This is a genomic window from Pseudomonas sp. SH10-3B, assembly GCF_019891415.1.
GTDB lineage: Bacteria > Pseudomonadota > Gammaproteobacteria > Pseudomonadales > Pseudomonadaceae > Aquipseudomonas.
In genome coordinates, this window is record NZ_JAFLXD010000029.1 from 1 (window position 1) to 56,886 (window position 56,886).

Here is a 56,886-nt window from a genome sequence, read left to right on the forward strand (position 1 = left end):
TTATCGCCTGCTGCTCAAGGCGCCGGATGGCTTGAGCCTGACCTGGCACCTGCGCACGGAATTGGATGCGGGGCCGTTGGCGTTGCTCAAGTTGAGGGGCTTCAAGTTGCCGCAACAGATATTCCTCAGCGAGAATGACACTTGAGCTTACGGGGGCATGGTGCGGCCGGGCTTAGCCAGCCCCCGGCACATTCGGCCAAAGATCCGCTACCAGAAACAACCGCTCGGCTTCCTCCCAATCCTCGCCGTTCTGCACCATGCGCACGAGCAACTGTGCGGGCGCCATCGGATCAAGGTCTGCCAGCCAGGCCTGCATCTGTTCTTCACTCCACACTTCATCCGCCGGGTAGTGCGCCGGCGCCAGCCACGCGTGGCGGGGCAAAGGTTGCCAGCGACCTGGCGCGCTGGCGCTGACAAAATCCCGCCAATCCCGTTGATGCAACCAGCGCCCGCGCAAATGCTGCGGATGCGCGCCGTGGGGCGATTCGGCCAGTCCAGGCCAGGGATAGAGCAAGTACCCGCCGAGCCACAGGTGCGCGTCAAACTGCTGGATATCCAGCGCCGCCAGCACCTCACGGCTCTCCGCGCGCGCCGAAATCGGCAATTGATGCTGGGCCAGGTGCGCCAGCTTGCGGTCCAGCCGATCGTGGCAGCCTGGGCCCAGCCACTGCGCGGTGTCTTGGCCGTTGCCGTCCTGCGGGCCCAGGTAGAGTTTGATCGCCAATTCCAGGTGGTGCACGCCATCGCGGTCGCGCAGCAGCATGTCCAGCTCGCCCAGGGTGTGCCCGGCGCGGCGGATCGGCAGGTTGGCGGCGAGCAACTCCACCCCCGGCGCGTGCTGCACGGCGAACTGCCACAGGCGCTCGTAGTACAAGCCCAGGCGCCGCGTGCGCGACAGGCTCAACCAATGCTGCAAGGCGCGGCTGTCCTGGTCGAGTGCGCGTAGCCAGTGTTCCAGGCGCTCGGGCGCCTGTACCCAATCACTGCCGGCCAGCGGGTGGCGCTGTGGCCAGGGCGTCTGCGCGAGCATCGGCGGGGCAAGCATCACCCACGCCAGGTCGCGCACCTCAGGGTGGCGCAGCTGGCGGGGCAGGTTGTGCAAATCCGGGAACACAGTCATGGTCCGAGCATAGCCTTTTAACCGTTGCGCAGGTGGCTGAGAACCGTTGTCATCAAGGCTTCACGGCGACAAAGGATTTTGCCTGAGGCGGCCTTTCGCCCATAATCGTTTCTTTTTTGCCACACCCCCAATCCCGCAGGAGCCCCATGGAGCACTTTCGCAATATCGGCATTATCGGTCGCCTGGGCAGTACCCAGGTGTTGGACACCGTCCGCCGGCTGAAAAAATTCCTGCTGGAACGCCACCTGCATGTGATCCTCGAAGACACCATCGCCGAAATCCTCCCCGGCCACGGCCTGCAAACCTCCTCGCGCAAGATGCTCGGCGAAGTCTGCGACATGGTCATCGTGGTCGGCGGCGACGGTAGCCTGCTCGGCGCGGCCCGGGCCCTGGCAAGGCATAACGTGCCGGTGCTGGGGATCAACCGTGGCAGCCTGGGTTTTCTCACCGATATCCGCCCCGATGAGCTGGAAGTCGAAGTGGCCAAGGTGCTCGACGGCCATTACCTGGTGGAAAACCGCTTCCTGCTGCAGGCCGAAGTGCGCCGCCACGGCGAAGCCATCGGCCAGGGCGATGCGCTCAATGACGTGGTGCTGCACCCAGGCAAGTCCACGCGGATGATCGAATTCGAGCTGTATATCGACGGCCAGTTCGTGTGCAGCCAGAAGGCCGACGGCCTGATCGTCGCGACGCCGACCGGCTCCACCGCCTATGCGCTGTCGGCCGGTGGCCCGATCATGCATCCCAAGCTCGATGCCATTGTGATCGTGCCGATGTACCCCCATATGTTGTCCAGCCGGCCGATTGTGGTCGATGGCAACAGTGAGCTGAAAATCGTGGTGTCCAAAGACATGCAGATCTACCCGCAAGTCTCCTGCGACGGGCAGAACCATTTCACCTGCGCCCCCGGTGACACCATCACCGTGAGCAAAAAGGCCCAGAAGTTGCGGTTGATCCACCCGCTGGATCACAACTACTACGAAGTGTGCCGTACCAAGTTGGGCTGGGGCAGCCGCTTGGGGGGTGGAGGCGACTGATGCTCGATCCCGCGCGTAGCTACGACCTGATTGGTGACGTGCACGGTTGCGCTCATACCCTTGAGCACTTGCTCGACCAGTTGGGCTACCACAAGCAGGCCGGCACCTGGCGCCATCCCTCGCGCATGGCGGTGTTCCTCGGCGATATCATCGACCGTGGCCCGCGCATTCGCGAGGCGCTGCATATCGTCCACGACATGGCCGAGGCCGGCCAGGCGCTGTGCATCATGGGCAACCACGAGTTCAACGCACTGGGCTGGGCCACGCCGGCACCACCGGGCAGTGGCAAGCAGTTCGTGCGTGAGCACACTCCACGGCATGAGCGGCTGATCCACGAAACCCTGACCCAGTTCGAGCAGCACCCGGCTGACTGGCACGACTTCCTCGGCTGGTTCTACGACATGCCGCTGTTTGTCGACGCCGGGCGTTTCCGCGTGGTGCATGCGTGCTGGGACGATGGGTTTATCCAGCCGCTGCGCGCGACGTTCCCGGATGGTTGTATCGACCAGCACTTCCTGCAGGCCGCCGCCGTGCCCGGCAGTTTTGCCTGTAACGCCTTCGATCGCCTGTTGCGCGGCACCGATATGCGCTTGCCGGACGGCTTGACGCTGACCGGTGGCGATGGCCTGACGCGTTCGTTCTTTCGCACCAAGTTCTGGGAAGACGATCCGAAAACCTACGGCGACATCGTGTTCCAGCCTGACGCCTTGCCGGAGCCGGTGGCGCGCACGCCATTGTCGCCCCATGAAAAAAATTCCCTGCTGCGCTACGGCGCCGATGAACCGTTGCTGTTCGTCGGCCATTACTGGCGCAGTGGCAAACCGGCGCCGATCCGCCCGAACCTGGCGTGCCTGGACTACAGCGCGGTGCTCTACGGCAAGCTGGTGGCGTACCGCCTGGACCAGGAAACCCAATTGGATCCGCGTAAATTCGTATGGGTCGACGTTGAGCGGCCCGAGGTGATTGTATGAGTACCGTGCCCGTATTGCGCTTGCCTTTGAGCGTCGACCTGGGCGGTTTCGTGAAACTGCTGCAACGCATGCAAGTGCCCCATCGCGTCAGCGAAGAAGCCGGCGAGCAGGTGCTGTGGGTGCCCGAGACCATCAGCGATGACGTGCGCGTGCTGTACCAGCGCTTTCCCGCCGGTGACCCGGACCAGCAACTGGATATTCCCGAACAGGCGCCGGTCACACGTCCGGGCTTTGTCCAACAAGTGCGCCATAGCCCGGTAACGGCGCTGGTGCTGCTGGCAAGCATCATTGTCGGCGCCGTGACCTTGCTCGGTGAAAACCTGCAAGCCATGAGCTGGCTGACCTTCCTGCCGTTTCGCGTGATGGGCGAGTACATCCAGTTCACGCCGTTCGCCGAGATGTTGGCCTCGGGCCAGTGGTGGCGGCTGTTCACGCCGATGCTGATCCACTTCGGCATCCTGCACCTGGCAATGAATGGCATGTGGTACTGGGAGCTGGGCCGGCGTATTGAAATGCGCCAGGGCAGTATCAACCTGCTGGGCCTGACCCTGTTGTTCAGCCTGGTCTCCAACTACGCGCAATATGCGTACGGTGGCCCCGGCCTGTTCGGTGGCTTGTCCGGCGTGCTGTATGGCCTGCTCGGGCATTGCTGGATCTTTCAACTGCTCTCGCCCAACCCGGCCTATCGCTTGCCCCGTGGGGTGCTGGTGATGATGCTGGTGTGGCTGGTGTTGTGCCTGTCGGGGCTGGTGTCGATGATCGGTTTCGGCGAAATCGCCAACGCTGCCCACGTCGGTGGCCTGGCCATCGGTTGCCTCACAGGTTTGCTGGGCGGGCTCTACAACCGCCGCAAGTCTTCTATTTGATAAGGAAGAGCCAATGTCCTCTTTTGCTGAAATGATCGAAAACATCACCCCGGACATCTACGAGAGCCTCAAGCTCGCCGTGGAAATCGGCAAGTGGTCCGATGGCCGCAAGCTCAGTGCCGAACAGCGTGAACTGTCCCTGCAAGCCATGATCGCCTGGGAGATCCAGAACCTGCCGGAAGACCAGCGCACCGGTTACATGGGCCCGCAGGAGTGTCAGTCGAAGTCGACCACCGTGCCGAATATCCTGTTCAAGTCGGATGCGATCCATTGATTGAAATTGGTCGCGGTGCAGTCAGCAAAATGTCGGCGCAACTCGGTGAGCCGACCGTTCAATACGCGTTTCGCCTAGGTGATACCGAGGTGCCGGTCAACCCGTTGATCGGCACCCATGTGCGCCTCGAATACCTCGGGGCCATCCATTGCAGCCATTGCGGCCGCAAGACCAAGACCAGCTTCAGCCAGGGTTATTGCTACCCGTGCATGACCAAGCTGGCCCAGTGTGACTTGTGCATCATGAGCCCCGAGCGTTGCCATTACGACGCGGGCACCTGCCGTGATCCAGGCTGGGGCGAGAAATTCTGCATGACCGACCACGTGGTGTACCTGGCCAATTCGTCGGGGATCAAGGTCGGTATTACCCGTGCCACCCAATTGCCCACGCGTTGGCTGGACCAGGGCGCCAGCCAGGCGCTGCCGATCATGCGCGTGGCTACGCGCCAGCAGTCCGGGTTTGTCGAGGATGTGTTGCGCAGCCAGGTCGCGGACAAGACCAATTGGCGTGCGTTGCTCAAGGGCGACGCGGCGGCGGTGGACCTCAAGCAAGTGCGCGACGAGTTGTTCGCCTCCTGCGCCGATGGCCTGCTGCAATTGCAGGAACGCTTCGGCCTGCAAGCCATCCAACCGGTAACCGACCTCGAACCGTTGGAAATCCGCTACCCGGTGGAGCAGTATCCGGCCAAGATCGTCAGCTTCAACCTGGACAAGAACCCGATTGCCGAAGGCACGCTGCTGGGGATCAAGGGCCAATACCTGATCTTCGACACCGGCGTTATCAATATTCGTAAGTACACGGCCTACCAGCTCGCCGTGCATCAGTAAAAAGGATGCCACCCATGCGCACCGAACAACCGAAGATGATTTACCTGAAGGACTATCAGGCGCCGGACTACCTGATCGAAGAGACGCACCTGACCTTCGAGTTGTTCGAGGACCACAGCCTGGTCCACGCGCAGCTGGTGATGCGCCGTAACCCCGAGCGTGGCGCCGGCCTGCCACCGCTGGTACTCGACGGCCAGCAGCTGGAGTTGCTGAGCGTCAACCTCGGCGACCAGGAACTGGGCGAGGCTGACTACCAGTTGACGGACAGCCACCTGACCCTGCATCCGAGCAGCGAGACCTTCACGGTCGATACCAGCGTGCGCATCCACCCGGAAACCAACACCGCCCTGGAAGGCCTGTACAAATCCGGCAGCATGTTCTGCACCCAGTGCGAGGCCGAAGGCTTCCGCAAGATCACCTATTACCTCGACCGCCCGGACGTGATGAGCACCTTCACCACCACCGTGATCGCCGAGCAACACCGCTATCCGGTGCTGCTGTCCAACGGCAACCCGATTGCCAGCGGTCCGGGTGAAGACGGTCGCCACTGGGCAACCTGGGAAGACCCGTTCAAGAAACCCGCCTACCTGTTTGCGTTGGTGGCCGGTGACTTGTGGTGTGTCGAAGACAGCTTCACCACCATGACCCAGCGTGAAGTGGCGCTGCGCATCTACGTCGAGCCGGAAAATATCGACAAGTGCCAGCACGCCATGACCAGCCTGAAAAAATCCATGCGCTGGGACGAAGAAACCTACGGCCGCGAGTACGACCTCGACATCTTCATGATCGTCGCGGTCAACGATTTCAACATGGGCGCGATGGAGAACAAGGGCCTCAATATCTTCAACTCCAGCGCCGTGCTGGCCCGTGCCGAAACCGCCACCGACGCCGCGCACCAGCGGGTCGAGGCGATCGTCGCCCACGAATACTTCCACAATTGGTCGGGCAACCGTGTGACCTGCCGCGACTGGTTCCAGCTGTCGCTCAAAGAAGGCTTCACCGTGTTCCGGGATTCGGGTTTCTCCGCCGACATGAACTCCGCCACGGTCAAGCGCATCCAGGACGTGGCTTACCTGCGTACCCACCAGTTTGCCGAAGACGCCGGCCCCATGGCCCATGCAGTGCGCCCGGACAGTTTTATCGAGATCTCCAACTTCTACACCTTGACCGTGTACGAAAAGGGCTCGGAAGTGGTCGGCATGATCCATACCTTGCTCGGCGCCGAAGGCTTCCGTAAAGGCAGCGACCTGTACTTCGAACGCCATGACGGCCAGGCCGTGACCTGCGACGACTTTATCAAGGCCATGGAAGACGCCAATGGCGCCGACCTCAGCCAGTTCAAGCGCTGGTACAGCCAGGCCGGTACGCCACGCCTGGCGGTGAGCGAGTCCTACGACGCTGCGGCCAAGACCTACAGCCTGACCTTCCGCCAGAGCTGCCCGGAAACCCCGGACAAAGTAGAAAAGCTGCCGTTCGTGATCCCAGTCGAGCTGGGCCTGCTGGACGGGCAGGGCGCTGGCATTGCCTTGCGCCTTGCCGGCGAAGCCACGGCGGGCGGCACGTCCCGCGTGATCTCGGTGACCGAAGCCGAGCAAACCTTCACTTTCGTCGACATCGCCGAACAACCATTGCCGTCGCTGCTGCGCGGCTTCTCGGCGCCGGTGAAACTGAGCTTCCCGTACAACCGCGATCAGCTGATGTTCCTGATGCAGCATGACAGCGACGGCTTCAACCGCTGGGATGCCGGCCAGCAGCTGTCGGTGCAGGTGCTGCAGGAACTGATCGGTCAGCATCAGCAGGGCAAGGCGTTGCAGATGGATCAGCGCCTGATCACGGCATTGCGCAGTGTGTTGAGCGACGAAAGCCTGGACCAGGCCATGGTCGCCGAAATGCTGTCGTTGCCGGGCGAAGCCTACCTGACGGAAATCAGTGACGTGGCGGATGTGGATGCCATCCACGCCGCGCGTGAGTTTGCGCGCAAGCAACTGGCTGACAACCTGCATGAACCGCTGTGGTTGCGTTACCAGGCCAATCGCGAGCTGTCCAAGCAGACGCCTTATGTCGCCGCCGCCGAGCACTTCGCCCGTCGTGCCTTGCAGAACATCGCGCTGTCGTACCTGATGCTCAGCGGCAAGCCCGAAGTGCTGGCGGCGACGCTTGAGCAGTTCGATACCAGCGACAACATGACCGAGCGCCTTACCGCGCTGGCGGTGCTGGTCAATTCGCCGTTCGACGCGGAGAAGGCCCAGGCGCTGGCGGTGTTTGCCGAGAACTTCAAGGACAACCCCTTGGTCATGGACCAGTGGTTCAGCGTGCAGGCCGGCAGCACACTGCCGGGCGGGCTGGCACGGGTCAAGGCGTTGATGGAGCACCCGGCGTTCACTCTCAAGAACCCAAACAAGGTGCGTGCACTGATCGGCGCGTTTGCCGGGCAGAACCTGATCAACTTCCATGCGGCGGATGGTTCGGGTTATCGCTTCCTGGCGGACCTGGTGATTCAGTTGAATGCTTTCAACCCGCAGATCGCTTCGCGCCAGTTGGCGCCACTGACCCGCTGGCGTAAATACGACAGCGCGCGCCAGGCGTTGATGAAGGCCGAGCTGGAGCGCATTCGTGGGTCTGGCGAGTTGTCCAGCGATGTGTTCGAGGTGGTGAGCAAGAGTCTTGCTTAAATAAACCGCTTCGGTAAAAAAAACGGCCTGTTCAGGCCGTTTTTTTTGCCTCGCAGCTTCGTTCAAGGAGCGCTTTTTTGATGCTGACGTTTCCTGGCAGAAGGCTCTGCTAAGCTGCGGCACTTTTCCTTATTCGGTGGGATCAACGTGTCGCGTACCACTCGTTTACTGACGTTGTTGCAGGCCCTGCGGGGCAAGAAACGCCCGGTGACCGCCGCGGTGCTGGCGGCGCAGTTGGAGGTGTCCGAGCGTACGCTGTACCGCGACATCGCCGAGTTGACGGCCCTCGGGGCGCCGATTTTTGGCGAGGCCGGGGTTGGGTACGTGTTGCGCAGCGGCCTGTTTCTGCCGCCCTTGATGCTCAACGCCGAAGAAACCGAAGCGATCGTGCTGGGTTTGCGTTATGTGGACCAGCGCGGCGATGACGTGCTCAGTCGTGCCGCTGCCAACGCCTTGGCGAAAATTGCCGATGTGCTCGACCCGGCGGCCCAGGAAGCCTTGCGCAACCCGACGTTGCTGCCCGGCCCGCCAGGGTTTGGCTACCCGGAAAACCGCGTACCGCTGGATGTATTTCGCGAAGCCATTCGTCATCAGGGCAAGTTGCACATCGACTACGCGGACGCCAGCCAGACCCAGAGTCGACGCCTGATCTGGCCCCTGGCCCTGGGGTTTCTCAATGAGGTGCGGGTGATCGTGGCCTGGTGTGAGCTACGCGGCGCGTATCGCACCTTTCGCACCGACCGCGTGGCGAGTGCCGAGGCCCTTGGCGAACGTTATCCGGGGCGGCGCAGCGACTGGCTGCGGGCCTGGCGCAAGCTGATGGAACAGCATGAAAGCGGGCCGTTCACTCCTGACAAAAACTGACACAACCCTGGCTTAGCATGGCGCCACAACCACCTGAAAAGGAGCTTTGCCATGTCCCAGCCTGAATTGGCCCCAGCCATTGCGGCCTATATCGCGGCGACCAATGCCCGTGACACCTCGATGATCGCCCAGTGTTTTGCTGACGATGCCAATGTGTTCGATGAAGGCCAGCACCAGGTGGGCAGCGCCGCCATTGCCCGCTGGATGGAAGACACCGGACGCCGTTACCAGCCGCGTGTCGAAGTGCTCAAGGTGCAGCACCGAACCGGCAAGGTGCTGGTCAGCAATGTGGTTTCGGGCAACTTTCCCGGCAGCCCGTTGGAGTTGCGCTACACCTTCCGCCTTGATGAACAGGGCAAGATTTCACGGCTGGATATTTCTCTGTAGGTCATAATCGCGGGCATGACTTTCGACTCGCCCCTCGCTGCCTATCAACACGCCATCGCCCAGCAGGGCTTCGTCGCCGACGACGCCCAGCGCCGGGCGGTGGACGCCTTGCAAGCGTGTCATCAGGCCTTGCATCAAGGCCGTTCTCCCGTTACCGGGGTTTACCTGTGGGGGCCGGTGGGCCGGGGCAAGACCTGGCTGATGGACCAGTTCTACCAAAGCCTGCGCGTGCCCGCGCGGCGTCAGCATTTTCATCACTTCATGGGCTGGGTGCATCAGCGCCTGTTCCAGCTCACTGGCACCCATGACCCGTTGCAGGCCCTGGCGCGGGAACTGAGCCGGGAGGTGCGGGTGCTGTGTTTCGACGAGCTATTCGTCAGCGACATCGGTGACGCGATCATCCTGGGGCGGCTGTTCCAAGTGATGTTCGAGGAAGGCGTGGTGATGGTCTGTACCTCCAACCAGCGGCCCGATCAGTTGTATGCCGATGGTTTCAACCGTGAACGCTTTTTACCGGCAATTGCTTCGATCAAGCAGCATATGCAGGTGGTGGCGGTGGATGGGGGCGAGGACCATCGCCTGCATCCGGGTGTCGGCATGCAGCGGTATTGGGTGAATCAGCCCGAAGCACTGGCCACCGTGTTTGCGCAGTTGGCCGAAGGGGAGCGGGTGAGCAGCGGGGCGGTGATGGTCGGCCATCGTTCCATCATGGCGGTGCAGTCCAGCGCCAGTGTGTTCTGGTGTCGCTATGCCGACCTGTGCGAGCAGCCGTTGGCGGCGATGGATTTCATGCTGCTGTGTGATCGCTTCAAGGTCATCCTGTTGGGCCAGGTTCCCGACTTGAGTGCGCAACAGCGCCCTGGCCGGATTGCCCGTGGCACCGAGGATGGCGCTGAGCGTGTACTGGCGGGTGATCGCGAACTGCCACAGTTGTCAGTGCACGACGACAGCGTGCGCCGGTTTATCGCCCTGGTGGATGAGTGCTACGACCGCAAGGTGCCGTTGTTCATCGAGGCCCGGGTGCCATTGGAACGTCTCTACACCCAGGGTTACCTGGAGTTTGCGTTTCGACGGACCCTGAGCCGCCTGCAAGAGATGCAGTTGCAGCGTTTTGGCTGAAGCCTGTAGGAAAAAAAACCGAAATGGGCTTATGAGGTTTTTTCACGCGCATAAGATTCGTACTTCGGTCGGGTATTTGTCGTTAATCTCCTTCATCTGCTGCCGACACCACGTTTACAATCGTGCCCCTCAGAGGGAGTCGACTCCCTTGTTGTCGCGATTGAGGAAGGCAATGGAAACCCCAGATATCCTGGTGCTGCAAGCCAGCTACACCAACCCCGTACACGCCGAAGCCATTGGCCGCGTGCTTAACCATTACGCTGAAGACCCGATGGGCGGCGGCCATAGCCTGTCCGCCGATCTGCTGGAGCAACTGCCGGCAGAGCTGGCCAAGCGCCCGCATGCCTTCAGTGTGCTGGCGTTTGTCGGTGGCGAGCCGGCGGGTCTGGTGAATTGCTTTGAGGGGTTCTCCACCTTTGCCTGCCGACCCTTGGTGAACATTCACGACGTGGCGGTGATGAATGCGTTTCGCGGCTTGGGCCTGAGTCAGAAAATGCTGCTGAAGGTCGAGGAGATTGCCCGTCAGCGTGGTTGCTGCAAGATCACCCTGGAGGTGCTTGAGGGCAATGCCGTCGCCCAGTCGGCGTATCGCAAGTTTGGTTTTGATGATGCTAAGTTTGATCCGGCCCATGGGCGCATGTTGTTCTGGAGCAAACCACTTTAATAAATAAATGGCGAAAAAAAGGGCGCCATTAGATGGCGCCCAATAAACCTTTGCCAAAGGAGCGGAATGGCCCAGGGTGTTGCGGATTAACTAAAGATTAAATTAACTCTTGGGTTGTTCCTGTTTGTCAGTGTTGGTTTTCGAGGTGTTGCCGTCGGTGGACGCTGTTTGTTCAGTCGTGCCGTGAGTCGTCTGCTGCATGAAGGTGAAGTTGTTGTAGAACTCCTTCGAACGCTCTGAACCGCCTTCTGCAAAGGCGGCGGCGGAGCTCAGGGTCATCAGGCTGGCAAGCATCAAAGTCGAAAGTTTCATCGGCGCAGTCTCATTAAGTGTGATCGGTTATCCGCTCTGTCCTTGATCAGATTCATGGCGCGATTCTGGGGCGACCTTATTAAGTGGGAATTAACGCGGGAAACGTCCGAAGTTAACGATCTCGTTAACTTCGGGTGGCCGGCTTTAAAGCTTCCAGTCCAAGGCCAGCGTGATGGAACGCGGGTCTCCCCAATACACACCGTTATAAAAGCCGACGCGCTCGTAATATTTTTTATCAAATAGATTGTTAACGTTCAGCGACGCCGAAAGATGTTCGTCGAATTGATAGCGGGACATCAGGTTGACCACGGTGTAGGCCTGTTGGGTGATCTTCGCCCGCGTGGTGATCAGACTGCCGTTGGTATTTCGCTGGCCCGTCGGCCGATTGCTGAAATCATAGAAATCGCTCTGCCAGTTCACCGCACCGCCGAGGGTGAGGTTGCGCCACGCGCCTGGTAGCCGGTAGGCGCTGGAGACTTTCAGCAGGTTCAGTGGCTGCCCGGTGTTGTTGCGTTTGTCCGAGCCGTTGACCGAATGGGTGTAGGTATAGCCCGCCGTCAGGTTCCAATCGGGCATGACTTCCCCGGCAGCCTCCAGTTCGAAGCCGTTGACCTTGTTACCTTTGCCGCCGGACTTGTAGTACTCCTCGCCGGTGATCGGGTTTGGCGCTACCGAGTCGTCCCGCTCGGCGACGTTGTCCTGGGTGCTCCAGAAATACGCCGCCGCCAGGTTCAAGCGTTCGCCCAGCACGCTCCCTTTAAGGCCGACCTCATAGTTGCTGCCCACCACGGGCTCAAGGTATTTCTTGCTGGCATCCTTGAGGCTTTGCGGCTTGAAGATGTCGGTGTAGCTCGCGTAGACGGTGTACTCCGGCGTCAGGTCGTAAAGCAGGCCGGCATAGGGCGTCCACATATCATTGTGGGTCTGGCTGGTTTTGCCGGCATCGGTCAGTTGGTCGTTGGCATTGTATTTCGGCACCGCGCTTTTCAGTTCCCAACTGCCATAGCGGCTGCCCAGCACCGCATGCAAGCGCTCGGTGAGGCTCAGGCGTGTGGCGAGGTAGCCGGCCTTTTGTTGCTTGCTGCTGTGTTCGCCCTTGAGGTCGGTGACGGTGTCGCCGAACTTGGCGATCCCGCCCATGTATTTCCAATCTTCGATGGTGTAGTAGCCGGATGGTATGTTGCTGCGCATCAACGGCGAGACGTCCCGTTGCGTGGCCTCGCCATAGCCCATCATCAGCGCATGTTCGCGGCCCAGCAGCGCATAGCTGCCGGCCAGATTGAGGTCGATCGCCTCCATTCTCGATGTGCCGCGCATATGGCTCGCCCAGGCATTCATGCCACTGCGGTCATCGTTGGGGAAGCCGGCGCCGCCGTAGTAGACCTTGCCATCCGTGTCGCTCTGGCGATGGGTGTAGGCGGCTTTTACATGCCAATCGCCGCCCAATCGATGGTCGAGGGTCGCGAAGGTGGTTTTGTCCGTCAGGGGCCAGGAACTCCAGTGCGCCGCCATATTGGTGGAGCGCGACAGCCCGGCCTTGCCGCCCTGACTGTTCCAGTACGGCACGGTGCCCCATGAGGTGCCCTGGACCTGCTTGTTCTGGTAATCGAAACCTACGGCCAGCACGGTATCGTCCGATAGGTCGCCTTCGAGAATGCCGTAGCCGACTGCGCGCTGCAGCCCATAGTTGTCGCGAAAGGATTGGCTGTCACGGTAGGCCAGCACCGTGCGCCCGCGCAGCTTGCCGTCGAACGCCAGCGGGCCGCCCACATCCACGTAGCTGTAGTAGTTGTCATGGCTGCCGGCGCTTACACCGGTTTTCGCCTGCCATTGGGCGGTGGGGCGCTTGCGGACCATATTGATCGTGGCCGAAGGATCGCCGGCGCCAGTGGTCAGGCCCGTGGCCCCGCGCACCACTTCGATGTGGTCGTAGATGATGGTGTCGGCATCGGACTTCATGTAGCCAAAGGTATTGAGCATCCCGTCAATCTGGTAATTGGTGATGCCATAGCCACGGGAGGAATAGGACACGCGGTCGGAATCGTTATGCTGGACGTTGATCCCCGTGGTCTGGCGCAGCACGTCGGTCAATGTATTGAGATTGAAGTCATCCATCTGCTGGCGAGTGATCACCGAGATCGATTGCGGGGTTTCCTTGACCGACAGGTTCAGGCGGGTGGCGGTGCTCATCGAGCCTGTGGTGTAGGCACCGGTGTGTTCGGTGGTGGCACCCAGGCCTTCGGCGGAGATGTTGGTCGCGCCGAGTTCGAGCGGAGTGTGTTCGGGGTCGGTTTCAGCCAGCAGGTCCGGGCTTAATGCGGCGCTGCACAGGCCGAGCGTGAGGGTCATGGAGCGGGTAAAAGGCGCGAGCATCGCGGAAGACTCCTTGTCGTCTTTGCGGCCACCCCGGAAAGGGAAGGCCTTGGCTCAAAGACGAAAGGAGGGGAGGAACTTTAGGGTTAAACGAGAATGATTGTTATCTTTCTGTTACACACCCTATTTTTCCTGAAGGACCACATCGGTCGGATTAACCTTCTTCGGCTTGATCAGGCTGAAGTCGATCAAGGCCTTTTGTGGGCGCATGTAGGGGTTGCCGATCATCAGCGGGCGCGGCGTGAAGCTGTCGCTCACGATGCTTTTGCTGCGGTCCAGCTCATTGAAACTCAGCCCGGCCAGGTCGGCCCAGGTGTGAATCAACTGCGAGCTGCTGTAGGGACGTTGCAAGTCGCCGGCAAACTTCCAGTCGTGGGTTTCACGCCATTTCGGTGAGGCGTAGGCCATGAACGGAATGGTGTACATCGGCGCAGTCGGCTTGCCTTCGTTACGTCCCAGGGTCGCGTGGCCCGCGGAGTCGAATACGTCTTCGCCGTGGTCCGACAGGTACAGCAGGAAGCCGTTGGGATCGGTCTTGGCGTAGTCCTTGATCAGGCTCGATACCACGAAATCGTTGTACAGCACGGCATTGTCGTAGCTGTTGTAGACGGGCAACTGATCGTCGCTGATCCCGGCCGGCACGCCCTGGCGATCGGTGAATTTATCGAAGGTCGGTGGGTAGCGGTACTGGTAGCTCATGTGGGTCCCGAGCAGGTGCACCACGATGAACTTGCGCTCGGCCGGATCGGCCAGGGCCTTGGAAAATGGCTCCAGCACATCGCCGTCGTATTGGCGGGCGTTCTGGTTGCGGTTGTTGTTCAGGTAGACCTGCTCGTCGGCCTGTTCGGAAAAGGTCGTGAGCATGGTGTTGCGCTTGGTCATGGTCTGTTGGTTGGTGATCCAGTAGGTCTTGTAGCCGGCCTGTTTCATCACGCTGACGATCGACGGCGTCTTCAGGTACAGGTCCGGGTTCTCCTCATCGGCGAAGGTCAGTACCTGTTGCAGCGCTTCGATGGTGTAGGGGCGCGGGGTGATAACGTTGTCGAACACCGCCAGTTGGTCGCGCAGCTTGTCCAGCTCTGGCGTGGTGTTGCGCGGGTAACCGTAAAGGCTCATGCGCTGGCGGTTGGTGGACTCACCGATGACCAGCACCAGGGTCGAAGGCTGGCCGGCCATGGTGTCCTTGAGGTTGGTCAAGGGCGGGATCTGGCTGGCGCTGTCGAGCATGCCTTGCATGTTGTCCAACTGTTCGGTGTAGCGGCGGTAGGCAACGATCATCTGCCAGGGCACGGCCGGTTCGATGCGCGATTCGAAGCGGTCGATGGCGTCGTCCATGGTGTCACTGCGGGCAATCTGCTTGACCAGCGGGTAGCCGATGATGGCCACGAGGATCGCCGTCGCCGCCACCAGCGCCTGGCCACGGGGCAAATACACCGGGCGTACACGGGTCCACAGGAAAATCGCCACGGCAGTGTGGGCAATAAACGCCAGCACGATCCACCAGGCGAAGTATTGGGTGGCGTACTCACCGGCTTCGGAAATGTTCGACTCGAACATGATGAAAATGACGCTTTGGGAAAATTCCTGCTGGTAGATGAAGAAATAACCCAGGCTGGCCATGGAACAGGCCCACAGCACCACGCCGATCAGTGCGGCGAGCAGGCGTGTACGACGGGGGAATACCAGCAGCGGAGCGAGCCATATCGCACTCATGAAGAAGGCTTGGCGAAAACCACTGAAGCCAGAAGTGCCGCTGAGTTGGATCAGCAGTTGGGTAATGCCGGAGAAATACCAGAAAAACAGGAACAACCAGCCAAGACCGGCCCAATCAAAGCCTTTCGCAGACTTGGTGCTGCGTTCGAACATCGCCATCCAGCGCTCCAACCCGGTAATTTGTCAGTTGACGCGCAGGACTGCGCGCAACAGAGGCCACCCTTGCATGGGGCGGCCCTTGAGGGCGGGAGTATCGGGAAGGGCATGTGAAAACTTTGTGAGATTTATGTAGCTGTTATCTTACAAAGTGATGACGGGCTCAGCAGAGCGCGGGCTGCGCACCGGAAGGCTGGTCAAGCTGGGCTTGAATGATATGAGCACGCAGGCGCATGACTTCCTGCTGCAGCTGTTCGCGTTCGTCTTTCAGCTGGCGCAACTCATCACGACGGATAGTGACGTAGAGGGTCTGTGGAGGACGGGTCATCTGTGCTGTGCTCATTGCTTACCTCGCAAATAGCCGGTGTGTCGCGGTGTGCCAGAACGCTTGAGTCGAGGTTCTCGGCAACAGTCGGAAGCAATTCTGAATTCTTTTTCACTTCAATGGAACTTTTTTATTTTTGGTGGTCGTGTGACTTTCGGTGCTGTGATGGTGAAACGATGGCAACTTTTTCCCATGAAACTACACGGATCTGCCCTGGACTAACCCTCATTAGCCTCATTGCGCTATAAACTATGTCACACATTTATTTAGTAGTTGGGAGCATCAGCACATGCAACTGGGGATTATCGGACTAGGCCGCATGGGCGGGAATATTGCACGGCGCCTGATGCTCAATGGGCATTCCACCGTTGTTTACGACCGTAACGAAGCATTTGTCAAAGGTTTGAGCGAAGAGGGCGCCACCGGCGTTGCCGACCTGAAGGCCCTGGTGGCCGGGCTGCAGAAACCGCGTGCCGTCTGGGTGATGTTGCCGGCAGGCGACCCCACCGAAAACACCATCAATGACCTCAGTGAGCTGCTGGAAGACGGTGACGTGATCATCGACGGCGGCAACACCAACTATAAGGATGACGTTCGTCGCGCCAAGGCGCTGGCGCAAAAGGGCCTGCATTATGTCGACGTCGGCACCTCCGGCGGCGTCTGGGGCCTGGAACGTGGCTATTGCATGATGATCGGCGGCGACACCGAGACCGTGCAACGCCTCGACCCGATCTTCGCTGCCCTGGCCCCGGGCCTGGGTAATATTCCGCGCACCAAGGACCGCTCCGCCAGCGCTGATCCACGCGCCGAGCACGGTTACATCCACGCCGGCCCAGCGGGCTCCGGGCATTTCGTCAAGATGATCCATAACGGCATCGAGTACGGGATGATGCAGGCGTTTGCCGAAGGGTTTGACATCCTCAAGACCAAGAACTCGGAAAACCTGCCCGAAGACCAGCGCTTCGACCTCAACGTTGCCGATATCGCCGAAGTCTGGCGCCGTGGCAGCGTGGTCTCGTCCTGGTTGCTGGACCTGACGGCCGACGCCCTGGCCACCGATCCTAAGCTGGACGGTTACTCCGGTTCCGTGGCCGACAGTGGCGAAGGCCGCTGGACCATCGAAGCCGCCATGGAACAAGCTGTTCCGGTGCCGGTACTGTCCACTTCGTTGTTCGCGCGGTTCCGCTCGCGCCAGCAGAGCACCTACGGTGACAAGATGCTGTCTGCCATGCGCTTTGGCTTTGGCGGCCACGTGGAGACTTCCAAAAAATGACCGCCAACGGCAAGAAACTCAAGGCCGAACCTGCTCCACCCACCACCCTGTTTCTGTTTGGCGCCCATGGCGACCTGGTCAAGCGCCTGCTGATGCCGGCGCTGTACAACCTCAGTCGTGACGGGCTGCTGGGCGATGGCTTGCGCATTGTTGGCGTTGATCACAACGCCATCAGCGATGCCGACTTCGCCAAGAAGCTTGAAGACTTCATTCGCACCGAAGCGGCCAGCAAGGTCAAGGGCAGTGGCGATAACGCCTTGGACCCGGCCTTGTGGGCACAGTTGGCCAAGGGCATCAGCTACGTCGAGGGCGATTTCCTCGACGACGGCACCTACGCGGATATCGGTAAGAAAATTGCCGACAGCGGCACCGGCAACGCGGTGTTCTACCTGGCCACCGCACCGCGCTTCTTCAGCGAAGTGGTGCAGCGCCTGGGCAGTGCCGGCTTGTTGACGGAAACCGAGGACAGTTTCCGCCGCGTGGTGATCGAGAAGCCGTTTGGTTCCGACCTGGCCACCGCCGAAGCGCTGAACGCCAGCCTGCTCAAGGTGATGAGCGAGAAGCAGATCTATCGCATCGACCATTACCTGGGCAAGGAGACGGTGCAGAACATTCTGATCAGCCGTTTCTCCAACGTGCTGTTCGAAGCGTTCTGGAACAACCACTACATCGACCACGTGCAAATCACCGCCGCCGAAACCGTCGGCGTGGAGACGCGCGGTAATTTCTTTGAAAAAACCGGCACCCTGCGCGACATGGTGCCCAACCACCTGTTCCAACTGCTGGCGATGGTGGCAATGGAGCCACCGGCAGCCTTTGGTGCCGACGCGGTGCGGGGTGAGAAAGCCAAGGTGATCGGTGCGGTACGCCCGTGGTCCCTGGAAGACGCACGCGCCAACTCGGTACGTGGGCAATACACCGCGGGTGAAATCGCCGGTAAGCCACTGCCCGGCTACCGCGAAGAAGCCAACGTCGCTCCCGACAGCAGCACTGAGACCTTCGTCGCCCTCAAGGTGATGATCGATAACTGGCGCTGGGTCGGCGTGCCGTTCTACCTGCGCACCGGCAAGCGCATGAGTGTGCGCGACACCGAGATCGTGATCTGCTTCAAGCCGGCGCCCTATGCGCAGTTCCGGGACACTGAGGTGGATGAACTCAAGCCCACCTACCTGAAAATCCAGATCCAGCCCAATGAAGGCATGTGGTTCGACCTGCTGGCGAAAAAGCCCGGGCCGACCCTCGATATGGCCAATATCCAGTTGGGCTTTGCCTACAAGGACTTCTTCGAAATGCAGCCGTCGACCGGGTACGAAACCCTGATCTACGACTGCATGACTGGCGATCAGACCTTGTTTCAACGTGCCGACAATATCGAGAACGGCTGGCGTGCAGTGCAACCGTTCCTCGATGCGTGGAAGGAAGACGATGGGATCCAGACCTACAAGGCCGGTGAAGATGGGCCAGCAGCGGCCGATGTGCTGCTGGCGCGCGATGGCCGCACCTGGCACTCGCTCGGATGAGTGATGCAGCGATTCATCCCATCCGTTTTATCCTCAGCGACGTGGACGGCACCTTGCTGCACCCGGATCACAGCCTGAGCCAGCGCACCGCCGATGCAGTGAGCGCACTGCGTGAGGCCGGGGTGGTTTTCAGCCTGGCCAGTGGGCGGCCGCCCAAGGCCATGCTGCATCTGATCGAGACATTCGGGATCGATGTGCCAGTGGCGGGCTTCAACGGTGGCACCTTGATCAACCCGGATGGCAGCATCCTGGTTGCCCACCACCTGCCGGCGGAGGCGGCGCTGGTGACTTTGGCGCTGTTCTCGGCTGAGCCGGATGTGGAAGTGTGGGTGTTTGCCGACGGTGACTGGCTGCGCCGTGACCCGCCAGGGCCGGTGGAACCACGCGAAGCCCATGGCCTGGGGTATGGGCCGGTGGTGGTGGAGAGTTTTGAGCCCTATCTGGATCGTATCGACAAGATCGTCGCGGCGAGCAACAACGCCCCATTGCTGGTGGCGTTGGAAGCGCAATTGCAGCCCAAGGTCCAGGGCTTGGCCCAGGTATCGCGTTCGCAGCCGATTTATCTGGATGTGACGGCGATGTTGGCCAATAAGGGCGAGGCGTTGAAGACGCTGGCAGCGCACCTTGGGGTGCCGCTGGAGCAGACGGCGGCCATCGGAGATGGCGGCAATGACCCGGCGATGTTTCAGGTGGCCGGGTTGTCGATCGCCATGGGGCAGGCGGAAGAAGCCGTCAAGCGCCAGGCCAGTGTGGTCACCGGCAGCAATGTCGAGGATGGCGCTGCTGAGGCCATCGAGCGGTTTATTCTCACGGCGCGATAAACGTCTTGAGTTTGATTGCGCAACTTGCGATCACTGTTTTGCAGTGATCGCAAGTTAACCGCCACTTACTTCGGCATGGCCCAGGACTGCAACTGGTAGCCATCTTTGTCGAGCTCGGCGCGGGCTTGCAACAGCAAGTCTTCCAATTGCGCCGGGTCGCTATAGGTATTCGACGACAGTTGTTTGCTGCCGATACGGGTATTGGTGCGGTCAATGACACTCAGGCTCAGGGCGCCGTTGCCATCGTGCCAGGCCACGCATTGAAAGGGCTGGAAAGCACGGTCTGCGATCAAAAGAGCTTCGTTGATGCGGAGCGGGGCGTTCATGTGGGTCTCTCTCTAAATGCCCATTCAAGTGAGTACCGGCGGTTGGGCTGACCGTGCGGCGGGTTACTTGTACTGATGCGCGAAGACGGGGTACGGGTCACATGTTAGAGCAACAAATTTTAACTTTTCCTGATTAGCATCATGTAAGCGGCTGTTTTGAAAGCTGAATGAAGGTTTTGCGTTAACGCAACTTTTAGCCGCTGAACAGACGGCATGGCTTTTTGCCCGCACTTATAGCGAAACGGTACAAGCGCGGCGTCAATATCTTGATAGTGTTAGTAGTAGCTTTCACAAACTATTGTTTCTAAATAACTTTAATAATTTTGACGCCAAGGATCAGTCATGGGTGTGCCCCTCGTCCAACGTCGTTTGCTCGTGGTTGACCCCTGTGACGACTGTCACGGATTGCTGCCCGGTTTGCGCACGGCGGGGTGGGATGTGGACAGCTGCACGCTGGAATCGGTGGGGGAGCGCTCCTGCGATGTCGGCCTGTTGCGCCTGCAGCCCTATCACCTGGAGCGGCCCGAAGCCGTCAAGGAGTTGATCAGCCGCAGCGGCACCGAGTGGATCGCCGTACTCAGTCAGGATGTGCTGCGCCTGCAGAATGTCGGTGACTTTGTCTGCGAATGGTTTTTCGACTTCCATACCTTGCCATTCGATGTGGCGCGGGTGCAGGTGACCCTGGGCCGCGCGTTTGGCATGGCGCGCCTGCGCGGCAAGGGCCACACCCCGGTAGATGAGGGGCATGAGCTGCTGGGTGACAGCCGACCCATTCGCGAGCTGCGCAAATTATTGTCGAAGCTGGCGCCCACAGAGTCCCCGGTATTAATCCGTGGCGACAGCGGCACCGGTAAGGAGTTGGTCGCCAAGACCCTGCACCGCCAATCCCAGCGCCATGCCAAGCCCTTTGTCGCGATCAACTGCGGCGCCATTCCCGAGCACCTGATCCAATCCGAGCTGTTCGGCCATGAGAAGGGCGCGTTTACCGGTGCCCATCAGCGCAAGATCGGGCGCATCGAAGCGGCGCATGGCGGCACCCTGTTCCTCGATGAGATCGGCGATTTGCCCATGGAGCTGCAGGCCAACCTACTGCGGTTTCTCCAGGAAAAGCAGGTCGAGCGTGTCGGCGGCAGCCAGCCGATTCCGGTCGATGTGCGGGTGCTGGCGGCCACGCACGTCGACCTTGAGGCGGCCGTTGCCAAGGGCACTTTCCGTGAAGACCTCTACTACCGGCTCAATGTGTTGCAGGTGGTCACCGCGCCGTTGCGCGATCGCCATGGTGATGTGGCGATGCTGGCCAACCATTTTTCGCGCTTCTACAGTCAGGAAACCGGGCGCCGCCCCCGCAGTTTCAGCGAAGATGCCTTGGTGGCCATGGGGCAACACCCTTGGCCGGGCAATGTGCGCGAGCTGGCCAACCGCGTACGCCGTGGCCTGGTGCTTGCCGAAGGACGGCAGATCGAAGCCGTTGATCTGGGATTGGAGGGCGAACAGGCAGTTTCGTCACCCATGGCTACACTGGAAGACTATAAGCACCGTGCCGAACGCCAGGCGCTGTGCGATGTGCTCAACCGGCACAGCGACAACCTGAGCGTCGCGGCCCGCGTACTGGGAATTTCCCGGCCGACATTTTACCGGTTGCTGCACAAACACCAGATCCGCTAGGGCGGGTAAACCGAAAAGCCCCGCAACGACCCTTATCGTTGCGGGGCTTTTCCTTGTGTGCCTATAGGCGTCGGCTTAGAAGTAATACGGGAATTTCAGGCTGAACGTAAAGTCCGGCGCATCATCTGTCATGCCAATCGCCAGGTTCGGCACGATGGTCAGGTTATCCGATGCCGCAATGGTCATGCCCACGTTGAAATAGCCGGCGTTGGCATCGCTGGACACCACCGATTGCCAGTCGCCGCCGTTGGGCTTGAGCCTGCTCTTGCGTTGCACCAGGTCTGACACCGAGAACGACATACTCATCTTCTCGTTGAGGGCGAAGGCCACGCCGACGCCGACCTGGAAGCTGTCGCCCAGGCTGACCTTGCCGCCGACCTTCTGGTTGACGTCGCTGCTGATGTCGCTGAACGATTCTTCGAAGTTATGGGTGTAGGACAGCGAGCCAAACAACACGGCTGGGTCGAAGGTTTTGACCAGGGAAATGCCCGGCGTGATCGACCAGACCCCGTTGCCGGTGGGCAGGCTTTCGGGCACGAACAGGTTGTCGTTGCCGGGGGTGTTGATCAGCTTGATACCAAACGGTTCTTTACCTGTGGGCGCCTTGACCCGCACCGATACCACCGCATCCGGCAGGGTGGGGGTTTCGTCGAGGAACTTGTAAGCCACGCCGAAGTTGACGTCGCCAATGGTCGGGTCGCGGGTCACTGACTGTTCCGACGTCGCCGTGCCGTTGTTGCCGGCACCGGCAGACTGGTAAGTCGACTCGCGGTACACCACCGGCACGTTCACGTCGAACTGCCAACGGTTATCGAGGTTGTAGCGCCCGGTCAGGTCCAGGGTCCAGTTATCGGACTTGATTCGGTCCAGGTTGATATTGCCGAGGAAAATCGAGTCCAGCGCCAGGAAGCCGTTGAGGGTCAACTGGCGGGCGTCGTAACGGGCATAGGTGACGCCGGTTTCAAAGCTGAACTTGCCATTGCCGAAAAAGCCGCTGGCTTCGTTATAGAGGTTACTTACGCTTTGCGCCGGGGCGGAGTCGTCCTTGAGGGACTGGCCGTAGGAGCTGCCGCCGCCGCCTCCCGCGCCACCGGATGCTGCTGCGGCACCCGTGCCCGCGACGGCGGTGCCGTTGGCTTTTTGAAAGTCTGCCGGGGACTTGGCCAGACGTTTGGGGGCCGGTGTGGCCGGTTGGTCTTCGACCTGACGCACGCGCTGCTCCAGCACGGCCAGCGCTTTTTGCTGCACTTCGTACCGCTGCTTGAGTTCCAGGAGTTCCTGTTTGAGGGTTTCGATGTCGCTATCTGGCGCTGCATACAGAACGGATGCGGGCAAGAGCGTACTTAAACAGATCACAGCACGGAGCGATAACGATCGATGCATGAAATAAGCCGTCCTTTTCTAATGCGTAAGTGTCGACGGTCAGCGTAGTTCAATAACCGAGAGTGCGTAGGGCTTTGAGTTGATCCAGATTGCAGTTCAATGCGCCGTTGTTCAAACCGTTGTTGTTCATCACTACGTTGAGTTGGGTCATGTTGTTGACGAAGTTAGTGTTGCCGGTCAGAACCGTGCCTTGCAGCACATTCCCACCACCGATCTGCTGCAGGCTGTTGCCCTGGTTGTGGTTGGCCTGGATCGCCATCTGCAAGCCACCGTTGTTGGCCGATACGCTCACGCGGCCTGCTGCGCTGTCACCGGTCACCGTACCGCCGGCGACCAGCACTTGCCCCGATTGCACGATGTTGGAGGGCGCAAAACCGTTCTCGACGGTGATGCCCACATTGTTATAGGCGGTGTTGCCATCGCCGGCGGTACGCACGCTTTGTGTCACACCCTGGCCGCTGCCCAGGCCGGCGCCGCCGGTGACCGTGCCGGTGCCGGTGTTCGGGTTCGTCCCGTTGCCGGTCGAGCCAGTGGTTTGTACGTAGAATTGCGGAGTGATGGTCGACGAATCGACCTGCATGCTGGCCTTGCCGGTGATGCTGTCACCCACGGCGTTGGTCCAGGTACTGCTCATGACAATGCCGAAGCTTATGATTCGCCCCGGCATCACGTAACGGCCGCGCAGGTCGGCCATTTCCGAATCCTTGAGTTCGATGGGTTTGAACCCCGATGAAGCATAAGCGGGCATTGAGGCTGCCAGACACAAGACCGTCAGCCAACGGGAAGTGTTCATCTGCTGCTCCTGGAGCGTCCTGCCCCTTATTGCGCCTCTTTAGAAGAAGTCGCTCTGGATGAAACCGAAATCCATCAGCTCTGCATCGCCTACGGGCCTGAACTCATTCAACTGGTTTTTGGCGGTCAGCGGTGTGGGCGGGTCGAGCAGGGCATTCGCCTTGTCATAACCTTCACCCAGCACGGCGAAGACGATGCCGTTCCAACCCTTGACGAAGTCGTCGTGTGAATAGCGTTTATGGCCGAGCACCGGGTCGCCGATATAGACCCAGTCCTTGTCCGCGCGCTGCAACACCACAAAGTGCTTGTAGCCACGAATCTCCAGCAGCACTACCACAGGGATCTTCACGGTCACCAACGTTTCTGGTCCGATCTTGTAGCCCCGGGCACGCATGCCGATGCTTTCGAGGTAGCGCTTCATGTCCAGCATGGAAAACCCCTGGGTACGTACCAGGTCCTGGTCTGCATTGACCAGCATGCCTTTGATGACGTGATCTTCGTCTACGTCCAGCCAATAGCCCTGGCGCAGAATGGTGGCGAGTGCCGCAGCACCGCAGCTGAAATCGGTTTTCTGTTCCACCAGGTTAGCGAACCGGCGCTCACGAATACTCTCGACCTTCTTGTAGATCACTGCACCGCCAGGCAGGGCTGAGATCGCCATGTTGCCTGCCCAGGTCGGGCCGGTGAGGAGCATCAGGAGGGTGAGGGTCGCGAGGCGCATGATCGTATGACCTGCTGGACACTGGAATAAAAAAGGGCCTTGTTGCCAAGGCCCCGTTGGATCAGAAGCGCACGCCGCTGGCGCAGACGCTGCAACCTTGACCGATCGACAGGCTGTTGCTGCCTTGGTTGCCCGAGCCGGATTGCAGGTTCACGCCCACGTTGCCGGAGTTGCGGTTAACCGAGTTGTCGAGGCTGGAGTTGTTGGACACGTACTGGGCTTTGCTGCCATGACCATACCCGTAGCTGGTAGCGGCAGTGTTCAGGTAGCTGTTGGCGAGCGAGTTTTGCTCGGTGTTGGCGGCCGCTGCGATGTTTTTGCCATCAGCGGTGGTGATTGCCAGGTTGTTTTTACCCTGGTTGCCTTGACCGGCTTGGCCGTTGTAACCCAGGTTGCCGGAGTTCCCGTTAAGGGAGTTGTCCGCGGAAGCGTTGTTTTGGGTGCCTTTGTTGACGAAGTTGTTCAGTGCGCTGTTTTGATTGACATCGACGACAGCGAATACGGTTGCGAAGTCACCTTTGGCACTGGAGATGGCGCCAGAGTTGTCTGCCTGGTTACCGCTGCCCGACTGAACGTTAACACCGGTGTTACCGCTGTTGCCGTTGACCGAGTTATCGGCAGAGGCATTGTTTTCGGTTTTGGTGTCATCGAACTTGTTGCCAACGCTGTTTTGTACATCGGTCACGACAGAGGCAACCACACCGGTTGGTTGAGGCGCAGGGTGCCAGCCACCACCTGCTTGAGCAGCAGCAGCCATGAGTGCAGCCAGAGCGAAAACCAGTGGTTTCAGAGCCATTTGAGGTTTCATGGTGTTTCTCCTTGCTTCTAATTAGTTGGTTAAGTGTTGGTACGGTCTAACTAGTGCTACCAAGCGTTTACTTGATAGTAATGCCTAGGGTGTTAGCCACTCGGTTCCCCACCCCGGCACTCTGGTTCACCTGAATCACTCCTCGGCTGCCTGTGAAGGCCTGGTCGCTTGTAACGACAAGGCGGCTGCCAGTGGTGGGGGTGAGCCCTGAGTCGGTTGCCAGCGTCGTCGTGTTCTGTTGCAACAGGACGCTGTCATCGATGCTTTGCGGGCCAGGATTGATGCTGATCCGCACGGCGTTGATTGATTGGTTATTGGCCCCGGCCGACTGGTTGATGCCCAGTACGCCGTTGCCGTTGGTAAAAGAGGTGCCCTGGATCGCTGCCTTTGCGTTCAGGGACGGGTCGACCTTGCCGTCGAGGCGCTGGATGTTGACGTTGGTGGCCTGGCCACCGAGCGCAATGGCACGGCTATTGGACATTTGTTGCTGGTTGCCGGCCGCCTGGTTGATCGACACGACACCTTCGTATTGTTTGCCGCTGTTGTTGATCACCGCGGTGTCGTCGGCGAATACCGGGGCGCTGGCCAACAGGGCGAGAACGAGCAGGGAGCGATTCATTATTTGCCCCCCAGCATGCTGCCGATGTTGTTCAGTGGCGCCATGCCGCGCTGGATCGAGTCGCTGATCTGGCCGCCCATGCTGCTGCCCGCACCGTGGCCGGCGGCGGTGCCAGCCCCCAGGGTGGACATGCTGTTCTGTGTGGCGTGCAGGCCGGTCAAGGTGCCGTTGGTCTGAACCGCACTGACGATGCTTGAGCCGCTGCTGATGCTGCCGATATCCATATCACTGAGCTCGCCAGTCGCACCGATGATGTCCCGGCTGGGATTGGCGTTGGCGGTGGTCGGGTAGGGGTCTTTACCAAAGGCGGCGCGGCCGTACATATGAGCTTGTACGTTGCGCCCGGTGACGATCACGCCGTCATCTGCAAAGCTTGGAACACTGATGCCCACGCTGAGTACACAGCTGATCAGCAGTATGTTCTTCGAACCTTGAGTGAGTGTGATCACGGCGGCATTCCTTATTCTTCGCGCTGACCCTAAACAGCGCTGTAAGGGATAGAGCAGAAGCCGTGCCGCTTTTTATTTGTCTTTGTTATTCAACGGGTTGGAGTTATTTGTGGGCGAAGTGATGTCACTGCTGTTTCATCGCTGAGACACCCGCCGTTCAGGTAGGCACCCACCGCCGTACCACAAACGATTCACCCCGCTGTATCAGCGCTGTAACACTGCGTATGACAAATCAATGAATCCGCCCAGCACGGGCGATCCAGCGGCGTCGAGTGTTTCAAAAATGGACACTGCGGGCGCAGGCACGCCCATGACGGTGGCTAACGCTCAGCCTTTGGGGGATTTACGTGGGATGGAATTGATGACTGGGTTGCCGTCCTTGTTCTGGGTCAAGTAGACCGGCAGAACCTTGGGCAGCGAGGGGATGAGGTTGTTGACCTCGGTGATGTTGTAGATGCCGCCGATACGAATCGCTCCGGTGCTGGCGTCTGCCAGCATCACCGGTTTGCTCAGGTAGCGGTTGATCAACGGCAACGCATCGGCCAAGGCCAGGTTGTCGAGGACCAGCTTGCCCTGGCGCCAGGCCAAGGCGGAGTCATTGGCGGGGATCGTTCTGACGCTCGGCGTGGCGTCGCCCTGTTGATAGCTGGCCTGCATGCCCGGAGTGAGGGGCACGCTGCCGTGTACCGAATCGCTGGCAATTTGCACCGAGCCTTCGAGCAACATCACGCGCACGTGGTCTTCATACTTCCAGACATTGAACCGGGTGCCCGTGACGCGCACCTGACCCGCCCCGGCATGCACGATAAACGGGTGCGCGCTGTCGTGGCTGACCTTGAAGAACGCCTCGCCCTTTTTCAGTGTGACTCGCCGCTGATCCTTGTAGTGGCTGTAGACCAACTCGGTGCCCAGGTTAAGCTCGACTTCGCTGCCGTCACCCAGGGTGACTTGGCGCAAGCCATTGGCTGCTTGGAACCGTTCATAGGAACTCGGCAGCCAGCCGGCCTCCCAGCCGGTAAAAGCGGCGAGGGGCATTGCGGTCAGGCAGATTGCTGCGGCCACCGCATAGGTGCGCAGCCGGCTGCGCGGCTTGAAGGGCACGGGCCGCGACGGGGTTTCAGGGCGGGGCAGGTGGTCGGCGACGTCCCAGACTTCCAGCATCGCTGCGTATTCAAAGGCGTGCAGCGGGTGGGAATCATGCCATTGCGCAAAAGCCTGACGTTCGTCCGCTGTGCAATCACTTGCGTGCATGCGCATGCACCAATGCGCGGCGGCGTCGGTGATGGCGTCATATTCGGTTTCTGAAACGGAATTTTCGCTCATTAACTCATCCTGATTTCGCACATTCTAACCTCCCGAGGTGGACGGCGAGAACAGGCGTCATGGCGATTGCACATCAATTGGAACTTATTCTCGTTTGTGGCTATCAGAACGCCGAGGACACGAGTCCGTCATTCCCACCAAGGAGTACGAAAATGCTGAAGAAAACCTTAGCCGCCCTGTGTGCAACCACCGCGCTGCTCAGCGCAGGCGCCGCCCTGGCCGACAAGCCCGGTGCGGGCTGGATCACCATCGAGAAAGCGATCGAAGTGGCCAAGACCAAGGCCGGGTACGTCGAGGTTTACGCCGCAGAAGCCGACGACAACGGCTATTGGGAAGTCAAAGGCCGTAAATCCGACGGCAGCGTGTATGAAGCCCGTGTCGATGGCGCTTCGGGCAATATCCTGCGTGACCAGAAAGACTGATGCACCCCGCCGGGAGCCTGCTCAGGCTCCCGCCTCCAGCGCCCGTCCGAGTTCGCTGATCAGATAGGTGACCGAATCCGCGTTGGCCAGAATCGTGTCGATACGTTTGTCGGCGTCACTCATGAAAATCTTCCTGGCGTGCGCGAGGGTCCGGGTACCGGTGGTACTCAGGACTTTATCCATCTGCATCTGGGTGCCGTAGTTCCGGCTGAAGTCCTCCCATTCTTCGGAGAATTCGTCCCATGTCTTGAACAACCGGTCGGCAGGCGTACGGATGGACAGCGCCGTTGCGCGAATATTGGCAAGCTCGGTCTTCATCAGTCTTACTGTGTGGTTGCCGACGTTCACCAGGTCCTGGAAAGGCCGCATGCTGTCCAGGTAAGCCAAGTCTTCGGTCAAGGACTTGATGTGGGTGATCTCATGGATCAACACGGTGGCTCGTGCATGGGCCGAGATGTCGAATGGCGTGTTCAAGTTGTTCTGATAGATATCCATCGACGGGTCGAAAAAGCGGTCCAGCAAGTAGATCTTGTGATCCGGGTCTTCGGGCACTACGAAGGCATAGTTGTTTTGCGCATCGTAGCGGTGGGTACCGCTGATAAAACGTTTTGAGTTGCGGCCGACCAAGCTCTGGTCGGTCAATCCATCGAGGACCTCATCGATGCGTCGTTCAACCCGTCGCGCTTGATCAGCAGTCATTGTGACGACGCCGAACAACTCGCCGAAAAACCGCCCGAGACGACTGTTGGGATCGCGCTGTGCGGCATAGTGCAGGAGGTTGCGTTTGCAGTTGACTGCATAATAGGTCGCGACGTTGAGCGCCTCATCAATGCACTGGGCCTTCCAGCTGGACAACGCGGCAATTTCCTCCATGCCCACCGCTTCGATGTTGATGGCGTCGCGTTCGGCTTTCAGGGTCGTGCGCTTGTCTAAATAGCGACTCAAAATTTTGCCGTAGCGCGGGTGATGCAGGTAGAGGTCCAGCGTCCACGCGCCCTCGGCGTCGTGCTGCACATACGGCCCCTTCAACTCGCCTGCACTCAGGCGCCAGCGGTCACCGGCTCTTTTCACTGAATACACTTTGCCCGCCAACGGCACGAAATGATGGGTATTGGTTTCATCCGCGTAGGGGTGAGTCGGCGTCCTGCGTTTCAGTTCATTCAAGGAAAAATCGTGGGTTTCAAACGGCTGCAGTTGGGTGCGCCATGGAGCCGTCATATCCAGCTGCGCCAGCGTAAGGGCGGCGGGTTGCGCGGGCTGGTCTTCCTTGACCTGGCTTTGCGTTGCCGGGACTTGCGGCAAGACGTTGTCCAACTCCTTGCGCAACGCTGCCAATTGCGCCACGCCACAGGCGAAAGCTCTGAGTGCGTGCTGCCAGCGGTGTTGCTGCAGGTCCTCGGCGGAGATTTTGAATTGCTGGTAGCTGCGCCAGACCATCAGCGGGTAGGCCAGCTTGCCGGCCATGAACTGCAAGCCCTTGGGGATACCCTCGCTGAGCACACTGGTGACCGCGTCCCACTGTGCCTCAGCCGCGTTGGAAAATTGCGAATCGAGCATCTGCATCAGCATCTCGACATTGTCCTGAAACAGCTGGAGCGACAGGTTGCCCTCGATGGGACGGGCGCCGAGACGGATTTCCGAAAGCCCACGGTTCCAGCGCTCGCGCAGCAAGTTGCGGTAGGTGGCTTGATGGGGTGCCTCCAATCGGCCGACGACCCAGTCTTGCAGTGCGCCTGGGGTCGTGAACTCTTGAATCAACGCCGCTTCATCGGTGTATTCCTTCAGTTGGTGTCTGGGGCTATAAGGCGCGTACAGGATCAGCGGGCCGACGCTGCCGGCCTTGGCACCGATCAGGTAGCAGCCCAGGGCTTTGACCAATTCCGCGCCTGTCGTGGCCATCAATTCAAGCGGGCGAATGACCGCAGTGACCCCTTCAACGGCGTTACGCGCCACGGCATCGGGCATGTCGAAGACTTGCCGGATGAGGCCCCAGGCCGACGCGGACAGCCGCTCATCGAGGGTTTGTTCGTGGGCGTGTTGCAGCACTTGCCAGGGCAGTTGCCGACAGAACAATTGGCGACGCTGGCGGGTATCGTCAGTGTTGCCTTTGAGGAGCGTGGTCAGGCGTTGCCGGTAGAGGTTCTTCAGCCCCACTTGTCGAACCAATTGCACCACCGCAGTGCCATCCAGTTCCGGCGGCAGCGCGGTGGCGGTGCGTGAGCGCGGCCGCAGGGTGTCGGCGCTCAGCTCCGGCAGGTGCCGCAGCGCGAAGTCCGTCAAGGTCTGAATGTTGCCCTCAAGGTCGATACGGCCGGGTATCAGCACGTTGTCCGGGTTGAGCAACTGCCCTGGGAAACGCGCATCGAGCAGGGTCGAGAGGGTCGTCCTGAGCAGGTCGCGAAGGGGCGTGATGCCGTGCAGGTAGTCGCGTTCGTCCGGGGCACTGATGCGGTACTGCTCAAGCAATTCGGCGTGCAGGATTTGCTCATGGGGTGGCGCCATGCCCAGCCATACCGGGAGTGCCTGCTGGGTGACCATAAGCTGGGCGATGGCAATGGCCCGCGGCAGGTTGGTCGCAGGTGCCCGTCGTATCAGGCTGTCCATGCAGTCCTGAAAGCGCGTTGCGTGCAGCCTCATCGAGAACACGTGGTCGATTTCGTCGCGGATGAACTCGCTGTAGGTCTGTTGTCGATTGTGCAGCAGGTCGTCGTCAATACGTTGCAATGGGCCCAACTGACACGCCTGATGGGGCACACGCTTGGAGGCCGGCAGATTTTCCATCAAGGGCAGGCGCTTGAGGGGGTCGTGCAAGCGCTGGCCCAGCGCCTCGCACAACACCTTGATCGACACAAACGCCTCAAAACCACTGCGCGGCGTCCACAGCAAGGCCATGCCTGAATGTGACGGGTCCGTACCGCCACGCTCGGTCAGGACAAAACAATTGGCCAGGGCGAGGGGGGCGGCAGATGCGCCGACGTTGAGGCTCAGGCCGAAGGCATCCGGGATGAACCCGTTCAGGCCGTGGCGGGTCAGGCGGGTCAGGCCGCCGGTCTGCAGCACACTGTCCAGCAGGGCGAAGCTCTCGGGGGCGAGGCTTTTGTGCAACCTGCGCAAGTGCGCTTCGCCGCTCAACCCTTGGAGCATGCCCAGGCTGATGTGCGCGCGGTTATTCTCCAGGAGCAGGTTGGGCAGCGTGCGCAGATCATTCTGGGTAAATGTGCTCAGGACACTGTTGATGACCGCATTGAAGGTATCGACCGTCAGGTTGTTCAACTTATACCTCGCCCCGGCGCTGGGCGGGCCGTAGAACCCAGTCCGGATGGACCCCTTGAGTGCCTCGGCTTGCCCGGCCAGGCGGGCAATGAAGTGCTCGACCATGCTCGTCGACGTTTGCGGCAGGCGCTCCTCACGCTCCAGGGCGGCAGTGGGAAAGGTATTGATGTAAGCCGCGTCGGCGCGCAGGTCCAGGCGTTTACGGCCCAGCTCTGCCTCCAGCGCATTGGCGACCAGGTCGCGAAACGTCAGATGTTGATTGCGTTCCACGGCCATGGCGGCCTCCACGGCCTGCAGTCGTTGCAGGTACAGCCTGGCCTTTTCGGCGAGGACTGTGGAAGGACGGCCATTGCCGCTGGTAACCGGATGGACGCTCCAGCGCCCGTCGGTTTCCTGCTCCAGCAGGCGACTGTCAAGCATGGTGCGTACGTCCAGGGCGCTGTCGAGCAGGGCGGCCAGGTCGACGCCGCCGGCGCTGCGCCGGTAAAGCCCCAGCGCGTACTCCAGGTTGTCGAGTTGCTTGGTGACAATGTCTTCGAGCATCTCCTGGAATACATCGCCGGCCAAGGGTTTGCCGGTCACTTGTATGTGCTCCATGCCGACGAAGACACTGCGTTCCTCCACGGACAGGAAGTTGAGCAGTTCATCTTCGTGTCCAACGGCCTTGAGCATGGACAGCAGGGCATCGTTGAGGTCGTTGAGGTCGGCGAGCACTTGCACGCCGCGTGTCTGGGTGTAGAGATAAGCCTTGGAATTGCTGATCATCAGGGTGCTGGCCAGATCGACATAATGTTGAAAGGGCGCATGCACTCGCACTTTCTCGATACTCAGGTGTTTGTCGAAGGCGCTGCGCGCGGCCTGGTCCACAAGGAACAGGGCACGCAGTGTGCGGCTTTCATCGGTGGACAGGATCCAGGCCTGGTGCTTGAAGAGCAGGTCGGCGCGGAACTTGTCGCTCATGACCCGCGCAAAGAACTGCAGGCGCGACTGGCTGCCGTCGAAGTCCTCGTTCCAGTAGGTTTGCAGCAGGCTGCTCAATAATCTTGAAAGAATGCCGCTGGTTTGTTCGACGACGCTGTCCCAACGCTGCTGGTCCTGGGCCAGTTGTTCTGGCGTGAAGGCGCGGGTGTCATGAGCGCTATTGAAGAATGTATGGGTCTGGCCCACCGGCCAAGCCTGCTGCAGGTAAAACCGCAACAAGGCATCGCGCAGAGGTTCGCTGGCGACCCAATTGCCGTCGGCAACCGTGAACGAGTTCACCCGCGTGTCACCTTGTTTAAGGCCTCGGAAGTAGGTATGGGCCATGATCCCGAGCAAGGTGTCGAGCATCGCCGGGAGGCTGGGGAGCTTGCGCAGTTCGGCCAGCATCGCCGCCACATTTTTTTGCTGGCCAGCCAGTATGGCCTGCTCCTGGTCCTCCATCACCGCCCCCAGGATCACGGCGCTGGTCACCGAGAGGTGCGCACTTGCCGGCAGTGCGTCACGCTCGCCAATGGCCAGAAATTGCAGCAAAACCTTGCGCTGGTCGGGCTGGTTCAGGCGCGCTTCGACTTCATTGATCAAGGCGTCGTGGCTGTCGAACAGTTCGAGGCCGCCATAAGGCGTGTAGAGCACAGCCCTTGCTTCGTCCGGCGTCGGGCTCATCATGAACGCCCCGGCCAGCGGGATCTCCGGCTCGCCACTGGGGTTGGCCAGCAACCGCTCCACGCACATGGGATAACCGTGCACCGCAGAGTCCTGGCGTGCCGCGTCGGTAGCGTAGTACAGCGAGTGCAGCCAATTGAGATCCTTGAGTGTGAATCCCAGCGTACGCTCCCGCGAGGTCAGGACCTTGTGCCTGTCCGGGAGCATGAGTTCATCGAAAAAGTACGGCGGGGTGACGTTCGCCATGGGGCATTCTCCAGCGTTGCGGCGGCTATGAGGCCTCAATCTAGATGCGCGTACGCTGGGTTTGGCAGTACATAGCTGGGACGGATGTGCGGCGCCCGTTGACAGCAGGCACGGCAGGCGTTGTTTAATCATCGGCCTGGATTGTTGTTGTCTCTTCCAATTATAAAATCGGAGCTACAGATGTCTGCCCAGTCCCCGATAGTTGACAACGCGACAACGCTCATCGGTTTCAACGAACTGGTGGAGTTACTGCACGCGGTGTTTGTAAAGCACGGCACGTCGCCGCAAGTGGCGGCGATCCTGGCGCGCAATTGCGCCAGTGCCGAGCGCGATGGCGCCCATAGCCATGGCATTTTCCGCATCCCCGGTTATCTCAGCACGCTGGCCAGTGGTTGGGTCAATGGCAAGGCCACGCCGACGGTCACCGACGTGGCCTCCGGCTTCGTGCGGGTGGACGCCGGCAACGGTTTTGCCCAGCCAGCCCTTGAAGCGGCGCGCGCGCTACTGGTGCAAAAGGCCCGCAGCGCGGGGATTGCGCTGCTGGCGATTCATAACTCCCATCACTTTGCCGCCCTCTGGCCGGATGTCGAGCCCTTCGCCGAGGAGGGGCTGGTGGCTCTGAGCGTGGTCAACAGCATGACGTGCGTGGTGCCCCATGGCGCCGACCGACCGCTGTTCGGCACCAACCCCATCGCCTTCGCTGCACCGCGTGCGGACGGCCTGCCGATTGTCTTCGACTTGGCCACCAGCGCGATTGCCCACGGCGATGTGCAGATTGCCGCGCGCAAAGGCGAACGTTTGCCTCCGGGCATGGGGGTGGACAGCCTCGGCCAGCCCACCACCGACCCCAAGGCCGTACTGGAAGGCGGTGCGCTGTTGCCGTTTGGCGGCCACAAGGGGTCGGCGTTGTCGATGATGGTCGAGTTGCTGGCGGCGGCCTTGACCGGCGGTAATTTCTCCTTCGAATTCAACTGGGCCGATCACCCAGGCGCACGCACGCCCTGGACCGGGCAGCTGCTGATTGTGATCGACCCGAGCAAAACCGCCGGGCAAAGCTTTGCCGAGCGCAGCCAGGAACTGGTGCGGCAGATGCATGCGGCAGGGTTGCGGCGTTTGCCGGGAGACAGACGTCATCGCGCACGCGCGAAGTCGTTGGAGGAGGGGGTTGTGGTCGATCTGGATGCGCTGAACCAGCTGCGGGACTGGGCTATCTGACCTCGCCGGTAGATCAGCACTGCACAAATCGGTAGCAGCCGCCAAGCCTTGGCGAGGCAGCTGCTACGGGATTACGGGGTTACGGGACTGAAGGTTTCAGTTCCGGCGACCCAGCAGCAGGCCCACTACCAGGCCGAAGCCTGCAGAAATGGCCACGGTCTGCCATGGATGGCCACCGATATAGGTTTCGGTAGCGTCCACTACTGGCTTGCTGCGCTCGCGCACGCTGGAGACCGAATCCAGTGCCTGCTTGAGTTTGATCGCAACCTGCTCACGCAGGGTTTCGCCTTCTTCGCCCACCAGGGAAGCGCTGCTCTTGAGCAGTTTTTCCGACTCTTCGATCAGCGCCGTCAGCTCACTGAATGCTTGATCCTTGATTTGCTCTTCGACGGCTTGGGCGGCAGTTTTGCGGGCCATGGGTGTGACTCCTTGCGAGTGAATGGGACAGTGAACAATGGAGTGTCAGGCGCTGGCAAAAGTTGCAGTTTTTTTGCCGGGCAGGCACTGGTGAGTAAAATCCGAATCCGGAAAAATCGGCCTACAGTGTAAGATGTCGCCTATTTGTACAGCAGGAATTTCAACATGAGCTTCAATCTCGCCAACAAGACCCTCGCCGAACGCGCCGAGCTGGAAGATGAAAAGTCCCGCCTCTACGACCTGTGGCAAACCAACCTGGGCAAGGCCAAGGGCGAAGCCGCGCGGTTGTTCGGTGAGCGCGCCAAGCGCAAGGGCAAGTGGTCCGAATGGGTGCGCGCCGAACTCGACGGCATGTCGCCACCGGAGTTTTCCAACATGGTGCGCAGTGAAGTCAACAAACTGATGGCGGCGGCGAAGTAAAGCTGGCGGCAATCGCCTCGCGTACTTTAAGCAACATCGGATCAAGCTGGGCCTGGGTGCGCCAGCCCAGCTCCACCGGGTAGCGCGGCAGTGCCAGCGGGCAGGGCAGTACCCGCAGGCCGGTCATCGCGGCAATGGCCTGCGCCGCATGCCCTGGAATGGTTGCCACCGCCTGGCTGTCCTTGAGCAGAAAAGGCAGCGCGGCAAAGTGGCTGGTCGAGGCGCACACCTGGCGGCTCAGTCCGTGCGCCGCCAACCCCTCGTCGGTGATGCCGATAAACCCCCCTGACGACACCAACACATGCTCGCGGCTGACAAATTCATCCAGGCTGATGCTGTCCTGATCCTGCGCCAGGCTGCGTGGGTCCACGAGGCAGCGATAATCCCCTTCTCCCAATACATGGCGACTCAAGCGACTTTGCGCAAAGCCGCCGGCGGTGATCGCCAGGTCCAGGCTGCGGTCGAGCAGGGCAGCAGCAACGATCTGACTGTGGGTCTGGCGGAAGATCACCCGCAGTTTTGGCAGGCGCTGGGCGATGGCGTCCATCAGGAGGCGGCCATAGGCAATCTCGAAGTCATCGGACAGGCCCACCACCACCGACCGGCCTTGATAGTTCGAGTTGTCCGGGTTGACCATCGCCAGGCTCTGTCGGCAACGCGCCAGCGCCTCGCTGATCACCGGTTTCAATTGGTTGGCTCGCAGCGTGGGCGCCAGGCCACGGCCAGTGCGCACGAACAGTTGGTCGCCATAGACGTCACGCAAACGGCGCAAACCTGCACTGATGGCCGACTGCGTGACGCCCAGGCGCAACGCTGCGCGGCTGGCGCTGGACTCATCGTGCAGGGCTTCGAAGGTTTTCAGCAGGTTCAGGTCGACCTGGGCGATATTCATTTGGCTCATATCATTCAGCACTGAGGTGGGCTTTATTCATGATCGAGCCTGGCAGGAGAATGGGCAACCCCCCCTTATTCGGAGTGATCGTGATGCCAGTTTCCACTGTGGCAGCCCTGCAAATCGGTTCCCTGCCTGGCGGCAAGGCCGACACCCTGGCGCAAATCCTCGGCTATGAACCCGAGATCCTGCGCAGTGGCGCGCACTTGGTGGTGATGCCCGAAGCGCTGCTCGGTGGCTATCCCAAAGGTGAAGGTTTTGGTACCCAATTGGGCTATCGCCTGCCCGAAGGCCGCGAAGCCTTTGCCCGGTATTTCGCCAACGCCATCGATGTGCCGGGCGCCGAGACCGAGGCGCTGGCCGGCCTGTCGGCACGTACCGGAGCCAGCCTGGTACTGGGCGTGATCGAGCGCAGTGGCAGCACCCTGTATTGCACCGTGCTGTATTTCGAACCGTCGGGCGGCCTGGTGGCCAAGCACCGCAAGCTGATGCCCACCGGCACCGAACGGCTGATCTGGGGCAAGGGTGACGGCTCGACCTTGCCGGTGATCGACTCAGCGGTAGGGCGTATCGGCGGTGCGGTGTGCTGGGAAAACATGATGCCGCTGCTGCGCACCGCGATGTACGCCAAAGGCGTAGAGGTGTGGTGCGCGCCGACGGTGGATGAACGCGAGATGTGGCAGGTGAGCATGCGCCATGTGGCGCATGAAGGACGCTGCTTTGTGGTCAGCGCATGCCAGGTGCAGGCCTCGCCCGAGGCACTGGGCATCGAGGTTGCCAACTGGCCTTCGGAACGCCCGTTGATCGCCGGCGGCAGCGTGATCGTCGGCCCGATGGGCGACATCCTGGCCGGGCCGCTGCTGGGGGAGGCCGGGCTGCTGACGGCGCAGATCGACACCGATGACTTGGTGCGAGCGCGGTACGACTATGACGTGGTGGGGCATTACGCCCGCCCGGATGTGTTCGAGCTGGTGGTGGATGAGCGCGCCAAGCCAGGTGTGCGCTATATCACCGACTGAAACCCGGTCGAACGGTTTCGGTCGACCGCATTCCTGTGGCGAGCGGGCTTGTCCCGCGTTGGGCTGCGCAGCAGCCCCGAAACCAGGCGCAGAGGAGTGCCTGATACACCATATTTGTCTTCAGCAGGGGGGCTTCGCACCCCAACGCGGGACAAGCCCGCTCGCCACAGAGGTCCCAGTTTGCTGCGCGCCAGCGCTACGTCGAAGAGGTAGTGGGACCTCCCACCTTTGGCCCTCAGCGTTTGAGGGCTTGGTTTTCCAGCCATTCCTCGCGGGTCATTTCCCAGATATCCCGCGGGAAAGTGCCTTCTACAAACTCACCTTCATCCGTCCTGATCAAACGCATGCCCGTACGCTCGGAAATACGCCGCGAGCCCAGGTTTGGCGCCGCCTTGGGCACCCTCAGCACGGGGCGCTTGAGCACGCCGAACCAGTAGTCGGTCACCGCCGCGCTGGCTTCGGACATCAAACCTTGTCCTTGCCAGTGCGGCCCTAGCCAGAACCCCCGGTTGTTGTCCTGCTCGTCCATCAAGCTGACGTTACCAATCAACTGTTCAGGCGCGCTTTTCAGGCGCAGGGACCAATGCCATTCCTCGCCACGGACCATGGCGGGCAGGGCGATGTGCTCCAGATAGGAACGGGCGCCGTCGGCCGGGTAGGGCCACGGCACCAGGGCGTTGAGGTAACGCACCACGTCCCAATGCGCGAATTGCTGCTGGATCCCTTCGGCATCGTCCAGCGTCAGCGGGCGCAGGATCAGGCGTTCGGTGAAGAGTGTCGGTTGCATGGGGTCATTACCAAGTCGCGGCATTGGGCAAGTCCAGCGTGCCACGGTCCACAAAGCGCATCGTGCCGAACAGGCCGCCCGCCAATTTACCCCGCAGCACGTAGGGCAGGTTGTTGAGGCTCTGGGTCTGGCTCAGGCCCAAGGTCTGGCGCAGCACGGAAAACGCCGAAACGCTCACCGGCACCATCAGCACGCTCTCGGAAAAACGCGGGATGCTGCCGCGCTGGTCACTCACCCCCGATGCCAGCGGCCGGCCATTGACCTCCAGGTCGAGGGCCACGCCGTTGTAGTCGATCGCCGTTTCATTGGGGTTCTGCACCCGCAGTTTCACGGCGAAGCGCACTTCCAGGTCCTGGCTTTGCAGCGGCTCGATGCCCACCACGTTGATATTCACCGGGTCGCGGTTGGGGAACAGCGCGCAGGCGCTCAAGGTCAGCAGCAACAGCGATAGAACCATGAGCTTGCGCATGCAACGGGTGCTCCTATTTCGTGACGTCCGGGTCCTGCATCACTTTGAGGGTAGAGGACTCCGGATCAAATTCATCTTCTTCCAGTTCTATGAACTCTTCCGGCAGGAAAATGTTCAGCAGGATTGCACAGAACGCACCCACGGTGATCGGCGACTCGAAGATGTTGTGCAGCGCCTTGGGCAGCTCGCGCAACACTTCCGGCACGGCGGCCACGCCCAGGCCCATGCCGAGGGAGATCGCCACGATCAGCACATTACGGCGATGCAGCCCGGCTTCGGCGAGGATCTTGATGCCGGCCACGGCGACGGTGCCGAACATGATCAGGGTCGCGCCGCCCAGCACCGGCTTGGGCATCAGTTGCAGCACCGCGCCGATCATCGGCAACAGCCCCAGCAGCACCAGCAGGCCGGCGATGAAGTACGCCACGTAGCGGCTGGCCACGCCGGTCAACTGGATCACGCCGTTGTTCTGGGCGAACGTCACCATCGGCAGGCTGTTGAACGTCGCGGCCATTGCCGAGTTGAGGCCGTCGGCCAGCAGGCCCGACTTGATGCGCTTGATGTACAGCGGGCCCTTGACCGGCTGTTGGGAAATCATCGAGTTGGCGGTCAGATCGCCCGCCGCTTCCAGTGGGGAAATCAGGAAGATCACCGCCACCGGGATAAACGCCACCCAGTCGAACGAAAAACCGTACTTGAACGGCACCGGCACGCTGATCAGCGGTACCTGGGGCAAGGTCGCCATATCGACGCGGCCCAGGCACCAGGCCACTACAAAGCCCAATGTCAGGCCGATCACGATCGAGCCCAGGCGCAGGAATGGGTTATTGAAGCGGTTCAGCACCACGATCGTCAGCAGCACCAACGCTGCCAGCCCCATGTTGCTCGCCGCACCCAGGTCGCTGGCGCCAAAGCCGCCGGCCATGTCGGTGACGGCGACTTTGATCAGCGACAGGCCCATCAGGGTAATGATGGTGCCGGTCACGACCGGGGTGATCAGCTTGCGCAGCTTGCCGATGAACTGGCTGAACACCACTTCGATAAACGCGGCGAAAAAACAGATGCCGAAGATCGTCGAGAGAATTTCATCAGTGCCGCCGCCCCGGGCCTTGACCATGAAACCCGCGCTGAGAATCACGCTGATAAACGAGAAACTGGTGCCTTGCAGGCACAGCAGCCCCGAACCGATGGGGCCGAACGTGCGCGCCTGGACGAAGGTGCCGAGCCCCGACACAAACAGCGCCATGCTCACCAGGTAGGGCACTTCGCTTTCCAGGCCGAGCACGCCACCGACGATCAGGGTGGGGGTGATGATGCCGACAAAACTGGCCAGCACATGCTGCAATGCGGCAAATATCGCCGCGCTGAAGTGCGGGCGGTCTTCCAGGCCATAGATCAGGTCGGACTTATAGCGGGGGCGGGGGGCTTGAGCGTCAGACAAAATGAGGGCTCGGGTCAGAAAAGGGAGGCGCAGGATGCCAGAAACTGCTCAGCGTCAGAAGTGTAAAAAAATATTTATAAAGACCCTGCATAAAACCCCGATTCCTGCCGATACTGCTTATAGGCCCACCTATCAAAAACAACAGTGATGGCCGAGGTCTGGCCGTGCGTTGTCGCTGGCTGATCGTTTCGTGGCATGGACGCGTGCTGCCACTCCATTTCGAGATCACTCCTATGTCGCTCCGTCACTTGAACATCGCCCCTCGAGCTTCTCTCGGCTTCGCCTTCATCGCCCTGTTAGTGGTGGTGTTGGGCGGCTTCGCGGCCAACCGCATGACGTTGATCCGCCAAGCCTCGGTAGACATGAGCGCGAACCAATTGCCCAGCGTGACGTACCTGGGCCAGATGACGGAGAACGTCCTGCGCATGCGTATTCTGTCATTTCGCGTACTGGTCAACCGCGAGCCCGCCGCCCTGCAGGAAGCCGAAACGCGCATCGGCGTGCTGGTCGACAAGGTGAAGACGGCCCAGGCCGGCTATGCGGCATTACCCGCCGGTACGGAGGAGGCGGCGTTGTACAAGACGTTTGCCAGCACCCTGGATAACTACTTCAAGGCCCAGGCAGACATGCTGTTGCTGTCCAGGCAAGGCAACATCGAGCAGATGCGTACCCTGATCAATACCCGGATCAAGGAAGGAACCGACCAGATGGGCGAGCAGTTGAACAAGCTGATTGCGATCAATGCCGCCAACGCCAAACAAGCCAACGACCACGCAGCGCAGAGCTACACCAGCGCCATTACCGGGATTATCGTGGTGTCGGTCACCGCTGCGCTGCTCACGGTGCTGCTGGCCTGGTTGCTGACCCGCAGCATTGTCACGCCTTTGCGTAAAGCTGTTCAGGTGGCTGAAACCATCGCCGGTGGCAACCTGACCGCCGTCATTGAAGATCATGGCAACGATGAACCCGCGCGCCTGATCAACACCTTGTCGACCATGCAAACCAACCTGCGCCAGACCATCCAGCACATTGCCGGTTCGGCCACTCAGCTGGCCTCGGCGGCTGAAGAGTTGAGCAACGTGACCGAGGAAGCGTCCCGGGGCCTGCAACAGCAGAACAATGAAATCGACCAAGCCGCCACGGCGGTCAACGAGATGACCGCTGCGGTGGAGGAAGTGGCGCGCAATGCGGTGTCCACCTCCGAGGCTTCCAACCAGTCCAACCAGGCCGCGCGCGAAGGCCGCGACCGAGTGGTGGAAACCGTCGGTGCGATCCAGACCATGACCCAGGACGTACAAAACACTGCGGCGATGATCGAAGGCCTGGCCACCCAGGGCCGTGACATCGGCAAGGTGCTGGACGTGATCCGCGCGATTGCCGAGCAGACCAACCTGCTGGCGCTGAACGCCGCCATCGAAGCGGCCCGCGCCGGTGAAGCCGGGCGCGGATTTGCCGTGGTGGCTGACGAAGTACGCGCCCTGGCCCATCGCACGGCGCAGTCGACCCAGGAAATCGAGAAAATGGTCGCCGGCATCCAGAACGGCACCGGTGAAGCCGTGCAATCGATGCAACAGAGCAATCAGCGCACCCAGGCCACGTTGGAAATGGCCCGTGCTGCCGGTGTGGCCCTGGAGCAGATCACCCAGTCCATCAGCCTGATCAACGAACGCAACCTGGTGATCGCCAGCGCGTCGGAAGAACAGGCCCAGGTGTCCCGCGAAGTGGACCGCAACCTGGTCAACATCCGCGACCTGGCCACGCAGTCGGCGGCGGGGGCCAACCAGACCAGCGCGGCCAGCCATGAACTGTCGCGCTTGGCGGTGGACTTGAACGGGATGGTGGCCAGGTTCGTTATCTGACCCACTTTTTGCAATGCAATCAAATGTGGGAGGGCAAGCCCCCTCCCACACGTGTTCTGTGTGGTGTCAGAAGCTATTGCTTCCAGGCCCCTGGGTTCACCAGATTCTTGGGTTTTTCACCCGCCAGCGCCTGCAACAGATTATCCACCGCACACTTGGCCATCGCCTCACGCGTCTCATGGGTCGCCGAGCCGATATGCGGCGTCGCCACCACGTTGTTCAAGCGCAGCAACGGCGAGTCGTGGCTGAGCGGTTCTTTTTCGAACACATCCAATCCCGCCGCCCGAATGGTGCGTTGCTGCAAGGCTTCGACCAACGCCGCCTCGTCCACTACTTTGCCCCGCGAGATATTGATAAAGATCGTCTCCGGGCCCATCAGCGCAAACTGCTCGGCGCCGATCAGCTTCTCGGTTTCAGCCGTGAGCGGCAGGGTCAGGCAGACAAAATCGGCCTGTTGCAGCAAATCGTTAAGGCTGCGGTACTGCGCACCAAAGCGCTGTTCCACCGCTGGTTTGGGCGAATGGCTGTGGTAGAGCACCGGCATGCCAAAACCGAAATGCCCGCGCTGGGCCAAGGCTTCGCCGATGCGGCCCATGCCGATGATGCCCAGGGTCTTGCCATGCACGTCGCTGCCGAAGTGTGCCGGGCCGATATTCTTGTTCCACTGGCCGGCACGCACCATGTCGGCCAGCTCTACCACACGCCGGGCGGTGGCCAGGATCAGCGCGAAGCCGGTGTCGGCGGTGGTTTCGGTGAGCACGTCCGGGGTGTTGCTGAGCAGGATGCCGCGCTCGGTCAGGTAGTCGATATCGTAGTTGTCGACCCCCACGGACACGCTGGCCACGGCTTCCAGTTGCGGCGCGAGGTCCAGCAACCTGGCATCCAGGCGCAGGCTGGCACCCAGCAGGCCATGGGCGGTGGGCAGGGCATCGCGCAGCTTGGCCAGGCCGGTCTCATCCAGTGCATCGATCAGCGTGACATCGGCCCGCTCATGCAGGCGTGCCATCAGTGGCGCAGAGAGTTTCTTGTACAACACAACGGACTTTTTCATGAGGTCTTTACCTTCAACTCCAGGGTTGGCGCCGGCGAGCGGTCACTGGCGCCGGGCTTGAGGAAAATCGTCAGCACCACCGACAGCATCAGCGCACCGCTCATCAGCAGGTATGAAGCGCCGGGCGAGCCGGTACTGCTATTGAGGTAACCCACCAGGTACGAGCCGCCGAACGAGCCGAGGGCGCCCATGCTGTTGATCAGCGCCATGGCGCCACCGGCCACGTTGGCAGGCAGGATCTCCGGGACGATGGCAAAAAATGGCCCGTAAGGCGCATACATGCAGGCCCCGGCAATCACCAGCAGGGTGTAGGACCACCAGAAGTGTTCGGCGCCCAACGCGTAGGACGCATAGAACGCGATGGAGGCAACCAGCAGCGGCGGCCACACAAAGCGCTTACGCTTTTGCAGTTTGTCCGAGCCCCAGGACACCACCAGCATGGCGATCACTGCGGCGAGATAGGGCAGGGCCGACAGCCAGCCGGCCTCGACCATGTCCATCTGCAGGCCTTTCTTGAGGATCGACGGCAGCCACAGGACAAAACCGTACACACCGATGCTCCAGCAGAAGAACTGCAGCGCGAGGATGATCACCTTGGGCGAGCGGAACGCTTCGGCGTAGTTCTTCACCGCCTTGATACCGACCTGTTCGGCAGCCAGCGCGGCCTCCAGGTCTTTTTTGTGCTGTTCGCTCAGCCACTTGGCGTCTGCGGGTTTTTCATCCGCGAGCTTCCACCAGATAAACGCCCACAGCACCGCCGGCAGGCCTTCGATGATAAACATCCAGCGCCAGCTGAAATGCTGCACCAGGTAGCCGGACACCACCGACATCCACAGCATGGTCACCGGGTTGCCGAGGATCAGGAAGGTGTTGGCGCGCGAGCGTTCGGCACGGGTGAACCAGTGGCACAGGTACACCAGCATCGCTGGCATCACCGCCGCTTCAACCACGCCGAGCATGAAGCGAATGACGATCAGCATGTAGGCGTTGGACACCACCCCGGTCAGGGTGGCCAGCCCGCCCCAGAGGATCAGGCTGACAAAAATCAGCTTTTTGACACTGCGCTTCTGCGCGTAGATCGCCCCCGGCACCTGGAAGAAAAAGTAGCCAAGGAAGAACAGTGCACCCAGCAACGACGACATGCCGGGGGTGATCATCAGGTCTTCGGCCATCCCGGAGGCGGCGGCAAAACCGTAGTTGGCGCGGTCCAGGTACGCCAGGCTGTAGGTGATAAAGACGATGGGCATGATGTACCACCAACGACGGGTGGCGAGTTTCACGGTGTCCATAAGGTTGCTCCTGAGCTTGTTGTAGTTGTGGCAACAGGGTGTGGGTCAAGCGACGGATCGGGTGGGTAATTCAGAACGGGTGGGCAAGCCTTCCATATCGCCGCGACTCTGTACGGCGCGGCTGCCGATCCAGTTGCCGCGCTGCACGGCCTCGGGGAAGCTGAGGTTTTCCAGCAGGGCGCTGATCATGCCCACGGCAAAGCCATCGCCGGCGCCGACGGTGTCCACCACCTTGTCCACCCGTACAGCGGCGACAAAACCTTGGTCCAGTTGGGTTCGGTAGTAGGCGCCATCCTGGCCAAGCTTGATGGCCACGGCTTCGGCGCCCTGGTCGATGTAGAAGGCGGCAATATCGGCCGGGTCGTCGTAACCGGTGAGCAAACGGCCTTCGCCCAGGCCCGGCAAAACCCAGTCGGCGAGGCCGGCGAGGGCGTTGATTTCGCGGATCATCTGTTCTTGGCTGGTCCACAGCGACGGACGCAGGTTCGGGTCGAATGACACGCTGCGCCCGGCTTTGCGCATCTGCGTCATCAATTCGCGGGACAGCTCACGGGTGGCCTCGGACAAGGCCGGTGGAATACCGGTGGCATGCAGATGGCGGGCTTGCAGCAGCGCCGGGCTGATGGCGCCGATGGAGAGATGGCTGGCCGCCGAGCCCTTGCGGAAGTACTCCACCTGCGGGTCATCGCCGGCTTCTTCGCGGGACTTGAGTTGAAAGCCGGTGGGGTGCAACGGGTCGACCGCTACATGCCGGCAATCCAGGCCTTCTTTTTGGAGCGTGTCGACCACAAAGCGCCCGAGGGAATCATTGCCCACCCGGCTCAGCCAGGCGACGTTGAAGCCCAGGCGCGACAGGCCGATGGCGACATTGCTGTCGGCGCCGGCAATGCGTTTGTGAAACTGTGCGACCTGGGCCAGGTCGCCGGTCTGCTCGGCGACAAACATCGCCATGGTTTCGCCAAACGAGAGGATATCGATCTCAGACATGGGCGTGCTCCGCACGGGGTTGGCCAAGCAGGGCGAGGGTGGCTACTTGCTGCGCGGTGACGTCGACCAGGTCATCGCCCTGCAACGGGAATTCCACGGCCCGGGTAATTCCTTGAGTCATGTGCTTGAGCAGTTGTTCCCACAGATGCAGGTCGGTGGCGCCGGGCGGCAGCGCCACCAGCTTGCCGTCCGCGCGACGCGCCACGGCCTTGCAGTGCAGGTAGTCGACGTGCCGGCCGAGCAGGCGTGCGGCGGTCAGGGCGGATTGGTCCTGCCACTGCCAGTTGCCAATATCGAAGGTCATCTTCACCGGCAGACCCAGGCGCTCGACTTCAGTGAAGAAGCGCTGCATCGGCTCGATGCGTCCACCGTGCAGGGTCTGGTCGTTTTCCACCAGCAGCTTGACTGGGTGACGGTCGAGCAGGGCGTGCAAGCTTTCCAGGTCGTTGGTGTCGGTGAAGTAGCCGAGGGAGACTTTCAGCCAGCGCGCACCAAAGGCCTGGGCGCGGTCGAGGGTGGCGCTCAGTTCCGCATTCGGCTGGGCGCGGCCGGCGACCCACAATTCCAGGGGCGATGAGAACACCGCCTCCAGACCGTGCTCGGCGGCGGCCTGGGCCAATTCGGCGGGTTGCTCAACGGTCAGCAGTTCTTCACGCCACTCGATGCGCTGGGCACCGGCAGCGGCCAGCAGCTCGACAAAACTCAACTGGCCTTGCTGGCGAACCAGGTCGGCGCCGTAGCTGGAAAGGCTGATGGAGACGGGGTATTTGTGCATTGTTGTTTACCTCTGAAACCGGTTTCATTTTTCTACGTTAAATGTCCAATCGACTCTGCCGTAGCAGTTGCTACGTGTACGGGCGCTGGGTGGAGCCTCGGATGATCAACTGGGGCAAAAAATCCAGGGTGCGGGTCGGCGCGGTGTCACCGCGCAACCGCTTGAGCAAGCAGTCGAACGCACTGGCGCCAATCGCCTCGGTCGGCTGGGCGAGGGCGGTGATGCCGTTGCCCACCAACGGGTACCAGTCCAGATCGTCCAGGGCGATCAACCCGATATCGCCGAACAGGTTGCAGTCCAGCGCCTTGAGCGCACGGGTGCAGGCCAGCGTGGCGACGCCGTTGGCACAGAACACCGCCTTGGGGCCGGGTTTGGCGAGAAAGGCTTGCAGGCGTGGTTCCAGCGCATCACTGAGCTCCAGTACCGCGCCGGTCAGCGCCGGGTGCCGGGCAATTTCGTGCTTGAAGCTGTCCAGGCGTTCCTGCCGTGAACTGGTGCCATCGCAGGCTTCGCTCACCAGCAACACCTCGCGGTAACCCTGCTGTTCCAGATGCTCCACGGCCATGCGCACCGCCGCCGGGTTGTCCAGCCCCACGAGGTCGCTGTGCAGTGGCTCGACCTTGCGGTCCACCAGCACCAGGGGCATTTCCCTTTGCAGTTCCAGCAGTTGGTCGAGGTGGTGACCGAGGGTGTTCACGATCAACCCTTCGATGTTGTACGAGCGCAGCGCCGCCAGGTGCTTGCGCTCCTGCTCGTCATCGCGGTCGGTGTTGCACACCACCAGGCTGTAGCCGTGCTGGCGGCAGGCGGTTTCGACGCCGTGCATCACGGCAATGGAGTAGGGGTTGCGGATATCGGCCACCAGCATGCCGATCAGGCGCGTGCGGCCACGTTTCAAGCCACGGGCCATCTGGTTAGGGCGGTAGCCAAGCTGCTCGATGGCTTGCTCGATGCGCAGGGCAATGGCGTCGGAGAGCAGAGCGCGGTCGTCGCCGATAAAGCGCGACACGCTGGCTTTGGACACGCCGGCGCGTTGGGCGACGTCGAGCATGGTGACACGGGTGCGTTGGGCGGCGGAAAAAGGGGTCACGGTCGCGGGCCTTTCTTATTGGATTAACGGTTTCCTGCTACGAATGCATAGCGATGAAACCGGTTTCAGAAGACACCAAGTCCACACGTTCGTCAAGCGTCCATCCCCCGTGCCGCGGCTTCTGAACCGACGAACGGCGCAGCCGACCTGTTAGTTCTGACAGTATCCACGGGCTCGGAACCGGAGCTTAATTGGGTCAGGCAAACAGTCTCAATCAGCAGCGCTCCGACTGCCCGTCAAGGCGCAGCGCCGGTGTTGCGACAGGTCAAGGAGAGCTTCATGGCCATCTCAGGAAAGTCCCGCTCCGCTGTTTTTTACGGTGGCGTACCGCAGGCATCGGAACTCCCTGCGGCGGTTGTGGTGAACGCTATTCCGGGAGATCCCAATGGCTTGATTCCAACCGAATATCTGTATCACCCGATCAAAATTCAGTTGGAGAAGATATGGCGTTTTCCTGCCCTGGATAGGGAGACAGATTACGTCCACTTTTACATCAAGCCCCACACGCCCGAACCGGAATACCCGCTTCCGCCGATTCCACTGCAAGGGCCGCTCACGCAGGAAAAAGACTTTCCTGTGGAGCTGAGCATCGGTGGCAATTGGCTGAAGATCAGCGGTTCATACGACATCCGGTATGAAGTAGACGGGCCCGGCGGGTTGGAGCAAAGCCCTCACACCAGGACGTTTACCATTGATTGGATCGCGCCCGGAGGCAGTGCTCCAATGCTACCGGCCACTTTCGTAGATCCTGAAATAGCCGAGTTCGGTGTGACGGAAGAGTACCTGAGTACCCATCCGACGATCGAAGTGCTGATCCCGACCTACTTTGATCGGCAGCCCTTTGACGAGGTGCCGATTTTTTTGTTGTCCAGCGAAGATGCCAATCCCTTCGAAGCGGTTTACATCCACACGTTCACCTCCAGCACTGAACCGCTGAAAGTACCCGTGCCATCAAGCGCTTTTCGTACATTGCAGTCGGGCCCGCGCGCATTGCGCTATACCTTGCGCGACAGGGCGGGCAACCAGCGCCTGGATTACTCAGGCCCGACGCCGGTGTATATCGATCTCGACCCCGCGCCCAGCGGATTGAAACCCCTGTCAATTGTGGCGTATGACTATGACGGCCGGGTTGATCGTGGCGATGCGCGACAAGGTGTGACGGTACATTTCGGGGCCTATTTCGACTGGAAGAGCACGGACGACGTGGTTGTGAGCTGGAACGGTATCGTCCTGGCCAGGGAACCCGTGACCGGCTTTCCCAAAACCGTCGCCGTTGATTGGGCAACGTTGATTCAAAAAGGCTATGTGCAAACGCACTTCCCGGTGCAGTACTTCATTTACCGCGCGGGCAGCTCTGATGGTGTGCCATCACCTATTCGGTACATCGACGCCGACTTCCGCGTGGCCGGGCAGGACCACGAGGATGCGCCAGCCGAATACAACCGGCACCTGGCGAAAGTCGAGATTAGCGGTGGTGGGTCCGATACACCCAATCACTTGGATTTCAATGATGTCGATAAACCGGTTACCGCCAGGGTTGTGTTATTTGACGATCCTAAAGTAGGCCAATGGATGGATTTGTATTGGGGCGATGTAGAAGAGGCTGTTGCCAGGTATCAAGTAAAGGCGGGAGACGTCGCGGGAGCAATCGTGACGTTCCCACTTATAGAGTGGTCAGCGATTGCGGATCATATAGCTAATAATCCGGCGTTTCCGGTCACGTATCGAACCAGTAATGGCGTCAATGAACAATTGGCGCCAAGTCAGACGGTGAATATCAATATTGTGCCGCCGGTTAAATTCCCGCCTCCTGAGTTTTTACACGCCGAGAATAGCTGGCTTCACTGTCAGACTTCTCCACCCCTCTGGGAAGGCGTGCATGTTCGAGTAAACAAGCACATTGCAATTCAAGATAAAGATGAACTGCGCCTTAGATGGCAAGGAACCCTGGGATTTGCGGGTAACAGACCTATTCCAGAAACGTCCGAAGTGTTCGTCGAGCCTTGGGCGCCTATCGATGATACCCGCGGCTACCATGATTTTATTGTGCCCTATCTGCCCTATGTACAACCCATGAAAGATAACGGTGGCGCGATGGCAGAGTTTAGCGTGTGGCGCAAAGGCGTGAGGGTGGGAAGTTCGCAGGTTCGTTATGTGAAAATCGACCGGAAGTTTGCGACGTCACCGCCCGTGTACTGCGGTCCCGGTGGGCCGGGGCCAGAGGGGGCAGTATTTAAATAAGCTCTTTTGATGTGTGTTTCATTCCGGCAACAGAAGCGTCGTCGTGTCTGCATGTTATTTGGCTATGTGATGCCTGTTATTTCTTAAGGGTGTTGTTCACGGGCCTGGACGCTTGCGAGCCCTTTCTATGAGCAAGGAGAAATCGAGATGGCAATTAATAGTTTAAAAAAGTCAGTTGTAACAGGCTGGGACGACCCCAATTTGAAACCGCCAGAGTTTCCCCAGGCCCTCAACGGAGAAAACGGCTTGATATGGCGGCCATCCCTGAGCGACGACGGTGGCTTACGGGTTGATTGCCCGATCTGGAGGTTTCCGGATGATGGCGACGAGATGCAGATCGAAGTCAGCCTGGTGGGGCAAGCGTTCTGGATCCCGCTGGACCCGATTTTTTTTTCGACTCAGCCCAGTGGGCCCTTTGTCGAAGTGACCGTTAGCGAGGATCTTTTAGGCCATGGCGAGTTCGATCTTCGATTCAAGGTCAAGCCTGGCTCAGGCGGTGATTACTCTGACTTTTCGCAGCAACAACGGGTCAAGATTGACCTTTACGGGCCCTATAAGTCTCCCGGCAGAAGTGAAGCGCCAGCAAGAATAATATTTCCCGATTCACTGCCCCTAGGCGTCGACATTACCCAGGACACGCTGGATTTGAATCCTGGTGGTTTCGACTTCGAAATTCCAGGTTATGCAGGTTTTGAGGCTGGGGACAGGGTGGTCAGGTTCTGGTTTACCGCACTCCAGCCACCTGACGATGCGCCGTGTTTGGGTAGCGTTCCCATGGAAAGCGGTGGGGTGGAAATCAATCTGCCCATTTCGGCTTTTCACGATTTCGTGGACGGTAACTATTTTGCCTACTACCAGTTGTGCGATGCCGCCGGTAACACCAGTGAAATTTCCAAAATCCCCACGGGGCGTCGGCTCAAACGTAGCGCAAACTTGAACTTGGCTGCTCTTTTGGTTGTTTCCCCGCCAGAGGACGCGTTGGTCGATATCGAGGCGTGGCAGGCGGGTGTGGTGGTGGCAATCCCCAATTATACGTGGGAGCCTACCGATCAATACAGGCTGCGTTGGGGAAGCCAAACGACGGCATTAGCGCCACTGACTGGGGTTTTTCCATTCGAATTTACGGTGCCGTCCGAACTGATCTTGAACGAATATGCCGATGAGACGGGGCCAGTGTCGACGGAGGTCACTTATGAGATTCTCAGGACGGGGTCTTCCAATCGGCCTTTGGACGACACGCTGGTCGATGTTGATCTCAGTGTTGAAGGGCCACCCGTAGTGATTCCGGGAGACCCAAATCCTGACTTGGACCTCGTCACCATCACGGGTCCGGCGTCCGCCCCCACCACGAACTACCTGAACTCTGCCGACATCGATCATGTCGACCCTATCATCGCAACTTTCGATTTGTGGACGGTCGACCCTGAGCCCGAACCCGATATGGTTATTACCCTGTTTTGGGGTAATAAACTGAACCCGGCAGGCTCATACACCGTTCAGGTGGACGATGGTCCTGGTTCTCCGGTGAGTATCGACGTGGATAAGGACGCCATTGCTAAAGCGGGCAATGACGACGCCATCCCCGTTTTTTGTGGTGTAAGTGGCCCCGGTACGACCAATATCAACTATTCAGACAGTACTCCCGTTGAAGTGGACAATGCGATTACACATAAACTCGAAGCGGCCGAGTTCCGCAATACGCTCTCCTGGGGTGGCGACCCTCGTGGCAGGATTACGTGTGCATCCTTGCGACCCACAGGGACCGAAACGCCGCCGGGCGATAAATACATCGAAGTCTGGATTCCGCCGAGCGCTGATTTTTTCGACGATGGGACACAAGTCAACTTCGAGTTCGTAGCCTCTGTCGGGCTTGCTGGCGACCAACCGATTGCGGCAACGCGAGGTACCGCTTCGGTTACGTTGGACGCGGAGATGGCGAAAAATGGGTTCATCTTCGAACTCAAGCCTTTCGACCCGCATCTCAAGGTAGTGGGGGCAGAGCCGCCGTTTGCCTCGATGTGGCTCCAATACTCTGTGGATGTCGCAGGAACGCCGGCAGAGTCCGTGCCCGCCGTTGTTCCGGCGCGCATGGTGACGGTCAATAACTTCTGTGATGGTAGTCCCGCATAACGTAATGAGCGCTGTAACAACCACCGCGGCGTGAGGCGCCTCGGTGGTTTTTTTTGCTCCAAGCAGTCATTTCTTTTGTGTTGTTCAGATTTTTCCTACTTACCCCTACGCCCTCCATCTCTAACCTCGCGGCCTCTATACGACTGGCTCTACTCATTTGGAAAGAGCCATTCAGTTGGTTTAGGCATCTTAGTCAGAGCGAGTGTTTCAGCATGTCTTTCAAGTATCTTTTTAAACGTAGCCCCCTAAGTGTGGCAGTCAAAGTGTCATCCCTCGGCCTTCTGCTGGGTGTTGCAGTACAGAGCCAGGCTAGCCAGGAAGTGGTTGCCCCTGGCGAGTCCAAAGTGATTGAAGCGGGAGAAGACGTAAAGAACTGGGCGCTGCAAGCCGGCTCCAGCTTGGCCGTCAACGGTGCAACGACCGGTTCGATCCGCGCCCTTGGTGCGCAATTGGCGGTGAATAGTGGCAGCACCGTGGAGCGCATTGTTGCCCAGGAAGGGTCCACGGTGACCATCAGCGAATCAACCGTTAAATCCGCAGCGCCAGGGGCTTCGGCCATGGAACTGACCAATGGCTACGCGGCTATTTCCGGCAGCCATCTGGAAAGTGCTCAATCCATCGGCCTGGTGCTCAACCGCTATACCTCGGCCCCCGTTGGTTCCCGTGCCGATGTCAGCAACAGCACGATCATCGGCCGGCAGGCCGGCGCCTCGGCGACTCAATTCAGCGAGCTGCTGTTGCGTGACTCGCTGGTGCAAGGGACTGCTGCAGGCAGCGCTGGTGTCTCGTTGATCGGCGGTTCGGCGTTTGCCCAGACCAGCACCCTGGTGGGGGACCAGAATGGCGTGCGGTTCACTCGCGCCGCAGGGATTACCGAGGATGGCGTGCTGGTTCTGGATCAGTCGACGGTCGAAGGCAAGACCGGCGCAGCGATTCTGGTGGCCGGGTTGCCTGGCCGGGTACCTACGGCAACCATCGAAGTGAACAACGGTTCGCAGTTGATCGGCGGCAATGGCAACCTGCTGGAAGTGACCGGCGGCGCCACAGCCAACATGACGGTCAACAACAGCCATTTGAACGGCAATGTCATCGTCGAAGCAGGCAGCCATGCCAACCTGGGTTTGCAGAACCATTCGTCATTGACCGGGGTGTTGTTGAACGTCAGCAGCCTGAGCATTGGCGAGGGTTCATTCTGGGACTTGACCGGCGATAACCTGGTTGGCGACCTGGATCTTGCCGGCGGCACGGTGAAATTCGGTGCAACTGATGCGTTTTACCAGTTGAACCTGGATACCCTCAGCGGCAACGGTACGTTCGTGATGGGCGCTGATTTTGCTGCCGGCCTGAATGACTTCTTGAATATCAGTGGGGACGCCACGGGGCAACATCAGCTGTTAGTCGCCAGCAGTGGCGTTGAACCGGTGTCACCCGGTGACGTCCACATTGTGCATACCGGTGGCGGCGATGCTGAGTTTTCCCTGGTGGGGGGGAGTGTGGATCTCGGCGCCTGGTCCTATGGGCTCAAACAGGAAGGCAACGACTGGTTCCTCGACCCATCCGCACGTACCATCAGCCCGGGCACGCGTTCGGTGCTGGCCTTGTTCAACACCGCGCCGACCGTGTGGTACGGCGAGGCGAGCTCACTGCGCAGCCGCATGGGTGAGTTGCGCCACAACGACGCGCTGGCCGGTGGCTGGATCCGCAGTTACGGCAACAAATACTCGGTGTCCGATGCTAGCGGTGTGGGGGTCAAACAGACTCAGCGCGGTTTCTCCCTGGGGGCTGATACACCGTTGAGTGAGGACAGCCAATGGTTGGTCGGTGTAATGGCGGGGCATAGCACGTCGAACCTGGACCTGAGCCGTGGCACTTCCGGTACGGTGAAGAGTTACTACGCAGGTCTTTACGCGACCTGGATGGATGCCGATAGCGGGTATTACTTTGACGGTGTGGTCAAGGCCAACCGTTTCGAGAACGACACCGAGGTTGCCATGAGTGATGGCGTCAAGGCCAAGGGCAACTACGCAACCAACGGCATTGGTGCGTCGGCGGAAGTGGGCCGCACCATCAAACTGGACGACGGGTTCTTTGTTGAACCGTTTGCCCAAGCGTCGACAGTGATGGTCAAAGGCAAGAACTTCGAGTTGGACAACGGCCTGCAAGCCAAGGGTGAAAACACCCACTCACTGCTGGGCAAGCTCGGTGTGACCGTAGGTCGTGATTTCATCATGGACGATGGCAGTGTTGTCCAGCCGTACCTGCGTACCGCAGTGGCCCACGAGTTCGCCAAGGACAACAAAGTCTCGGTCAACGGCCATGCGTTCAACAACGACCTGTCGGGTTCACGTGCCGAATTCGGTGCGGGTGTGGCCGTGTCGCTGTCGCAGCATCTGCAGTTGCATGCTGATTTCGAACACAGCAAGGGCAAGCATGTGGATCAGCCCTGGGGTGTTAACGTCGGCGTGCGTTACAGCTGGTAAAGGGTTGTGCAGCACCCAAAAAGGAAGCTTCGGCTTCCTTTTTGCGGTTCGGAGCAGGGCACCTGTGCGGGATAGTGACGTTCATCCCAGGCTGAACAACGCCGTGATGGTGGTTATCGGGTTACCGTCGTCACGAGTGCGGATGTCGTCCAATCCACCTGCCACGTGACTATTGTTCGGGTCCACGGTTACCAGATCAATCAGACCGCTGGCACCGTATCTGAGGATCGGGTTATTCAAACTATCAGTCGAATAGGTCAGCCTGATATTCGGATGGTCCTCCAGTTTGTAGAGACCTTTCGAGTACGTGTCGGGAAACGCCAACTGGATTTTATGGGTGACACCGTTATCGTCGACCCTGCTGCCGGAAAGGGTCCATCTGCCGCCAGTATGGGTGATGGAGAATATTTTGGCGGTGAAGTCCTCCCCATCGACTTTACCCTTGAAGTGTGGAACGGCGATACGTGATTCTTGTGCGCTCGGTTGTTGAATGACTGACATGAATGCATCTCCTCTGCTTTTGTGATGGCCTCCCCAGGCTCAAGGCTTGGATAGAGGCGTAACGGACGTGTCGATAGGTTCAGGGTTTGCGTTTTAACGAGACATCATCAAAGAAGACCGCGCCATCGATCCCGATCATGAGGACAGTGAGCGCCGTAGTACCGGCGGGCATCACAAACTCACGTGTATGGGAAGTCCAGTCGGACGCGTCCACGCGGATTTCCGGAAATACACCCGACGGGGCTAATTCGAAGCGGAAGAAACCGTGCCCGCCAAATAATACTTGCGTGCGAAAAGACAATTCATAGGTGTTCCCACCGGTGACCGCGATGGTCTGTCGGGCGCGGCCGTTCAAAGAAGCCTCAAAGGTATTGCCATCAAAGTGGGCTCGCGAGCCGCCTGGGGATCCGGTGGTGTCCCAGTGAGTGCTGTTGGCAGAAAAATCACCATTGAGCACCAACTCGGGCGTGGGCACGGTGCTCGTGTCCAGGATCAGGTTCAATTCGTCGACACACACTTCGCCCTCTGTTCCGATGACGCTCACCGTGATGTTGGTGGTGGCAGGGGGAGTGGTGAAGCTGATTTGCCGACGGGTCCAGAGGTGGAAGTCATTAAGGTCCAGGCGTGCGCCGACACTGGGCTGGTCGGCCTGGATCAGGAGCTCGCCTCTGCCTTTGAAAAGGACTTGGCTCCAGAACTTCAACAGGTAGGTGGTTTCTGCACCCGCGCTGATGACTTGAGAGGTCTGACCATTGAGCACCCGGCAATACTGGCGCGAGTAGTCCACGGTGTTCAGTGTGGTCCATTCGGCGCCATACCTGCTGAAGCTGCCATTACGCATCAGGTTGTTGACCCGCGTGTTTTGCCCAGGCATATACGTTTCTCCGACGACTCCCTGTTTGTGAGGCTATTGCGCGCCATAACCAGGACCTTGGCAACTGTCAGAACTAACAGGTTGCGGCTGCCATTCGTCGGATTCGATGTGCTGTTACAGGAGTACCCCCAGCCACGCGGAAGCGACTAATAACAGCGCCATGCACCTGTTGAACCGTTGCAATGCCGTGGCCGAACGAAGCGCCCGGCTCGACCCCGCGCCAAGCACTGCCCATACCCCGAGGCACGGCAAAGAGACCAGGAAAAACACTATCGACAGGCTCAGCACATGCGCCTGACGCCCCTCTCCCTGCCCGGCGAACACGCTGACCACCGCCAACGCCATCATCCACGTCTTGGGGTTGACCAGTTGCAGGCCGGCCGCACCGATCATGCCCAGGCGCTTGTGTGCAGTATCGGTCTCGAGGGCGTGGGCCGGTGCGCTGAAGATCTGCCAGGCCAGGTAGCTCAGCCAGGCGATACCGATCCATTGCATGGCGGTCTGCACACGTGGCAACTGGACCAGTGATTCACCGAGGCCTGAACCCACCGCCAACACAATCCCGGCCGCACCGGCACAGGCTCCGAGGATGATCGGGAGTGCTGCCCGCAGGCCATAACGCGCGCTGTTGCTCAGCACCAGGATATTGGTGGGGCCGGGGGTAATGGAGGCAACGAAGGCAAATAACAGGAAGGGCAGTAACGGGGAGGACATGCTGGGGACTCCAGTGAATCATTCAGTGGCGTCCATCCTCACAAGCCTGTGCGTTAACTGTCTGGAAGATTTGAGCAGCGCTTGCGGTACGCGGCCGGTGTCATGCCGTAGGCGCGCACGAACCAGCGGCCCAGGTGACTTTGATCGGCAAAGCCCAGGGCAATCGCCATATCCGCCGGTTGCTCGCCCTTGGCCAACAAATGCCGGGCACGGGCCAAGCGCAGTTGTACGAGGTAGGCATGCGGCGGCAGGCCGAAGGCGCTCTTGAACGCGCGGGTCAGGCGGAAGCGGTCGACGCCACAGGCTACGGCCAGTTCGTCCATGCCGACGTCTTGATGCAAGTGGGCATGCAGGTATTCGCGGGCCTTATGGGCGACCAGTGGCAAGCGTGGGTCGTCACGGTAGCGCGCGCGCCACGCCAGGTGACCGGTGAGGCGCTCCAGCAATTGGTCCATGGCACGCTGGCGCACGATGCGCACTTCACCGCTGTGCAGCGTCTGGAACGCCTGGCTGGTGGCGATGGCCAGGCGTGAATCGCTGGTCAAGGTCGTGGCAAAACCCAGTTGGCTGTTGAGCGGCGCCTCTTCGAACACCGCACTCACTTCCCGCGCCAGCCACTGCGGGTCGAGGTACAGCATGTGGTAGGTAAAACCGTCTGCCGTGGGCGCGTCGCCGTCATGCAATTCACCGGGTTCCACCAGGAACACCTGGCCGGGCACGCTGTTGTGCCGGGTGCGACGGCAGTTGAACTGCTGCACGCCTTGTTCGGTGACGCCGATCAGGTAGCTGTCATGCCAGTGCGGGTCGTAGGCGTGGCCCTCGAAATGCGCGCGCAGGGTCTCGATGCCGGTGTCGGCGTCCTGGGATAAATCGATCCAATTGTGCGCGGCCATAAACCACCGAGACGGAATGTGTAAGGGTATTAGCGCCCACCGACACCTGAGCGTCTAGAAGGTTTGTGCAGCCTAGCCGAACAGCCCGGCGGCGATGTTGATCGAGAACCCCAGGATCGCCGTATTGAACAAAAAGCCGATCAGCGACTGCCCCAGCACCACCTTGCGCATGCCGCGCGTGGCGACGCCGACGTCAGAGGTTTGCACCGCCACGCCGATGGTGAAGGAGAAATACAGGAAGTCCCAGTAGTTCGGCGTCAACAGCCCTTCGGCAAACCGCAACGCTGGCTCCTTGCCATTCCAGGTGTAATACAGGCGGGCGTAATGCACGCTGAAAATCACCCCGATCAACAGCCATGAACCGATCACCGTCAGCC

The 56,886-nt window shown here is 60.2% G+C and carries 51 protein-coding genes (1 of these 51 only partly in view); 22 read left to right on the plus strand and 29 right to left on the minus strand.

Annotation, left to right across the window (positions count from 1 at the left end):
- Positions 1-172: 172 nt before the first annotated feature.
- Positions 173-1,120 (minus strand): DUF1853 family protein, encoded by a 948-nt coding sequence (locus tag J1G35_RS20175; RefSeq protein ID WP_223015836.1) that lies wholly within the window; start codon positions 1,118-1,120, stop codon positions 173-175.
- Between the two features lie 146 nt (positions 1,121-1,266).
- Between J1G35_RS20175 and J1G35_RS20180 the strand changes: the two genes are divergently transcribed.
- The 10 genes from J1G35_RS20180 to J1G35_RS20225 all read left to right on the plus strand — a co-directional run bounded on the left by J1G35_RS20180 (position 1,267) and on the right by J1G35_RS20225 (position 10,801).
- Positions 1,267-2,157, plus strand: a complete 891-nt coding sequence (locus J1G35_RS20180) for an NAD(+) kinase (protein WP_003190745.1) — start codon at positions 1,267-1,269, stop codon at positions 2,155-2,157.
- Positions 2,157-3,128 (plus strand): metallophosphoesterase, encoded by a 972-nt coding sequence (locus J1G35_RS20185; RefSeq protein ID WP_053135010.1) that lies wholly within the window; start codon positions 2,157-2,159, stop codon positions 3,126-3,128. The genes J1G35_RS20180 and J1G35_RS20185 overlap by 1 nt, the downstream gene beginning before the upstream one ends.
- A complete protein-coding gene (locus J1G35_RS20190; protein ID WP_223015837.1) occupies positions 3,125-3,994 on the plus strand; it encodes a rhomboid family intramembrane serine protease in 870 nt (289 codons plus the stop codon). The genes J1G35_RS20185 and J1G35_RS20190 overlap by 4 nt, the downstream gene beginning before the upstream one ends.
- A gap of 13 nt (positions 3,995-4,007) precedes the next feature.
- The gene (locus tag J1G35_RS20195) at positions 4,008-4,268 is read left to right on the plus strand and encodes a DUF1315 family protein (protein WP_017738604.1); all 261 of its coding nucleotides are present in this window, start codon (positions 4,008-4,010) and stop codon (positions 4,266-4,268) included.
- Positions 4,265-5,095, plus strand: coding sequence for a DUF2797 domain-containing protein (locus J1G35_RS20200; protein ID WP_053135016.1), 831 nt, complete (start codon positions 4,265-4,267; stop codon positions 5,093-5,095). Before J1G35_RS20195 ends, J1G35_RS20200 begins: the two co-directional genes overlap by 4 nt.
- Before the next feature lie 14 nt (positions 5,096-5,109).
- Positions 5,110-7,767, plus strand: coding sequence for an aminopeptidase N (gene pepN / locus J1G35_RS20205; protein WP_053135021.1), 2,658 nt, complete (start codon positions 5,110-5,112; stop codon positions 7,765-7,767).
- 147 nt (positions 7,768-7,914) lie between these two features.
- Complete coding sequence (locus tag J1G35_RS20210) at positions 7,915-8,631, plus strand: YafY family protein (protein ID WP_223015838.1); 717 nt, start codon at positions 7,915-7,917, stop codon at positions 8,629-8,631.
- A gap of 51 nt (positions 8,632-8,682) precedes the next feature.
- Complete coding sequence (locus J1G35_RS20215) at positions 8,683-9,018, plus strand: nuclear transport factor 2 family protein (RefSeq protein WP_053135027.1); 336 nt, start codon at positions 8,683-8,685, stop codon at positions 9,016-9,018.
- A 15-nt stretch (positions 9,019-9,033) separates the two neighbouring features.
- Positions 9,034-10,137: a cell division protein ZapE gene (gene zapE / locus J1G35_RS20220; RefSeq protein ID WP_223015839.1), complete on the plus strand. Its 1,104-nt coding sequence runs from the start codon at positions 9,034-9,036 to the stop codon at positions 10,135-10,137.
- Positions 10,138-10,309: 172 nt separating this feature from the next.
- On the plus strand, positions 10,310-10,801 hold the full coding sequence (locus tag J1G35_RS20225; RefSeq protein WP_053135032.1) for a GNAT family N-acetyltransferase: 492 nt from the start codon (positions 10,310-10,312) through the stop codon (positions 10,799-10,801).
- Positions 10,802-10,903: 102 nt separating this feature from the next.
- Here J1G35_RS20225 and J1G35_RS20230 read toward each other — a convergent pair whose 3' ends face one another.
- The 4 genes from J1G35_RS20230 to J1G35_RS20245 all read right to left on the minus strand — a co-directional run bounded on the left by J1G35_RS20230 (position 10,904) and on the right by J1G35_RS20245 (position 15,698).
- Positions 10,904-11,113 carry a hypothetical protein gene (locus J1G35_RS20230; protein WP_053135035.1) on the minus strand — a complete coding sequence of 70 codons (210 nt, stop codon included), beginning with the start codon at positions 11,111-11,113 and terminating at the stop codon, positions 10,904-10,906.
- A gap of 144 nt (positions 11,114-11,257) precedes the next feature.
- Positions 11,258-13,486, minus strand: coding sequence for a TonB-dependent siderophore receptor (locus J1G35_RS20235; protein WP_223015840.1), 2,229 nt, complete (start codon positions 13,484-13,486; stop codon positions 11,258-11,260).
- A gap of 123 nt (positions 13,487-13,609) precedes the next feature.
- Positions 13,610-15,358, minus strand: a complete 1,749-nt coding sequence (locus J1G35_RS20240) for a phosphoethanolamine transferase CptA (RefSeq protein ID WP_053135041.1) — start codon at positions 15,356-15,358, stop codon at positions 13,610-13,612.
- A 160-nt stretch (positions 15,359-15,518) separates the two neighbouring features.
- Positions 15,519-15,698: a DUF6026 family protein gene (locus tag J1G35_RS20245; protein WP_256243920.1), complete on the minus strand. Its 180-nt coding sequence runs from the start codon at positions 15,696-15,698 to the stop codon at positions 15,519-15,521.
- A 226-nt stretch (positions 15,699-15,924) separates the two neighbouring features.
- Here J1G35_RS20245 and gnd point away from each other — a divergent pair, with 226 nt between their 5' ends.
- Genes gnd through J1G35_RS20260 form a run of 3 tightly spaced genes read left to right on the plus strand, consistent with a single transcriptional unit; the run spans position 15,925 to position 19,294 of the window.
- A complete protein-coding gene (gene gnd / locus J1G35_RS20250; protein WP_347709465.1) occupies positions 15,925-16,953 on the plus strand; it encodes a phosphogluconate dehydrogenase (NAD(+)-dependent, decarboxylating) in 1,029 nt (342 codons plus the stop codon).
- Positions 16,950-18,473, plus strand: coding sequence for a glucose-6-phosphate dehydrogenase (gene zwf, locus J1G35_RS20255; RefSeq protein ID WP_053135047.1), 1,524 nt, complete (start codon positions 16,950-16,952; stop codon positions 18,471-18,473). The genes gnd and zwf overlap by 4 nt, the downstream gene beginning before the upstream one ends.
- Positions 18,470-19,294: a Cof-type HAD-IIB family hydrolase gene (locus tag J1G35_RS20260; RefSeq protein WP_053135051.1), complete on the plus strand. Its 825-nt coding sequence runs from the start codon at positions 18,470-18,472 to the stop codon at positions 19,292-19,294. Before zwf ends, J1G35_RS20260 begins: the two co-directional genes overlap by 4 nt.
- A 65-nt stretch (positions 19,295-19,359) precedes the next feature.
- Here J1G35_RS20260 and J1G35_RS20265 read toward each other — a convergent pair whose 3' ends face one another.
- Positions 19,360-19,620 (minus strand): hypothetical protein, encoded by a 261-nt coding sequence (locus J1G35_RS20265; protein WP_032887053.1) that lies wholly within the window; start codon positions 19,618-19,620, stop codon positions 19,360-19,362.
- Between the two features lie 342 nt (positions 19,621-19,962).
- Here J1G35_RS20265 and J1G35_RS20270 point away from each other — a divergent pair, with 342 nt between their 5' ends.
- Positions 19,963-21,285, plus strand: coding sequence for a sigma-54 dependent transcriptional regulator (locus J1G35_RS20270; RefSeq protein WP_053135054.1), 1,323 nt, complete (start codon positions 19,963-19,965; stop codon positions 21,283-21,285).
- A 75-nt stretch (positions 21,286-21,360) separates the two neighbouring features.
- Here J1G35_RS20270 and J1G35_RS20275 read toward each other — a convergent pair whose 3' ends face one another.
- The 7 genes from J1G35_RS20275 to J1G35_RS20305 form a co-directional block, all read right to left on the minus strand.
- Positions 21,361-22,668 carry a hypothetical protein gene (locus J1G35_RS20275; protein ID WP_053135057.1) on the minus strand — a complete coding sequence of 436 codons (1,308 nt, stop codon included), beginning with the start codon at positions 22,666-22,668 and terminating at the stop codon, positions 21,361-21,363.
- 49 nt (positions 22,669-22,717) lie between these two features.
- Positions 22,718-23,461 (minus strand): hypothetical protein, encoded by a 744-nt coding sequence (locus tag J1G35_RS20280; protein ID WP_053135060.1) that lies wholly within the window; start codon positions 23,459-23,461, stop codon positions 22,718-22,720.
- A gap of 39 nt (positions 23,462-23,500) precedes the next feature.
- Positions 23,501-24,181, minus strand: a complete 681-nt coding sequence (locus J1G35_RS20285) for a C39 family peptidase (protein WP_053135063.1) — start codon at positions 24,179-24,181, stop codon at positions 23,501-23,503.
- 61 nt (positions 24,182-24,242) lie between these two features.
- Positions 24,243-24,989, minus strand: coding sequence for a hypothetical protein (locus J1G35_RS20290; RefSeq protein WP_053135066.1), 747 nt, complete (start codon positions 24,987-24,989; stop codon positions 24,243-24,245).
- 67 nt (positions 24,990-25,056) lie between these two features.
- Entirely contained in the window at positions 25,057-25,608 is a 552-nt protein-coding gene (locus J1G35_RS20295; RefSeq protein WP_053135070.1) for a hypothetical protein, read from the minus strand.
- Complete coding sequence (locus J1G35_RS20300; protein ID WP_053135073.1) at positions 25,608-26,057, minus strand: hypothetical protein; 450 nt, start codon at positions 26,055-26,057, stop codon at positions 25,608-25,610. Before J1G35_RS20300 ends, J1G35_RS20295 begins: the two co-directional genes overlap by 1 nt.
- 327 nt (positions 26,058-26,384) lie before the next feature.
- Positions 26,385-27,380, minus strand: a complete 996-nt coding sequence (locus J1G35_RS20305; RefSeq protein ID WP_223015842.1) for a FecR family protein — start codon at positions 27,378-27,380, stop codon at positions 26,385-26,387.
- Between the two features lie 152 nt (positions 27,381-27,532).
- Between J1G35_RS20305 and J1G35_RS20310 the strand changes: the two genes are divergently transcribed.
- On the plus strand, positions 27,533-27,802 hold the full coding sequence (locus J1G35_RS20310) for a PepSY domain-containing protein (RefSeq protein WP_053135078.1): 270 nt from the start codon (positions 27,533-27,535) through the stop codon (positions 27,800-27,802).
- 21 nt (positions 27,803-27,823) lie between these two features.
- On the opposite strand, the gene J1G35_RS20315 is transcribed toward J1G35_RS20310, so the two are convergent.
- Positions 27,824-32,965, minus strand: coding sequence for a DUF6543 domain-containing protein (locus J1G35_RS20315; protein ID WP_223015843.1), 5,142 nt, complete (start codon positions 32,963-32,965; stop codon positions 27,824-27,826).
- Between the two features lie 180 nt (positions 32,966-33,145).
- Here J1G35_RS20315 and J1G35_RS20320 point away from each other — a divergent pair, with 180 nt between their 5' ends.
- Positions 33,146-34,180 carry an Ldh family oxidoreductase gene (locus J1G35_RS20320; RefSeq protein ID WP_223015844.1) on the plus strand — a complete coding sequence of 345 codons (1,035 nt, stop codon included), beginning with the start codon at positions 33,146-33,148 and terminating at the stop codon, positions 34,178-34,180.
- A gap of 96 nt (positions 34,181-34,276) precedes the next feature.
- Here the strand turns inward: J1G35_RS20320 and J1G35_RS20325 are convergent, their stop codons facing one another.
- Entirely contained in the window at positions 34,277-34,597 is a 321-nt protein-coding gene (locus tag J1G35_RS20325; protein WP_053135087.1) for a DUF883 family protein, read from the minus strand.
- Between the two features lie 165 nt (positions 34,598-34,762).
- Here J1G35_RS20325 and J1G35_RS20330 point away from each other — a divergent pair, with 165 nt between their 5' ends.
- The gene (locus tag J1G35_RS20330) at positions 34,763-35,017 is read left to right on the plus strand and encodes a hypothetical protein (protein ID WP_053135090.1); all 255 of its coding nucleotides are present in this window, start codon (positions 34,763-34,765) and stop codon (positions 35,015-35,017) included.
- On the opposite strand, the gene J1G35_RS20335 is transcribed toward J1G35_RS20330, so the two are convergent.
- A complete protein-coding gene (locus J1G35_RS20335; RefSeq protein ID WP_223015845.1) occupies positions 34,989-35,909 on the minus strand; it encodes a LysR family transcriptional regulator in 921 nt (306 codons plus the stop codon). The two genes, J1G35_RS20330 and J1G35_RS20335, sit on opposite strands and share 29 nt — an antisense overlap.
- A gap of 92 nt (positions 35,910-36,001) precedes the next feature.
- Here J1G35_RS20335 and J1G35_RS20340 point away from each other — a divergent pair, with 92 nt between their 5' ends.
- Positions 36,002-36,928 carry a carbon-nitrogen hydrolase family protein gene (locus tag J1G35_RS20340; protein WP_053135096.1) on the plus strand — a complete coding sequence of 309 codons (927 nt, stop codon included), beginning with the start codon at positions 36,002-36,004 and terminating at the stop codon, positions 36,926-36,928.
- A gap of 235 nt (positions 36,929-37,163) precedes the next feature.
- Here J1G35_RS20340 and J1G35_RS20345 read toward each other — a convergent pair whose 3' ends face one another.
- The 3 genes from J1G35_RS20345 to J1G35_RS20355 are packed head-to-tail and all read right to left on the minus strand — an operon-like array spanning position 37,164 to position 39,625.
- Entirely contained in the window at positions 37,164-37,715 is a 552-nt protein-coding gene (locus tag J1G35_RS20345; RefSeq protein ID WP_223015846.1) for a GNAT family N-acetyltransferase, read from the minus strand.
- A gap of 7 nt (positions 37,716-37,722) precedes the next feature.
- Positions 37,723-38,184 carry an LEA type 2 family protein gene (locus J1G35_RS20350; RefSeq protein WP_223015847.1) on the minus strand — a complete coding sequence of 154 codons (462 nt, stop codon included), beginning with the start codon at positions 38,182-38,184 and terminating at the stop codon, positions 37,723-37,725.
- 13 nt (positions 38,185-38,197) lie between these two features.
- On the minus strand, positions 38,198-39,625 hold the full coding sequence (locus J1G35_RS20355; protein WP_223015848.1) for a nucleobase:cation symporter-2 family protein: 1,428 nt from the start codon (positions 39,623-39,625) through the stop codon (positions 38,198-38,200).
- A 233-nt stretch (positions 39,626-39,858) separates the two neighbouring features.
- On the opposite strand from J1G35_RS20355, the gene J1G35_RS20360 reads away from it, so the two are divergent.
- The gene (locus J1G35_RS20360; protein ID WP_223015849.1) at positions 39,859-41,484 is read left to right on the plus strand and encodes a methyl-accepting chemotaxis protein; all 1,626 of its coding nucleotides are present in this window, start codon (positions 39,859-39,861) and stop codon (positions 41,482-41,484) included.
- Between the two features lie 73 nt (positions 41,485-41,557).
- On the opposite strand, the gene J1G35_RS20365 is transcribed toward J1G35_RS20360, so the two are convergent.
- The 5 genes from J1G35_RS20365 to J1G35_RS20385 all read right to left on the minus strand — a co-directional run bounded on the left by J1G35_RS20365 (position 41,558) and on the right by J1G35_RS20385 (position 46,676).
- Complete coding sequence (locus J1G35_RS20365; protein WP_223015850.1) at positions 41,558-42,535, minus strand: NAD(P)-dependent oxidoreductase; 978 nt, start codon at positions 42,533-42,535, stop codon at positions 41,558-41,560.
- Positions 42,532-43,824: an MFS transporter gene (locus J1G35_RS20370; protein ID WP_053135114.1), complete on the minus strand. Its 1,293-nt coding sequence runs from the start codon at positions 43,822-43,824 to the stop codon at positions 42,532-42,534. Before J1G35_RS20370 ends, J1G35_RS20365 begins: the two co-directional genes overlap by 4 nt.
- Before the next feature lie 45 nt (positions 43,825-43,869).
- Positions 43,870-44,811 carry a sugar kinase gene (locus J1G35_RS20375; RefSeq protein ID WP_223015851.1) on the minus strand — a complete coding sequence of 314 codons (942 nt, stop codon included), beginning with the start codon at positions 44,809-44,811 and terminating at the stop codon, positions 43,870-43,872.
- Complete coding sequence (locus J1G35_RS20380) at positions 44,804-45,586, minus strand: TIM barrel protein (RefSeq protein WP_223015852.1); 783 nt, start codon at positions 45,584-45,586, stop codon at positions 44,804-44,806. The genes J1G35_RS20375 and J1G35_RS20380 overlap by 8 nt, the downstream gene beginning before the upstream one ends.
- Positions 45,587-45,656: 70 nt before the next feature.
- Positions 45,657-46,676, minus strand: coding sequence for a LacI family DNA-binding transcriptional regulator (locus J1G35_RS20385; protein ID WP_347709464.1), 1,020 nt, complete (start codon positions 46,674-46,676; stop codon positions 45,657-45,659).
- 279 nt (positions 46,677-46,955) lie between these two features.
- Here J1G35_RS20385 and J1G35_RS20390 point away from each other — a divergent pair, with 279 nt between their 5' ends.
- The 3 genes from J1G35_RS20390 (at position 46,956) to J1G35_RS20400 (ending at position 53,527) form a co-directional block, all read left to right on the plus strand.
- Positions 46,956-48,917 (plus strand): hypothetical protein, encoded by a 1,962-nt coding sequence (locus J1G35_RS20390; protein ID WP_223015853.1) that lies wholly within the window; start codon positions 46,956-46,958, stop codon positions 48,915-48,917.
- A 147-nt stretch (positions 48,918-49,064) separates the two neighbouring features.
- Positions 49,065-51,047, plus strand: coding sequence for a hypothetical protein (locus tag J1G35_RS20395; RefSeq protein WP_223015854.1), 1,983 nt, complete (start codon positions 49,065-49,067; stop codon positions 51,045-51,047).
- Between the two features lie 212 nt (positions 51,048-51,259).
- Positions 51,260-53,527 (plus strand): autotransporter outer membrane beta-barrel domain-containing protein, encoded by a 2,268-nt coding sequence (locus tag J1G35_RS20400; RefSeq protein WP_223015855.1) that lies wholly within the window; start codon positions 51,260-51,262, stop codon positions 53,525-53,527.
- Between the two features lie 81 nt (positions 53,528-53,608).
- Here J1G35_RS20400 and J1G35_RS20405 read toward each other — a convergent pair whose 3' ends face one another.
- From J1G35_RS20405 to J1G35_RS20425, 5 genes are all read right to left on the minus strand, one after another.
- On the minus strand, positions 53,609-54,028 hold the full coding sequence (locus tag J1G35_RS20405) for a hypothetical protein (protein WP_223015856.1): 420 nt from the start codon (positions 54,026-54,028) through the stop codon (positions 53,609-53,611).
- A 79-nt stretch (positions 54,029-54,107) separates the two neighbouring features.
- Entirely contained in the window at positions 54,108-54,902 is a 795-nt protein-coding gene (locus J1G35_RS20410) for a hypothetical protein (RefSeq protein WP_223015857.1), read from the minus strand.
- 114 nt (positions 54,903-55,016) lie between these two features.
- The gene (locus J1G35_RS20415) at positions 55,017-55,616 is read right to left on the minus strand and encodes a LysE family translocator (RefSeq protein WP_223015858.1); all 600 of its coding nucleotides are present in this window, start codon (positions 55,614-55,616) and stop codon (positions 55,017-55,019) included.
- A 53-nt stretch (positions 55,617-55,669) separates the two neighbouring features.
- Positions 55,670-56,509 carry an AraC family transcriptional regulator gene (locus J1G35_RS20420; RefSeq protein ID WP_223015859.1) on the minus strand — a complete coding sequence of 280 codons (840 nt, stop codon included), beginning with the start codon at positions 56,507-56,509 and terminating at the stop codon, positions 55,670-55,672.
- A 72-nt stretch (positions 56,510-56,581) separates the two neighbouring features.
- Positions 56,582-56,886, minus strand: the 3' portion of a protein-coding gene (locus tag J1G35_RS20425; RefSeq protein ID WP_053135146.1) for a DUF1345 domain-containing protein. 337 nt of this gene lie beyond the right edge of the window; only the last 305 of its 642 coding nucleotides appear in the window; the start codon falls outside the window, past its right edge; its stop codon occupies positions 56,582-56,584.

Excerpts from the sequence above, each read along its gene's own strand:
- J1G35_RS20175 (WP_223015836.1), bottom strand. The coding sequence starts at position 1,120 with ATGACTGTGTTCCCGGATTTGCACAACCTGCCCCGCCAGCTGCGCCAC.
- J1G35_RS20180 (WP_003190745.1), top strand. The coding sequence starts at position 1,267 with ATGGAGCACTTTCGCAATATCGGCATTATCGGTCGCCTGGGCAGTACC.
- J1G35_RS20185 (WP_053135010.1), top strand. The coding sequence starts at position 2,157 with ATGCTCGATCCCGCGCGTAGCTACGACCTGATTGGTGACGTGCACGGT.
- J1G35_RS20190 (WP_223015837.1), top strand. The coding sequence starts at position 3,125 with ATGAGTACCGTGCCCGTATTGCGCTTGCCTTTGAGCGTCGACCTGGGC.
- J1G35_RS20195 (WP_017738604.1), top strand. The coding sequence starts at position 4,008 with ATGTCCTCTTTTGCTGAAATGATCGAAAACATCACCCCGGACATCTAC.
- pepN (WP_053135021.1), top strand. The coding sequence starts at position 5,110 with ATGCGCACCGAACAACCGAAGATGATTTACCTGAAGGACTATCAGGCG.
- J1G35_RS20215 (WP_053135027.1), top strand. The coding sequence starts at position 8,683 with ATGTCCCAGCCTGAATTGGCCCCAGCCATTGCGGCCTATATCGCGGCG.
- zapE (WP_223015839.1), top strand. The coding sequence starts at position 9,034 with ATGACTTTCGACTCGCCCCTCGCTGCCTATCAACACGCCATCGCCCAG.
- J1G35_RS20225 (WP_053135032.1), top strand. The coding sequence starts at position 10,310 with ATGGAAACCCCAGATATCCTGGTGCTGCAAGCCAGCTACACCAACCCC.
- J1G35_RS20230 (WP_053135035.1), bottom strand. The coding sequence starts at position 11,113 with ATGAAACTTTCGACTTTGATGCTTGCCAGCCTGATGACCCTGAGCTCC.
- J1G35_RS20235 (WP_223015840.1), bottom strand. The coding sequence starts at position 13,486 with ATGCTCGCGCCTTTTACCCGCTCCATGACCCTCACGCTCGGCCTGTGC.
- J1G35_RS20240 (WP_053135041.1), bottom strand. The coding sequence starts at position 15,358 with ATGGCGATGTTCGAACGCAGCACCAAGTCTGCGAAAGGCTTTGATTGG.
- J1G35_RS20245 (WP_256243920.1), bottom strand. The coding sequence starts at position 15,698 with ATGAGCACAGCACAGATGACCCGTCCTCCACAGACCCTCTACGTCACT.
- zwf (WP_053135047.1), top strand. The coding sequence starts at position 16,950 with ATGACCGCCAACGGCAAGAAACTCAAGGCCGAACCTGCTCCACCCACC.
- J1G35_RS20260 (WP_053135051.1), top strand. The coding sequence starts at position 18,470 with ATGAGTGATGCAGCGATTCATCCCATCCGTTTTATCCTCAGCGACGTG.
- J1G35_RS20265 (WP_032887053.1), bottom strand. The coding sequence starts at position 19,620 with ATGAACGCCCCGCTCCGCATCAACGAAGCTCTTTTGATCGCAGACCGT.
- J1G35_RS20270 (WP_053135054.1), top strand. The coding sequence starts at position 19,963 with ATGGGTGTGCCCCTCGTCCAACGTCGTTTGCTCGTGGTTGACCCCTGT.
- J1G35_RS20275 (WP_053135057.1), bottom strand. The coding sequence starts at position 22,668 with ATGCATCGATCGTTATCGCTCCGTGCTGTGATCTGTTTAAGTACGCTC.
- J1G35_RS20280 (WP_053135060.1), bottom strand. The coding sequence starts at position 23,461 with ATGAACACTTCCCGTTGGCTGACGGTCTTGTGTCTGGCAGCCTCAATG.
- J1G35_RS20285 (WP_053135063.1), bottom strand. The coding sequence starts at position 24,181 with ATGCGCCTCGCGACCCTCACCCTCCTGATGCTCCTCACCGGCCCGACC.
- J1G35_RS20290 (WP_053135066.1), bottom strand. The coding sequence starts at position 24,989 with ATGAAACCTCAAATGGCTCTGAAACCACTGGTTTTCGCTCTGGCTGCA.
- J1G35_RS20295 (WP_053135070.1), bottom strand. The coding sequence starts at position 25,608 with ATGAATCGCTCCCTGCTCGTTCTCGCCCTGTTGGCCAGCGCCCCGGTA.
- J1G35_RS20305 (WP_223015842.1), bottom strand. The coding sequence starts at position 27,380 with ATGAGCGAAAATTCCGTTTCAGAAACCGAATATGACGCCATCACCGAC.
- J1G35_RS20310 (WP_053135078.1), top strand. The coding sequence starts at position 27,533 with ATGCTGAAGAAAACCTTAGCCGCCCTGTGTGCAACCACCGCGCTGCTC.
- J1G35_RS20315 (WP_223015843.1), bottom strand. The coding sequence starts at position 32,965 with ATGGCGAACGTCACCCCGCCGTACTTTTTCGATGAACTCATGCTCCCG.
- J1G35_RS20320 (WP_223015844.1), top strand. The coding sequence starts at position 33,146 with ATGTCTGCCCAGTCCCCGATAGTTGACAACGCGACAACGCTCATCGGT.
- J1G35_RS20325 (WP_053135087.1), bottom strand. The coding sequence starts at position 34,597 with ATGGCCCGCAAAACTGCCGCCCAAGCCGTCGAAGAGCAAATCAAGGAT.
- J1G35_RS20330 (WP_053135090.1), top strand. The coding sequence starts at position 34,763 with ATGAGCTTCAATCTCGCCAACAAGACCCTCGCCGAACGCGCCGAGCTG.
- J1G35_RS20335 (WP_223015845.1), bottom strand. The coding sequence starts at position 35,909 with ATGAATATCGCCCAGGTCGACCTGAACCTGCTGAAAACCTTCGAAGCC.
- J1G35_RS20340 (WP_053135096.1), top strand. The coding sequence starts at position 36,002 with ATGCCAGTTTCCACTGTGGCAGCCCTGCAAATCGGTTCCCTGCCTGGC.
- J1G35_RS20345 (WP_223015846.1), bottom strand. The coding sequence starts at position 37,715 with ATGCAACCGACACTCTTCACCGAACGCCTGATCCTGCGCCCGCTGACG.
- J1G35_RS20350 (WP_223015847.1), bottom strand. The coding sequence starts at position 38,184 with ATGCGCAAGCTCATGGTTCTATCGCTGTTGCTGCTGACCTTGAGCGCC.
- J1G35_RS20360 (WP_223015849.1), top strand. The coding sequence starts at position 39,859 with ATGTCGCTCCGTCACTTGAACATCGCCCCTCGAGCTTCTCTCGGCTTC.
- J1G35_RS20365 (WP_223015850.1), bottom strand. The coding sequence starts at position 42,535 with ATGAAAAAGTCCGTTGTGTTGTACAAGAAACTCTCTGCGCCACTGATG.
- J1G35_RS20370 (WP_053135114.1), bottom strand. The coding sequence starts at position 43,824 with ATGGACACCGTGAAACTCGCCACCCGTCGTTGGTGGTACATCATGCCC.
- J1G35_RS20375 (WP_223015851.1), bottom strand. The coding sequence starts at position 44,811 with ATGTCTGAGATCGATATCCTCTCGTTTGGCGAAACCATGGCGATGTTT.
- J1G35_RS20380 (WP_223015852.1), bottom strand. The coding sequence starts at position 45,586 with ATGCACAAATACCCCGTCTCCATCAGCCTTTCCAGCTACGGCGCCGAC.
- J1G35_RS20390 (WP_223015853.1), top strand. The coding sequence starts at position 46,956 with ATGGCCATCTCAGGAAAGTCCCGCTCCGCTGTTTTTTACGGTGGCGTA.
- J1G35_RS20395 (WP_223015854.1), top strand. The coding sequence starts at position 49,065 with ATGGCAATTAATAGTTTAAAAAAGTCAGTTGTAACAGGCTGGGACGAC.
- J1G35_RS20400 (WP_223015855.1), top strand. The coding sequence starts at position 51,260 with ATGTCTTTCAAGTATCTTTTTAAACGTAGCCCCCTAAGTGTGGCAGTC.
- J1G35_RS20405 (WP_223015856.1), bottom strand. The coding sequence starts at position 54,028 with ATGTCAGTCATTCAACAACCGAGCGCACAAGAATCACGTATCGCCGTT.
- J1G35_RS20410 (WP_223015857.1), bottom strand. The coding sequence starts at position 54,902 with ATGCCTGGGCAAAACACGCGGGTCAACAACCTGATGCGTAATGGCAGC.
- J1G35_RS20415 (WP_223015858.1), bottom strand. The coding sequence starts at position 55,616 with ATGTCCTCCCCGTTACTGCCCTTCCTGTTATTTGCCTTCGTTGCCTCC.
- J1G35_RS20420 (WP_223015859.1), bottom strand. The coding sequence starts at position 56,509 with ATGGCCGCGCACAATTGGATCGATTTATCCCAGGACGCCGACACCGGC.